Annotated in this window: 43 protein-coding genes (2 of these 43 running past the window's edge); 16 read left to right on the forward strand and 27 right to left on the reverse strand. The window is 34.9% G+C overall.

What is annotated here, in order from left to right; all coding sequences use genetic code 11:
* Together FEZ18_RS00940 and trxB are read right to left on the reverse strand one after the other, a co-directional pair.
* Window positions 1-1209, reverse strand: partial view of a SusC/RagA family TonB-linked outer membrane protein gene (locus FEZ18_RS00940; RefSeq protein WP_153266577.1) — the 5' portion only. It extends 2022 nt beyond the left edge of the window; 1209 of the gene's 3231 nt are visible here — the first part of the coding sequence; its start codon is at window positions 1207-1209; the stop codon falls past the left edge of the window.
* 493 nt (window positions 1210-1702) lie between these two features.
* Window positions 1703-2650, reverse strand: coding sequence for a thioredoxin-disulfide reductase (gene trxB / locus FEZ18_RS00945; protein WP_153266578.1), 948 nt, complete (start codon window positions 2648-2650; stop codon window positions 1703-1705).
* 486 nt (window positions 2651-3136) lie between these two features.
* Between trxB and FEZ18_RS00950 the strand changes: the two genes are divergently transcribed.
* Both FEZ18_RS00950 and FEZ18_RS00955 read left to right on the forward strand, forming a co-directional pair.
* Window positions 3137-3337, forward strand: coding sequence for a CsbD family protein (locus FEZ18_RS00950; RefSeq protein WP_153266579.1), 201 nt, complete (start codon window positions 3137-3139; stop codon window positions 3335-3337).
* A 193-nt stretch (window positions 3338-3530) separates the two neighbouring features.
* Window positions 3531-4454, forward strand: coding sequence for a mechanosensitive ion channel family protein (locus FEZ18_RS00955; RefSeq protein WP_153266580.1), 924 nt, complete (start codon window positions 3531-3533; stop codon window positions 4452-4454).
* A gap of 120 nt (window positions 4455-4574) precedes the next feature.
* On the opposite strand, the gene FEZ18_RS00960 is transcribed toward FEZ18_RS00955, so the two are convergent.
* The 4 genes from FEZ18_RS00960 to FEZ18_RS00975 form a co-directional block, all read right to left on the reverse strand.
* Complete coding sequence (locus FEZ18_RS00960) at window positions 4575-5903, reverse strand: saccharopine dehydrogenase C-terminal domain-containing protein (protein WP_153266581.1); 1329 nt, start codon at window positions 5901-5903, stop codon at window positions 4575-4577.
* 337 nt (window positions 5904-6240) lie between these two features.
* Window positions 6241-7761, reverse strand: coding sequence for a RagB/SusD family nutrient uptake outer membrane protein (locus FEZ18_RS00965; RefSeq protein WP_153266582.1), 1521 nt, complete (start codon window positions 7759-7761; stop codon window positions 6241-6243).
* 16 nt (window positions 7762-7777) lie between these two features.
* Entirely contained in the window at window positions 7778-10792 is a 3015-nt protein-coding gene (locus FEZ18_RS00970; RefSeq protein WP_153266583.1) for a SusC/RagA family TonB-linked outer membrane protein, read from the reverse strand.
* Window positions 10793-11119: 327 nt separating this feature from the next.
* A complete protein-coding gene (locus tag FEZ18_RS00975; RefSeq protein ID WP_153266584.1) occupies window positions 11120-12814 on the reverse strand; it encodes a tetratricopeptide repeat protein in 1695 nt (564 codons plus the stop codon).
* 197 nt (window positions 12815-13011) lie between these two features.
* Here FEZ18_RS00975 and FEZ18_RS00980 point away from each other — a divergent pair, with 197 nt between their 5' ends.
* From FEZ18_RS00980 to FEZ18_RS00990, 3 genes are all read left to right on the forward strand, one after another.
* A complete protein-coding gene (locus tag FEZ18_RS00980; protein WP_153266585.1) occupies window positions 13012-15063 on the forward strand; it encodes an MGH1-like glycoside hydrolase domain-containing protein in 2052 nt (683 codons plus the stop codon).
* Window positions 15064-15150: 87 nt separating this feature from the next.
* Window positions 15151-18189 (forward strand): aminotransferase class III-fold pyridoxal phosphate-dependent enzyme, encoded by a 3039-nt coding sequence (locus FEZ18_RS00985; RefSeq protein WP_153266586.1) that lies wholly within the window; start codon window positions 15151-15153, stop codon window positions 18187-18189.
* An 11-nt stretch (window positions 18190-18200) separates the two neighbouring features.
* Window positions 18201-21338, forward strand: coding sequence for a glycoside hydrolase family 2 TIM barrel-domain containing protein (locus FEZ18_RS00990; RefSeq protein ID WP_228122807.1), 3138 nt, complete (start codon window positions 18201-18203; stop codon window positions 21336-21338).
* 293 nt (window positions 21339-21631) lie between these two features.
* Here FEZ18_RS00990 and FEZ18_RS00995 read toward each other — a convergent pair whose 3' ends face one another.
* Window positions 21632-22789, reverse strand: coding sequence for a class I SAM-dependent RNA methyltransferase (locus tag FEZ18_RS00995; protein WP_153266587.1), 1158 nt, complete (start codon window positions 22787-22789; stop codon window positions 21632-21634).
* Window positions 22790-23116: 327 nt separating this feature from the next.
* Here FEZ18_RS00995 and FEZ18_RS01000 point away from each other — a divergent pair, with 327 nt between their 5' ends.
* Both FEZ18_RS01000 and FEZ18_RS01005 read left to right on the forward strand, forming a co-directional pair.
* Complete coding sequence (locus FEZ18_RS01000) at window positions 23117-23791, forward strand: ZIP family metal transporter (protein WP_153266588.1); 675 nt, start codon at window positions 23117-23119, stop codon at window positions 23789-23791.
* A gap of 93 nt (window positions 23792-23884) precedes the next feature.
* The gene (locus tag FEZ18_RS01005; RefSeq protein ID WP_153266589.1) at window positions 23885-24313 is read left to right on the forward strand and encodes a DUF4268 domain-containing protein; all 429 of its coding nucleotides are present in this window, start codon (window positions 23885-23887) and stop codon (window positions 24311-24313) included.
* A gap of 116 nt (window positions 24314-24429) precedes the next feature.
* On the opposite strand, the gene FEZ18_RS01010 is transcribed toward FEZ18_RS01005, so the two are convergent.
* The 3 genes from FEZ18_RS01010 to FEZ18_RS01020 are packed head-to-tail and all read right to left on the reverse strand — an operon-like array spanning window position 24430 to window position 26256.
* On the reverse strand, window positions 24430-24924 hold the full coding sequence (locus FEZ18_RS01010) for a GNAT family N-acetyltransferase (RefSeq protein WP_153266590.1): 495 nt from the start codon (window positions 24922-24924) through the stop codon (window positions 24430-24432).
* Window positions 24925-24945: 21 nt separating this feature from the next.
* A complete protein-coding gene (gene trhA, locus FEZ18_RS01015) occupies window positions 24946-25572 on the reverse strand; it encodes a PAQR family membrane homeostasis protein TrhA (RefSeq protein ID WP_153266591.1) in 627 nt (208 codons plus the stop codon).
* A 3-nt stretch (window positions 25573-25575) separates the two neighbouring features.
* Entirely contained in the window at window positions 25576-26256 is a 681-nt protein-coding gene (locus FEZ18_RS01020) for a DUF4294 domain-containing protein (protein ID WP_153266592.1), read from the reverse strand.
* A 424-nt stretch (window positions 26257-26680) separates the two neighbouring features.
* On the opposite strand from FEZ18_RS01020, the gene FEZ18_RS01025 reads away from it, so the two are divergent.
* The 7 genes from FEZ18_RS01025 to FEZ18_RS01055 all read left to right on the forward strand — a co-directional run bounded on the left by FEZ18_RS01025 (window position 26681) and on the right by FEZ18_RS01055 (window position 34932).
* The gene (locus tag FEZ18_RS01025) at window positions 26681-27763 is read left to right on the forward strand and encodes a DUF1266 domain-containing protein (RefSeq protein ID WP_153266593.1); all 1083 of its coding nucleotides are present in this window, start codon (window positions 26681-26683) and stop codon (window positions 27761-27763) included.
* 279 nt (window positions 27764-28042) lie between these two features.
* Window positions 28043-29131: a M42 family metallopeptidase gene (locus FEZ18_RS01030; RefSeq protein WP_153266594.1), complete on the forward strand. Its 1089-nt coding sequence runs from the start codon at window positions 28043-28045 to the stop codon at window positions 29129-29131.
* A gap of 243 nt (window positions 29132-29374) precedes the next feature.
* Complete coding sequence (locus FEZ18_RS01035) at window positions 29375-29935, forward strand: NUDIX hydrolase (protein ID WP_153266595.1); 561 nt, start codon at window positions 29375-29377, stop codon at window positions 29933-29935.
* Window positions 29936-30270: 335 nt separating this feature from the next.
* Window positions 30271-30756 carry an acetyl-CoA carboxylase biotin carboxyl carrier protein subunit gene (locus FEZ18_RS01040; protein ID WP_153266596.1) on the forward strand — a complete coding sequence of 162 codons (486 nt, stop codon included), beginning with the start codon at window positions 30271-30273 and terminating at the stop codon, window positions 30754-30756.
* 90 nt (window positions 30757-30846) lie between these two features.
* A complete protein-coding gene (gene accC, locus FEZ18_RS01045; RefSeq protein WP_153266597.1) occupies window positions 30847-32289 on the forward strand; it encodes an acetyl-CoA carboxylase biotin carboxylase subunit in 1443 nt (480 codons plus the stop codon).
* 56 nt (window positions 32290-32345) lie between these two features.
* Window positions 32346-33887, forward strand: coding sequence for an acyl-CoA carboxylase subunit beta (locus FEZ18_RS01050; RefSeq protein ID WP_153266598.1), 1542 nt, complete (start codon window positions 32346-32348; stop codon window positions 33885-33887).
* 112 nt (window positions 33888-33999) lie between these two features.
* The gene (locus FEZ18_RS01055; RefSeq protein ID WP_153269014.1) at window positions 34000-34932 is read left to right on the forward strand and encodes a peptidylprolyl isomerase; all 933 of its coding nucleotides are present in this window, start codon (window positions 34000-34002) and stop codon (window positions 34930-34932) included.
* Window positions 34933-35034: 102 nt separating this feature from the next.
* Here FEZ18_RS01055 and FEZ18_RS01060 read toward each other — a convergent pair whose 3' ends face one another.
* The 6 genes from FEZ18_RS01060 to FEZ18_RS01085 all read right to left on the reverse strand — a co-directional run bounded on the left by FEZ18_RS01060 (window position 35035) and on the right by FEZ18_RS01085 (window position 43019).
* Window positions 35035-35217, reverse strand: a complete 183-nt coding sequence (locus FEZ18_RS01060) for a hypothetical protein (RefSeq protein WP_153269015.1) — start codon at window positions 35215-35217, stop codon at window positions 35035-35037.
* Between the two features lie 72 nt (window positions 35218-35289).
* Complete coding sequence (locus FEZ18_RS01065) at window positions 35290-36111, reverse strand: sulfurtransferase (RefSeq protein WP_153266599.1); 822 nt, start codon at window positions 36109-36111, stop codon at window positions 35290-35292.
* A 129-nt stretch (window positions 36112-36240) separates the two neighbouring features.
* A complete protein-coding gene (locus tag FEZ18_RS01070) occupies window positions 36241-37695 on the reverse strand; it encodes a dicarboxylate/amino acid:cation symporter (RefSeq protein ID WP_153266600.1) in 1455 nt (484 codons plus the stop codon).
* A 189-nt stretch (window positions 37696-37884) separates the two neighbouring features.
* Window positions 37885-38568 carry a phosphatase PAP2 family protein gene (locus FEZ18_RS01075; protein ID WP_228122808.1) on the reverse strand — a complete coding sequence of 228 codons (684 nt, stop codon included), beginning with the start codon at window positions 38566-38568 and terminating at the stop codon, window positions 37885-37887.
* 110 nt (window positions 38569-38678) lie between these two features.
* Window positions 38679-39740 (reverse strand): chorismate synthase, encoded by a 1062-nt coding sequence (gene aroC, locus FEZ18_RS01080; RefSeq protein ID WP_153266602.1) that lies wholly within the window; start codon window positions 39738-39740, stop codon window positions 38679-38681.
* Window positions 39741-40091: 351 nt separating this feature from the next.
* A complete protein-coding gene (locus FEZ18_RS01085; protein ID WP_153266603.1) occupies window positions 40092-43019 on the reverse strand; it encodes an FAD-binding and (Fe-S)-binding domain-containing protein in 2928 nt (975 codons plus the stop codon).
* Window positions 43020-43254: 235 nt separating this feature from the next.
* Here FEZ18_RS01085 and FEZ18_RS01090 point away from each other — a divergent pair, with 235 nt between their 5' ends.
* Window positions 43255-43746, forward strand: coding sequence for a hypothetical protein (locus FEZ18_RS01090; RefSeq protein ID WP_153266604.1), 492 nt, complete (start codon window positions 43255-43257; stop codon window positions 43744-43746).
* Between the two features lie 117 nt (window positions 43747-43863).
* Window positions 43864-44541, forward strand: coding sequence for a YiiX family permuted papain-like enzyme (locus FEZ18_RS01095; RefSeq protein WP_153266605.1), 678 nt, complete (start codon window positions 43864-43866; stop codon window positions 44539-44541).
* Window positions 44542-44634: 93 nt separating this feature from the next.
* Here FEZ18_RS01095 and bshA read toward each other — a convergent pair whose 3' ends face one another.
* The 11 genes from bshA to FEZ18_RS01150 all read right to left on the reverse strand — a co-directional run.
* The gene (gene bshA, locus FEZ18_RS01100) at window positions 44635-45771 is read right to left on the reverse strand and encodes an N-acetyl-alpha-D-glucosaminyl L-malate synthase BshA (RefSeq protein ID WP_153266606.1); all 1137 of its coding nucleotides are present in this window, start codon (window positions 45769-45771) and stop codon (window positions 44635-44637) included.
* Window positions 45772-45790: 19 nt separating this feature from the next.
* Window positions 45791-48748 carry a glycoside hydrolase family 3 N-terminal domain-containing protein gene (locus FEZ18_RS01105; protein WP_153266607.1) on the reverse strand — a complete coding sequence of 986 codons (2958 nt, stop codon included), beginning with the start codon at window positions 48746-48748 and terminating at the stop codon, window positions 45791-45793.
* Window positions 48749-48969: 221 nt separating this feature from the next.
* Entirely contained in the window at window positions 48970-50193 is a 1224-nt protein-coding gene (serB, locus tag FEZ18_RS01110; protein WP_153266608.1) for a phosphoserine phosphatase SerB, read from the reverse strand.
* 42 nt (window positions 50194-50235) lie between these two features.
* Window positions 50236-50721 carry an ABC transporter ATPase gene (locus tag FEZ18_RS01115; RefSeq protein WP_153269016.1) on the reverse strand — a complete coding sequence of 162 codons (486 nt, stop codon included), beginning with the start codon at window positions 50719-50721 and terminating at the stop codon, window positions 50236-50238.
* Window positions 50722-50755: 34 nt separating this feature from the next.
* Complete coding sequence (locus tag FEZ18_RS01120; RefSeq protein WP_153266609.1) at window positions 50756-52249, reverse strand: PH domain-containing protein; 1494 nt, start codon at window positions 52247-52249, stop codon at window positions 50756-50758.
* Window positions 52227-52754 carry a PH domain-containing protein gene (locus FEZ18_RS01125; RefSeq protein ID WP_153266610.1) on the reverse strand — a complete coding sequence of 176 codons (528 nt, stop codon included), beginning with the start codon at window positions 52752-52754 and terminating at the stop codon, window positions 52227-52229. Before FEZ18_RS01125 ends, FEZ18_RS01120 begins: the two co-directional genes overlap by 23 nt.
* A gap of 221 nt (window positions 52755-52975) precedes the next feature.
* Entirely contained in the window at window positions 52976-53767 is a 792-nt protein-coding gene (locus FEZ18_RS01130) for a (Fe-S)-binding protein (protein ID WP_153266611.1), read from the reverse strand.
* Between the two features lie 90 nt (window positions 53768-53857).
* Entirely contained in the window at window positions 53858-54511 is a 654-nt protein-coding gene (locus FEZ18_RS01135; RefSeq protein WP_153266612.1) for a hypothetical protein, read from the reverse strand.
* A gap of 9 nt (window positions 54512-54520) precedes the next feature.
* On the reverse strand, window positions 54521-55831 hold the full coding sequence (locus tag FEZ18_RS01140) for a (Fe-S)-binding protein (RefSeq protein WP_153266613.1): 1311 nt from the start codon (window positions 55829-55831) through the stop codon (window positions 54521-54523).
* Window positions 55832-55843: 12 nt separating this feature from the next.
* The gene (locus FEZ18_RS01145; RefSeq protein WP_153266614.1) at window positions 55844-56806 is read right to left on the reverse strand and encodes an MlaD family protein; all 963 of its coding nucleotides are present in this window, start codon (window positions 56804-56806) and stop codon (window positions 55844-55846) included.
* Between the two features lie 49 nt (window positions 56807-56855).
* Window positions 56856-57671, reverse strand: the 3' portion of a protein-coding gene (locus tag FEZ18_RS01150) for an N-acetylmuramoyl-L-alanine amidase (protein ID WP_153266615.1). It continues 291 nt past the right edge of the window; 816 of the gene's 1107 nt are visible here — the last part of the coding sequence; the start codon falls outside the window, past its right edge; it ends in the stop codon at window positions 56856-56858.

The following is a 57671-nucleotide window of genomic DNA, read 5'->3' on the forward strand; positions in this document are numbered from 1 at the left end:
CTTTTCATTAATATTATAAGATCCAGAAAATTTCCCTGAGTATCTTTTAAATCCAGAACCTAAAATTAAACCATCGTTATCCAAAAAACCTAAACCTAGATAATAAGTGCCTTTTTCATTTCCTCCATCAAAAGATAAATAATGGTCTTTAGAGACACTTTCTTGATAGATATTGTCACTAACATCATTATCTAAATATAATATTTGTCTGCTAGGGTTTAATGGATCTGTAACAGTGTTCCAACCTGGCTGACTTAGCAAATATCGATTATCATCAGTAAGAAACTGTGTTGTAAATGCCGAATCTGTGGTATTGTTTCCTGTTGAAAAGGCTGTACTTCCATTATTTAAAAATCCAGAGTCAAAATTCGTTCTACCTGTCACTTCTGTATAATTAGCAACTGCTTGACGGTTATAGGTGATAAAATCTGCAGCACCTAAGAACTTTTGATCATCTCTGCGCTCGTTCATACTAAACTTGTATTTGTAGCTCATAGAAGACCGTCCTACTTTTCCTGTTTTGGTGGTTACTAAAATAACACCGTTCGCAGATCTTGCACCGTATATTGCTGTTGCAGCTGCATCTTTTAATACTTCAATTGATTCAATATCGTCGGCATTTAAAGCGTAAAAAGAACCTTGAACACCATCGATTAAAACTAAAGGAGACCCGCTTCCATCAAAACCAGTACCACCACGTAAAACGATTGATGGTGTAGACCCAGGTTGACCCGTATTGTTTGTTACTCTTAAACCAGCAATAGTACCTTGTAAAGCCGTTGCCGCGTTCGATCGCGTAGAGGTTTCTAAAATTTGTGTATCTAATTTTGAAATCGATGTGGTTAAGGTGGCTCTGGTTTGTTTACCGTAACCTGTAATAACAACTTCATCTAAAACACTAGCATCTTCAACTAAAGACACATTAATAACACTCTCATTACCAACAGTAATCTCGGTCTCTTTGTAGCCAATATAAGTAAATACAAGAACATCACCTGTACTCGCATTTATAGAGTAAACCCCATCAAAATCTGTTGATGCCCCAGTTGTAGTGCCTTTAATGATAACAGTAGCACCTAATAAAGGCATATTATCTCCAGCTGAAACCACTGTTCCTGTAATTGTTTTTTCCTGACCAAATGTTAAAATTGGCACAGAAAAAAGCAACATAAATATCAAATAATTGATATAAAACTTTCTTTTTTTCATACTAAAATGAATTACGTTAGTTAAAATTAGTTTAGTTATTTGCAATAAGTATTATGTATTACATAATGCAATACTAAAAAAAAAATTAACACAAAATCAAATTTTTAACATCTATTTTTAAAAACTAAAACGTTTTCGTCATTATTTAAAGCATTGAATAATGCCTATTTAAGCACTTTTTTAAAATTTTTAACAAGATTTTTACAAGACTGTTAAGCGCTATAAAAATGTTGGAAAAACTTATTAATCGAAGGTATAATTAGGGAATAAAAACAATAATTAAATTGGATTCGTTTTTGGAGATAAGAAAGATTTGGTGAAATGTATAAAGCATGACAAATTGCAGCAAACTTTTGCATCGTCTCCTTTAGAAAATATAAAAAGACAGGATATATAAGTGTTCATAACAAAATAATAAACCCCTTGAGTTTCGCCCAAGGGGTTTATTTAAATTGCGCTACATGAGTAAAACGCATTTCTAAAAGTATTTTTACTATTCTTTTGCCGCCAAATAACGTTCTGCATCCAATGCAGCCATGCAACCAGTACCAGCAGCTGTTACAGCTTGTCGATAAACATTGTCTGCAGCATCACCAGAAACAAATACCCCATCGACATTCGTTTTTGATGTTCCTGGAACATTTATAATGTATCCGGTCTCATCTAAATCTAAATAATCCTTAAAAATAGCGGTGTTTGGAGTATGCCCGATAGCCACAAAAAAGCCTGTTGCAGGAATTACATGCTTCTCATTCGTTTTATTATTAAATACGCGTACACCAGTAACCACTTGACCATCACCTAAAACCTCATCTGTTTCAGTATTATAGAGTATTTCAATATTTTCTGTATTTTTAACTCTAGCCGCCATAATTTTAGAAGCTCTAAACTCATCGCGTCTAACCAGCATCGTCACTTTCTTACAAAGTTTAGATAAGTAATGTGCTTCTTCACAAGCTGAATCGCCAGCACCAACAATGACTACTTCTTGATTTTTGTAGAAAAATCCATCACAAACCGCACAAGCAGAAACTCCACCTCCCAATTTCAAATACTTTTGCTCAGATTCTAAGCCTAAGTATTTAGCTTCAGCTCCAGTCGAAATAATCACAGTTTCGCAGTGCAACTCTTTGGTATCGTTTACCCACACTTTATGTATATCGCCAGAAAAATCCACTTTAGTCACCCAACCATCACGCACATCTGTACTAAAGCGTTGGGCTTGTTTTTGTAATTCCATCATCATCTCTGGTCCCGTAATTCCATCAGGGTAACCAGGAAAGTTTTCAACTTCATTTGTAGTTGTTAATTGTCCGCCTGGCTGAGTACCTTGATATAAAACGGGTTTCATATTAGCTCTTGCCGCATAAATAGCAGCTGTGTAACCTGCAGGTCCAGACCCTATTATTAGGCATTTTACTTTTTCTATTGTATCAGACATCTTTTCAAAAAATTTATAACTGCAAAAGTAACTTTTTTGAGGCAATCTCCTCCTAGAAGTTATCAACAGTTCTTATTAAAATATAAGATTAGTTTATAAAAAGTCATCAATCATTACATTATATAAATTAAGAGTGTTTAATGAGCTACAGTTTTTAATAAGGTAGAGTAAAGTATCAATTTTTTTTGATTGAATTCTAATATCCTTAAACTAAAATGTAATTAATTGATTAACAAATTTATTTGGTAAGTTTTGTACTACTAAATTAAATAGATGAAAATTTATATATTAAACTTGAAGACTTTAATAATTATTAAATGGAGTTAATAGTTTACCAGATTATTGGTATGTTTCAACATATTGACTATAACATATTGAATGAATCAATTTTAAAACGGATTGCGCTAACTTGTCTAATACATTAATATTAAGTTTGATAATGATTAATCATAGCGGTTAACATTAATAACTTAAAACTAAAAAATTATGTCGAAACCATGGCAAGATAAAGTAAAAGGCAATTGGAACATTGCTAAAGGAAAATTAAAACAAAAGTGGGGAAGCCTTACCGATGATGATTTGGATTACAAAGAAGGTAAAGAAGATGAACTTTTAGGGAAAATCCAAAAACGCACAGGCGAATCTAAAAAACAAGTTAACGAATTTTTAGACAACCTAAAATTTTAATTCCTTAATTTTTATTTAACAAAAATCCCGAAATATGGGATTTTTGTTATTATGACGAGAAAATTGTGAGGCTTACACTTTCCAAATTATTAATCTTAATTTTTTCTCTTATACAAGATAAACAATCAAGTTATATTACAATAAAATTGAAAATAAACGGCTAAGAAACCAAATTTAATTTAGTGCTAATTTTATGATTTCATCAAATCCACAAACTGCAAGAGAAACTATAATAAATTCTATAGAAAATTATTATGACAAGTTTTTAGAATTATTACCAAGAATAGCTTTAGGAATCTTGTTAGTTATAGCTGGAGTTCTTATAGCTCAACTTATAACCAATATTTATAAAAAACGAATTTTAAAAAAAGCCGAAGACCCATTAATGGCGAGCTTTTTAGCTCAAGCCATAAAAATAATTTTTGTACTTATAGCAATACTTTTAGCTCTTCAAGTCGCCGGTCTTAATGGGGTTGCTACAGGAATATTAACCGCTGCTGGTGGTGCAGCTATAATATTAGGTTTTGCTTTTCAAGACATTGGTAAAAATTTTCTTGCTGGCATAATTTTGGCTTTTAACAGACCGTTTAATGTGAATGATACTATTATGGTATCTGGACTTTTTGGAAAGGTAAAAGCATTAAATTTTAGATATACACATATAAAAACGTTTGATGGTCGTGATATTTATATACCTAATAGTGATGTATTAACGAAACCTGTAGAAAATTACACAGGAGATGGCTATTTTAGAAACGATTTTGTGGTTGGCATAGGTTATGAAGATGATATTGAAGCCGCAAAACAGGTGATTTATGATATTTTAAATAGTAACACAAATATTGTGCATAATGATGCTGCTCACGAGAACTTTGTAATCGAAGACGAGCTGGCAGCGAGCACAGTAAATTTAAAGGTGTTTTTCTGGGTAAAAACAATGGACTACAGGAAATCGTCTCGTGTATTACGTGGTGAAATTATTAAAGAAGTGAAAGAGGCTCTTGAAAGTAAAGGGTTCAACATGCCTGCCGATATTAAAGAAATTAAGCTTTATGGTAACGAAGAGGATTTCCCTTTACGAGTGCGTAAAGATCCAAAAGATTTAGAAACAGAATAAAACCTTACACAGATTTTAGGATAGTGTCTGTCTAAACTGTGTAAAGTATTATTTTGTCTATTCTTGAAATCACTAATTTGTTATAAATTGTACTTTCTAGAATTCGTATTTTGAATTAGTTTAGCCAATTTTGAAATATTCTTTATTTCTGGTTTCAACCATAGCAATACCCAAGGTTTTTAATTCTTTAAGGATGGGTTTGTATATTGTTTTCTTAATTGGAATATGCACCCCAGTTTCATTAATTTCTCCATTAAGAATCATTTTAACTCCAATGGCTGCCGGGAGAGCTACCGTACGAGCTATTGAGGTGTGTTCTGAATTGCCATAGTCTAACATGCGAGATATAATGCTCTCTTTATCCCCATTTGCTTTAGTTATGTTGAAAATATGCTGCATAATAACCATATCTCTTTCAGACTCATCCATCATCATTTTTTCAATCATTAAATCTGATGTCAAATCGAATGTAGAGCCTTCCTCTAAATGAACAGATTTTTCATCTAAAACGCCCAACCATTCTATGGCTTGTAATCCGGGATGATTGTCTGCCATTTTAAATTTAGTTTTAATGGTTTCCTTTAAATTGCCCGATTCAAACCCGTTTACTTCTGCAGTGACTTGCGCAAAGGTTTTCCCTTTTAAGTTCAAGGTTTTATGGTCTGTTAAGTTTAGTGATTTTAATAAATCGAAAGCGGTGCACCAATTTTGGTAGCGAAAGGTACCTCTATACATGGTCTTTACTTCGGGAATGCCATAAATATCTATATATGGTAAGGAATCGCGGTTTGGGTACACGTGCATTTTTTCTACTTCAGGAAAATCAATTTCTAAGGGGTTTTTAAATAAATCTGAAGTATCTAAATTAACCACTTCGCCGTTTTTTAGATATTGCGCATCGTTATTACTGGCTAACACAACACCTTTTGGCGACCATGAAAACTTATATCTAAAGGGGTTATTTGAAGCTTCTGGAGCGCAAAGTGCACCACATAAGGAATAAAAATCATCAATTTTTCCACCTTCTTCATGAACCTTATCGATAATTTCCATAGCTGTCATATGATCGTAGCCAGGATCAACCCCTATCTCGTTTAAAATGATTATTCCAGCTTCTTTTGCTTGCTCGTTTAAAGCTTTCATTTCTGCCGAAACATAAGAAGTGGTTAACATGTTTTTTTTATGAGCAATACACTTTTTAGCGACTTGAACATGGTAAGTATAAGGGAGAAGACTCACCACAAGATCGTGCGACTTAATTAGTGAATCTAAAACATCTGTATCGTCGATAGTCCAGGAAATCGCTTCTCCATTTTTACGACCTTCAATAACTTTTTCGGCTTTCTCCTTCGTGCGACTTGCTAGGGTAACTTTAAAATTATTGTCTAATAAATAATGAGCGATGGGCTTTACAACCATTCCAGCTCCTAAGATTAAAATGCTTTTCATTGGTGTTTTATTTGGTTTTTAAAATTGCTAACTCCTTTATGCTTAGTATTGTTTTTTGGTAATCTCTAACCCGACACTCTTTTCGATTTAAATACTTAATAAAATAAAAATTAATCATTAAATCGAAGGAAAGGCAAGATATTCCGAGAATCACAAATATTAAAACTTTATTTAAAATAGATGTTATTTTATCGTCCTAATTTAAGTGAATAAATAAATATTTTTAATTGGCAATCGTTATTTGATTGGACACTGATGTAAAATAAAAAAACACCTAAGAATAGTTACTCTTAGGTGTTTTTCTTTTCAAGTTAAAGTTTACATCACCAAAACATATTTACCAACCAGGGTTAGGTGTTAAATTAGAATTTATATTTATCTCCTGAAGCGGAATAGGAAACACTATGTGTTTATCTTGAAAATTCTCGGCAAATGGTTTATTGTGATTTTCCAGAGTTGTTTTTATCGATTCTGTCGCTGTACTGCCACGTTGCCATCTGTATAAATCGAACCAACGTATACCAAATTCCATAGCAAGTTCAACAGGACGCTCATGATGACGAATTTGAGTGCGCAGTTCTTCCTTAGTCATAACACCTAAAGGTGCAGCTCCGCCACGTGCTCTTACAATATTAACTTGATCTATAGCTAGTGAAGTTTTATTGTTTTCATTTAAGGCTTCAGCATACATGAGGAGAACATCTGCATAACGTATTACAGGAATGTTTGTGCCGTTATAATTATCTAAATCGGCATTAAAAGCATATTTTTTAAAATATCTTGGGTGGTTTAAACTGTCGGCAACAACAGTATAAGACTTCATTTCCTGAGAGCCTCTACTATACATTTCAGAATTAGGATCGTTAAAGAAAATACTCTCATAAACACGATTACTAATTTCTCCAGTACTGGTTAAATCTGTTTTCATTTGTTCTTCTAACCATTGTGAAGGATAGAATAATTCCCAACCCCCAAAAGCATATGGAGAAACCTGATAATTTAACACTTGACGTTCGTCGTTTCCATTAGAGCGGTCGGCTGAAAACTGAATTTCAAAAATGCTTTCACTGCCATTCTCTCCCAATCCGTTAAAATTATCGGCATAGTTTGGTAGTAATGCGTATCCTAAAGTTGTAACTTCTTGAAATTTCGTTTCTGCCTCTCCCCATTTTTCTTGAAATAAATACACTTTACCAAGTAGGGATTTTGCTGCCCCTAAAGTAGCTCTACCTTTCCACTCCGATGGATGGCTTGTTGGCAAGTCTGCTTCGGCTTCGGTAAGATCTGTTTCAATTTGAGCCCATACTGCAGATGGTGTCGCTTGACTTGGAAACAAATCATTTAAATCGCCACTAAAAGAAGTTACTAATGGCACATTTTCAAAACCAGTTACTAACCAGAAATAGTAGTAAGCTCTTAAAAATTTAGCTTCAGCGATAAGTGTTTTTTTCATATTTTCAGAAAGCACTTCCATATTAGGAACTTGTTGTAATATTTGATTTGCTCGTCCAATACCAGCATAACTTGCTTGCCAAACATTGTAAGGGCCACTTTCTTCTGTAGTATTAGAAAAACTTGCTAGCGTTCGTCCATAAGTTTCCGCTGTGTTATTATCCACATCATCTGCTCTATAGGCTAAAGAGGTATAAATTTCTTCAAAAAAGGCCCATTTACTACCACTAGCACTTTGCATTGCAGCATAAGCCGATGTTAAAGCCTGCATAGCATGATCTTCAGTTTGCCAAAAACTTTCTTCAGTTAAAACTTCTTTATTTTCAACATTTATAAAATCGTCACTACAGGAATTTAAAATTCCAATAAAGCCTACCGTTAATATTATATATTTTAGTTTTTTCATTGTTCTTTTTTTAAATTTATAATGAAAGATTTACACCTAGTATAAACGACTTAGTTAAAGGATAAAACCCTCTATCTACACCTCTGGTAAACGTACCTCCATTACCAAGACCTGGATCGAAACCAGAGTAATTAGTAATAGTAAACAAATTGTTTGCCGTAAAATATATTCTCGCGTTAGACAAAGCCACTTTAGAAATCAATGCCTCTGGTAGGGTGTATCCAATTTGTATGTTTTTTAGTCGTAAATATGAACCATCTTCTAAGAAGTAATTCGACGGACGAATGTTGTTATTAGGATCCCCAAACGCATTTCTAGGAATATTGCTCCCTGCATTTGCAGGCGTCCAGGCATTTAGTAAATCTGTAGACATATTATTTCTGTCTGTTCGATACAGCCACATTTTTACACCATTGTAGGTCTTATTACCTTCTGTCCCTTGAAAAAACACACTTAGATCGAAGTTTTTGTATTTGGCATTAAAAGTTAGTCCATATTCAAAATCTGGAAGACCACTACCCATGTAACGTTTGTCTTCATCTCCTAAAACACCATCTCCATTTAAATCGGTAAATCTTATATCACCTGGTGCGGCATCTGGCTGAACACCATGGGCATCAATTTCGGCTTGATTTTGGAAAATACCATCGGCCTCAAATAAATAAAACCTTCCTATTTCTCCGCCTACTTCTGTCCTTGTCGTTGGGAAGTTATTAAACTCTATAAAACCATCGGTGAAAGATTCGTTGGCTACTCCCAATTTAGTTACTTTATTTTTTGAACTACTTATATTAGCCGAAACATCAAAAATGAAATCTTTATCTGAGTTGCTGTTATAGGTTAATGATAATCCCCAGCCTTTATTTTCTAAATTCCCACCATTAGTTAATGGGAATGTAGTTATTCCCGATGTAGAAGGAATAGGCACAGAAACCAACATATCGGTTGTTTTAGAAATGAAATAATCGAATGTTGCCTTAATGCTATTGTTTAAAAGCCCTAAGTCAATTCCCATATTTGTAGTCGCCGTTTCCTCCCATTGAATATCTGGAGTTGGCAAGGCATTGGCAATTGCACCCACAAAAACATTTTGACTAACACCTTCTCCAAAAGGATAATTTAATTGTTGTCCTCCAGAACCAATTCGAGCTAAAAACAAATGCTCTCCAATAAGCTGATTTCCCAATGTCCCATAACTAAACCTAGGCTTAATCTGGCTAAACAAATCCGACTCAAAGAACCCTTCATTATGTAATGCCCAACCTAGAGAAACTGAATAAAAATCACCGTATTTATTGTCGGATGCAAATCTCGAAGATCCATCGCGTCTTACACTAGCTTGTAAATAATATATTTTATTAAAATCGTAGTTAATACGACCAAAATAAGATTGTAAGGTATTTGTTGAATTAAACCCAAATGACGATTCATCGCCAATACCCGCACTTAAAGCCTTTAACTGATCTGAAGCTAAGGTGTTGTTTGAACCACCAACCGATCTAAACTCACTTTTCTCTCTAGAAATTCCTAATAATACATCAAGGTCATGCTTACCAAATTTTTTACGATAGTTAAGCGTGTTGTTTAACGTCCACTCATTAGTTCTTGATCTTGATTCCTCTAAAAATGGATTAACATTTATAGATTGAGCTCCAAAATTATAAGTTGGTAAGAAATATGAGAAATGTGTGTTTTCTACATTAGCCCCATATTGAAACTGATAATTTAAACCTTCTATTATTTCTAAAGTAGCAGAAATATTAAATTGCATATAATCATCCTGATTGGTTCGGTCTGTTAAATTACCTAAACCAATTGGATTACCCGATCCTAATTCAGATGGTGGTGTTGCAAAACCATTTAATGCGTTTGCATCATAAATAGCTTTATGAGGCAATTGAGAATAAATATCTAAAAACGGAGAAAAACTAGCATTTCCGCCTCCAATTGGTTCAAATATACCACGTGTATTTTCTCTGGTATAACTTAAGCCCGGGGATACTTTTAACCTATCGTTAAGCAATTTAAAGTCCATGTTAAGTCGAGCATTCAATCTATCGAACCCTGTATTTATAACGGTTCCTGTATTGTCAAAATACCCTGCAGAGAAGTTGTAGTTCATTTTTTCTGAACCTCCAGAAATACCAATATCATGCTTTTGCTCAAAAGCACTACCCATATATTCTCCAACCCAATCAGAATCAGCGTACTGTGCACCACTAGTTAAATAAGGTGCTGGAGTCACACCAACATTATTATACGCTTCTAATTTAATTTGATTATGTTGATCTCTGTTTGCAACACTTATATTATCACTAACAGTATGTGTACTTATATAAGAATTAATAGATACTTTAGGCTCCCCGGTTTTACCACGTTTTGTGGTAACAATAACCACTCCGTTTGAAGCTCTTGAACCATAAATAGTAGCTGCAGAAGCATCTTTTAAAATACTAATATTCGCAATATCTGCTGGGTTAACATACGACAGGTCTCCCGGAATTCCATCAATAACAAATAAGGGATTATTATTCCCTATGGTACCTAATCCTCTTATTCGTATTACAGGATCACTACCCGGTGCACCAGATGCTGTAGACACGTTAACACCAGCGGCCTGACCTTGTAGCGACGAAGCCACATCGGCGGTTGGGATCTTTTGTAAACCAGCAACATCTACAGATGTAATTGCTGCAGTAACCTCCTCTTTTTTCTGCGTACCATACCCCACAATAACAACTTCGTCTAAACTCTCTGCGCTTTCTTCTAAAGAGACATTTATAGAGGTTTGATTTCCTACCGTTATTTCTTGAGGTAAGAAACCAAGGAAACTATAAACCAATACGGTTTGATTACTTGGTACTTCAATGGAATAATTACCATCAAAATCAGTTTGTGTCCCAACAGTTGGTGTACTTTTTAATGTTACTGTTGCACCTGGAAGTGGCACTCCCGTGTTATCTGTAACCGTTCCACTTACTACAATTCCTTGAGAAAAAGAATGGGTTGTAAAACCAAATGATGCAAACATAAAAAGCAATAAAAACACACCACTGAAAGTATGATTTTTGTTTTTTTAATTGATTTTTTTTCATTGTTAATTTTTTAATAGTTAGTTTTTTGAAGAAATAAAAGGAAGTCTTTTTTTACTTGTTCCAAATATGATGTGTTTTTTAAAAACACAGCTTAAAAACACCTTTACTTTACCTTTACAACATCAACAAATTACTGAATTTAAGCGAATTAATACTCCTAAAATCATCTTTTCAACTTACAAAAGATACTTAAAACCTCTAAAATCTACAACGTTGTAGTTGGATCTAGTATTCATTTAAATTAGTAAAAACGATAAACCAACTTATATGTTTTCGAGAAAATTTACAAGGTTATCTTTTTTTTCTAAGCCTAATTTTTTTCTTAGTCGGTGCCGGCCAATCTCAACAGAATTCAATGAGATATTATTGATGTTTGCAATTTCCTTCGAACTTAGTTTTAGTTTCACTTGAACGGCCAATTGAACATCTTTATTTGTAAGATGAGGATATTTATTTTTTATTTTAAACAAAAAATCACTTTGTAAAGTCTCTATATTAGAATGGAAGTTTTTAACATCGTCGTTTCTAACAAATTTAAAAGAATAGTCTTTTATAAGCTTATTAATCTCTTTTTTAAGTTGGGTTAAATCTTTAAAATTCAAACTTTTTAAGGATTCCGTAAAGTCTTTATATATGGATGTCCTCTGAGAAATAAACAAGGCCAAATTGGTAAGTTCTTTATTTCTAAATTCTAACTTATGTTCTAGATTTTCTTGTAACAAGGCCTGGGTTTTTATTTTCTCTTCAGAAAGCCTCTGGTTTTTTTGATAAATGGCTTTGTTTTTTTTAATGTTATTACGAAGCGACACGATAACCAAAATACCAATAATTATTAATAACACAGAACCTATTAATATGCCTTTTCGCTTTTCGGCCTCCAAGTTTTTTTGTTGCTCTAGCAGTTTAATTTCAGATTCTCGCCGTTCTGCTTCATATAAAACCCGCATTTCGGTTAATTTTTCACTTTTATTACTAGAAAATATTTGAGAACTTCCTTCGGTATAAGCCTTATAATAATCAAGTGCAGCCTTGTAATTACCCACGGCTTGGTAATAATCGGACTTAATGCGATTGTGCTCTAAAATTAATTCTTTATTATCACTTATTGTTTCTAAAATTAATTCTGAATCATTTAGCAATTCATATGTCGTATTAAAATCGCCACTCTCTAAGTTTACAATAGCCAATTCGTTTAAAATATAAACCTTATTGTGATTGTCGTTTATTTGATTGGTAATTTGCAAAGCAGAATCTAAATACACTTTAGCCGAATCAAATTCATTAATTTTCCGGTAACAAACGCCCATGTTTTTTATGGTTTCGGCAATTCTATGTTTATTGTTAAACACCCTTTTTAAGTCTAAAGATTTTTTAAAATACGACAAAGCTAATTTGCAGTCTCCTTTTTGCTCATGAATTAAACCAATACTATTATAACTATAGGCAATACGTTGTTGATCTCCTATTTCCTCATGTAATGCTAGAGCCTCCTCATGGTATTTTAGCGCCTTATCAAAATAACCAATATCGTAATACAACCACCCCAAAGTACGCCAGGTAAAAGCCAAATCGTAAGGGTTTCCAATTGTTTTTCTAATTTCTAGAGACTGCAATCCGTATTGTAAAGCTTTATCGTAATAATCGTTAAATAAATAGCCCTGACACAAATTTATTAAGGCTAAACCTTCTTGGTTTTTATTTTCAAGACTTACCGCTAATTGTAAAGCCTGAGAGGCATATTCAATCGTTTTATTAGGATCTATAGTCCAGTATATTTCTGCAACGCGATTTAATAACAATAATTTTTCTTCAGTTTGTGCTTTTGGGAGCATGACTAATAAACTATCTAATTCTACTTGAGAATCGATCGGATTCTCATCCCAAATATTTGTTTGTGCACAAACCTTAATGCCCATAACAAAAATTAGAGAAAGAGTAAGAATTACAATTTTATTCATATTTTAAAAACTAAAATTATTAATGTAATATAACAATTTGATACTGTTGTTACAACAGCAAAACTAATTATTATAAATAGTAATCAAAGACTTTTTTAAACGAATTTGAAAGGTTTTGTAAAGGTTTTTTTTAGATTGTTTGATAAAAATAATCGAGCTTTGTTTGTTGCATATCTTCTATACAAACAAAAAATAAAATGATTACAAACAAGTTTTTAATTACAGTGCTAAAAGCTGTCACCATTCTAGTAACTTTAGTGAGTTTAAGTTGTCAAGACAACCAAAAATCTAAACAGGAAAATGCAGAACATCTGTTTTTAGACTTTAGTGAAAATATTCTAGACTATCGCCTAACACCAAAAGATTCCGCAGACCGCTCTGGTTTAATGTTTTCAGACCAAGGCGCGTGGTTTGCCTATAGCCTACCAAAAGTAAATAAAAACGCTCTTGGATTTTCTGGACCCTTTTTAATGACCCAGCAAAATGGGGTTTGGAGTAGCAAATCCCTCTCAAGTATACATATTTCTGAAGAAAATGATTCTGAAAATTTAATTGATTTTAAAAATGATTTGGTGCACCAAAAAAGCTATGCCAGTCATTTAGAACAAGCCTTTAAAAACGAAAAGCTAGAAGTTAAACAAGAATTGTTTTTTATTTCTGGTCATACTGCCATTCAAAAAACCAGCATTACGAATACAAGTACAGAAAACATGACCGCAATTGCTCGTATTCAAGGTGCCATGTCAGATATTGGTATTTCAATCTCAAATGAAGCTGATGTTATCAAGTTGGTTTCAGAAAAATCTTCTGCTATTGGTTATATTAAAACTTCAAATAGTATTCAAAATATTGATGTTTCAGATGAAGATAAATCGTATAAAATTCAGCTAAATACATTCGAATTAAAACCCAACGAAACCAAAGACCTTATTATAACACAAACTTTTATTTTTCCAGAATATTCATGGGCGGAAGAAGAGCAACTAATTGATAATATAGATTTTAATTCGGTTTTCGAGGCTCGCAAAACAGAAAAAAACGAGCAACTAAAATCCATTATTGAAAATAGAAAATCACAATTTAAAGCTGATAAATATGCCGAAGTTTTAGCTAAGGCCCATTTAACTTTGCAAAACAATTGGCGTATTCCAGCTGGAGAACTCACAAACGAAGGCTTATTCCCGAGTTATCACTACGAATGGTTTAACGGTTTTTGGTCTTGGGATTCTTGGAAACATGCCGTTGGTTTATCTTACTACAATATAGATTTAGCAAAAAACCAAATGCGCGCCATGTTCGATTTTCAAAGCGAAGACGGCTTTATTGTCGATTGTATTTTTAGAGACACCAGCATCGAACCTCATAATTATCGCGATACCAAACCACCACTTTCTGCTTGGGCCGTTGTTAGTATTTATGAAAAAGACGAGGATATTGAATTTGTTAAAGAACTCTACCCTAAACTGGTAAAATATCACAATTGGTGGTACAATAAACGCGACCATGATCAAGATGGATTGTGCGAATTTGGTTCTACCGATGGCACTTTAATTGCTGCAAAATGGGAAAGCGGTATGGATAATGCCATTCGTTTCGACGATTCTAAAATTTTAAAAAACAGCGAAGGTGCTTATTCTCTAGACCAAGAAAGCGTCGATTTAAATGCTTATTTATATGCTGAAAAACTTTATTTAAGCCAACTAGCTAAGGCTATTGGTTATACAGAAGAAGCTAAAACATACCAAGTTGAAGCTGAAGTCTTAAAGGAGAAAATCCAAGATCAGTTTTACGATAGTGAAGACGGTTGGTTTTACGACACTAACCTTGATGGCAATAGCTTTATTAAAGGCGCAGGTAGCGAAGGCTGGACAGCACTTTGGGCCAATGCCGCAACGCAAGAACAGGCCGAAGCCGTAAAAAACAAATTGATGGATCCTAAAAAGTTCTATACTAAAGTGCCTTTCCAAACCATGAGCGCCGATCATGAAAAATTCGACCCGCTTAAAGGTTATTGGAGAGGTCCAAATTGGTTAGATCAGGCCTATTTTGGAGTAAAAGGCTTGCGTAATTACAATTTTAATACCGAAGCCGACAAAGCCACCGTACAAATTATTGTAGGTGCCGAAGGGATCTTAGGACAAGGACAAGCCATTCGTGAAAATTATCATCCTATAACTGGAGCCGGCTTAAATGCTAAAAATTTTAGTTGGAGTGCCGCCCATCTTATTATGTTATTACAAAACGATTAAACGGCCTCGAGGAAGAACAAAAAAGCTTGAAGTGAAACTCTAGAATGTAAAGAGGCCTCTTGAAAAATTCTATTCGAAATTAAGAAAATGGACTACGACTACGAAAAACTAAAAATATCTAATAAACAAGCCGAAGATATCCTCTTCAAATTATATAACATTAATGGAAAGGCAACGGCCTTACCTGGGGAATTGGATTTTAACTTCAGAATTAAAGTAGAAAATTCTGAAGGTTATATTTTAAAAGTTTCTAGACCTAACGAAAATGAAAACTATCTCGATTTTCAACAAAAACTATTACAGTTTGTTGAAGATAACGGACAAAACCTTTTGGCTCCAAAAGTAATAAAAGACAGTAACGACCATTCAATATCAACAATCACAGACAATTTTGGAAAAGAACGCCATGTGCGGTTATTAAGTTGGATATCGGGCAGAGTTTGGAGTCAAGTGAATCCGCAATTAAACGATTTACGCTATAGCTTAGGTGAGCAATGTGGTTTGTTAACACAAGCTTTACAGGGCTTTGATCACCCTGAAGCACACAGAAACTTTGAGTGGGACGTGGCGCAATCACTATGGACAACAGCCCATCTGAATTTGTTTAAAGACGAAGAGAAACGCATTATTGAATATTTTCAAAACCTATTTAAAAAATCTCAAGACTCCTATTCAAAATTAAGAAAAGCGGTAGTTCATAACGATGCTAACGATAATAATGTGATCGTCTCTTCAGATTTAATCAACCCAAAAGTTCAAGCCGCTATCGATTATGGCGATGCCGTACACACCCAAATTATTAACGATGTTGCCATTGCTTGTGCGTATGCCATAATGCACCATAACGACCCGTTAGAAGCGGCTTTGCCAATTGTTAAAGGCTATCACGCTACATTTGCTTTGCAAGAAAAAGAGTTGGAACATTTATATAACGCCATTGCGATGCGATTGGTAATTTCGGTTACAAAATCGGCTATAAATAAAATTGAAGAACCCGATAATAAATACTTATTAATTAGTGAAAAACCGGCCTGGGAACTCTTAAAAAAGTGGTGGGATATCAGTCCCGATTTTGCCCATTATAGTTTTAGAGCGGCTTGCGGTTTTGAAGCCCACCCGAATAAAGCATTATTCGATGGTTGGGCAGCAGCCAATAACTATGAGTTTTTAGATATTTTCCCAACGGTTGCTCAGAATAAAATAGTCAACTTAGACTTAAGCGTGTCTAGCAAATGGTTGGGACACCAAGAAGATTTTAATAATTTAGATGTATTTGAGTTTAAAATTAATCAGCTTCAAAAGGAACATCCTAATAATATTATTGCTGGTGGCTATTTAGAACCTCGACCGTTATACACGGCTAACGCTTACGATAAAATCGGCAATTATGGTAAAGAAAGTAGAACCATTCATTTAGGTACAGATTTTTGGCTACCAAGCCAAACCCCTGTACATGCTTTGTTTGATGGTGAGGTGATTGTTGCTGTAAACGATGCAGGCCTTAAAAAATATGGCGGACTGGTTATTTTAAAACACCAAACAGATAATTTTGAATTCTTCACACTTTATGGCCACCTATCGGTTGCTAGTGCCACAAAACACAAGGTAGGTGATCGAATTAAAAAAGGTGATAAATTAGCAGAATTAGGACCTTCTAATGAAAACGGAAACTGGGCGCCACATCTTCACTTTCAAGTGATGCTCTCGCTTTTAGATTATAAGAATGATTTCCCTGGTGTGGCGTATCATAATCAAATTGAAGTTTGGGAAAGCATTTGTCCAGACCCTAATGTATTGTTTAAATCGGAAACGCTTCAAAACAATAATAAAATTTCAAATAAAGATTTAATCCGTTATCGCAAACAACATTTAGGTAAAAGTTTAAGCCTTCAGTATAAAGTGCCCATTAAAATGGTGCGTGGTGCTGGCCAATACCTCATGGATCAATACGGCAACAAATATTTAGATACCGTAAATAACGTAGCGCATGTAGGTCATGAAAAATACGAAGTGGTAAAAGCGGGCCAAGAACAAATGGCATTAATTAATACCAATTCACGCTACTTACACGACAACATAATTAACCTAGCTAAAGAACTCATTGAAACCTTACCGCCAGAATTAAACGTGTTACATTTTGTGAATTCAGGTAGCGAAGCTAACGAATTGGCGATTAGAATGGTTAAAGCCAATACTGGTGAACGCGATATTATTGCTAGCGAAATTGGTTACCACGGCAATACCAATATGACTATTGACATAAGCTCGTATAAATTTGACGGCAAAGGTGGCAGTGGCGCACCAGAGCACACTCATATTTTCCCCTTACCAGATGCCTTTAGAGGAAAATATAGAGGCGAAAATACAGGAACATTATACGCTGAGGAGGTTCAAAAACAAATCGATAGTGTACATAAAAAAGGCCGAGGTGTTGGTGGCTTTATCATAGAGCCCATTATAAGTTGTGGCGGTCAAGTAGAATTGCCCGAAGGCTTTTTAGCTAAAGCTTACCAACGTATTAGAGCGGTTGGCGGTCTCTGTATTTCAGACGAAGTACAAACGGGTGTTGGTAGAGTTGGGAAGACTTTTTGGGGGTTTCAACTGCACGATGTCGTACCAGATATTGTTACTATTGGCAAACCCTTAGGTAATGGTCACCCTGTTGCTGCCGTGGCCTGCACACAAGAAGTAGCTCATAAATTTGCCAATGGTATGGAGTATTTTAACACCTTTGGTGGCAACCCAGTTTCTTGCGCTATTGCGACTGAAGTTATACGTACCGTAAAACGCGAAAAGCTTCAAGACAACGCCTTAAAAGTAGGCTCATTTTTAAAAGATGAACTTAAAAAACTGGCTCAAAAACATCCAATTATTGGCGATGTGCGTGGCCAAGGTTTATTTCTTGGTGTTGAGTTGGTAGATACCAATATGGAGCCCTTGGCAGATGAAGCCGATTACGTAGCCCAGAGAATGAAAAATCACGGTATTTTAATGAGTACCGATGGCCCTGATAATAATGTTTTGAAAATTAAACCACCTATTGTTTTCACCAAAGAAAACGCAACAGAACTTATATTTTACCTAAGAAAAATTTTTGCAGAAGATTTTATGCATCAAACCTATTAAATTCTATGATAATGAACATGAAACGATTTGGTATTTTACTTTTTTGCTTGGCACTACTTGGTTGCAAGAGCGATCCGCTTCCAGAAATCCAGGAACAAACCTATCACTTTAACCACGAAATATTCGAGGAAAACAAATTACCACCAAGAGCGACCTATTTCGGGTTTGAATCACCAGACCTAGCCAACAAAGAAGCCTCTAAACGCTTTTTAGATTTAAATGGCGAGTGGAAGTTCCATTGGGTAAAAGACCCTAAAAGTAGACCCACCACATTTCATAATGTTAATTTTGATGACTCCGATTGGACCAAAATCGCTGTACCCGCCAACTGGGAAGTTGTAGGTTTCGGACATCCTATTTATTTAGACGAGCGTTATCCCTTTACCACCACATGGCCAGACGCACCAACCGATTATAACCCCGTTGGTACCTATAGAAAAGAAATACATGTAGATGCAGACTTTCTGTTAGAAGATGTTATTTTTCATGTAGGTGCGGCGAAATCGGCCATGTACGTGTATATAAACGGTGAGTATGTAGGCTTTTCTCAAGGCAGTAAATTACCCGCAGAATTTAACATTACCAAGTACTTAAAAGCGGGGAAAAACCTTTTGGCCTTACAATTATTTCGTTGGAGTGATGCCAGTTATTTAGAGAGCCAGGATATGTTACGAGTAAGTGGTATTGAACGCGATGTATATTTATATACGCAACCCAAAGTGGCTATTTCAGATTATTACGCTTACACCAATTTAGATGATACGTATACTCATGGGGTTTTCAAAAACACGGTATCGTTAGTGAACAATACAGATGAAGCTGTTAAACGAAAAGTTTCTGTTGAAGTTCTTGATGGTGAAACCGTAGCATATACAGATGCTAAAGTTATAGATATTCCGGCTAATGGTAGTATTCCATTTACTTCAGAAACCATAATTAATAATATAAAACATTGGTCGGCAGAGCAACCCAATTTATACACTCTAAAAATTAGTTTAGAAGACGAAACCAATGCCAAAAACAATCAATACATCACCAGAAAAACAGGTTTTAAACGTGTAGAGATTAAAAATTCGCAGGTGCTAATTAATGGCAAAGCGATTTACATTCGCGGTGTAAACAGGCATGAAACCGATCCTTTTACGGGTCACGTGGTGTCGCGAGAGTCCATGGAAAAAGACATCCAATTGATGAAGCAAAACAACATCAATGCGGTGCGTACGGCGCATTATCCAAACGACCCCTATTGGTTAGAATTATGTGACAAATACGGCTTATATGTTGTAAATGAAGCAAATATTGAAAGTCATCCCTTAGCCATAGACGAAAAAACGCAAATAGGTAACGAAATGAGCTGGTTGGCAGCACACGAAATGCGTACACAGCGTATGTATTACCGCGATAGAAATCACGCTTCAATTTATTCATGGTCTTTAGGAAACGAGGCTGGAAAAGGTGAGATTTTTAGAACCACTTATAACTGGTTAAAAGCGCAAGACGATAACCGTATCGTACAATACGAACCAGCTGGAAAAGAAGATTATACCGATTTGTATTGCCCGATGTACCCAAAGCCAGAGTATCTCATTAATCACGGGAAATCAGATTCCGATAAGCCTTCTATCATGATTGAATACGCCCATGCCATGGGGAACTCTGTTGGTAACCTTCAAGATTATTGGGATATTATTGAAACCTATCCAAACCTTCAAGGTGGTTATATTTGGGATTGGGTCGATCAGGCCTTAGAATATAAAGACGAAGATGGTAATCCGTATTTGGCTTACGGTCACGATTATCATCCAGACCTGCCAACCGACGGGAATTTTTTAAACAACGGTTTGGTAGATCCTTACAGAAACCCGCACCCACATTTAACCGAGGTAAAAAAGGTATATGAGCCTGTACAATTTACTTATAAAGGCAATGGTGTTGTAGAACTTGAAAACAAGAATTTCTTTATTGATTTATCTGATAAAACCGTTTCTTGGAAAATTCTAAAAGATGGCAAAGAAATTGTTACCAATGAGGCTATTAAGCTTGATGTTAAACCTCAAGACACTCAAAAGCTTATCTTACAAAATTTTCCAAAATCTTTTTCTTCGGAAAGTGAGTTTATTCTTCAAGTGAGTTTGATTCAAAATGAAGATAAAAACTTGCTTAAAAAAGGCCAAGAAGTGGCTTGGGATGAATTTGTTCTTCAAAAAGGAAAATTCAGCAAAACCAATCCTGCAAGAGGAGAAAATCTCGAAATTATTGAAGATGACGCTACTTTAACGATTAAGAATGATAAAGTTGATTTAAAAATTAACGCTGAAACCGGTGAAATTGAATCGTGGATGCACCAAGGAAAAGTAATAACCAATCAAGCCATTCGTCCTAATTTCTGGAGGCCACCAACCGATAACGATTTAGGTAATAACATGCAAAATTGGGCCAAAATCTGGCAAGATGCCACTTATAATTACACAGCCAAACTATCTGAAAAACCTGTGGCTTCAAATAATGCGGTTAAATTTAAAGTTAATTATGCGCTACCAAACAATGAGGCGATAGTAGAAGTAGCTTACACCTTGCAATCTAACGGAAGTTTAAACCTTAATTACAGTTTTTCTCCCAATAAAAAAGAATTACCAAACGTACCACGTATTGGCATGTACATCACCTTGCCAAAAGACTATACAGATGTATCTTGGTATGGAAAAGGCGAAACAGAAAGTTATTGGGATAGAAAAACTGGTGTGAAAACTGGGATTTACTCAGGAAAAACAACAAATCAGTTTGAGCGTTATCTGCGTCCGCAAGAGACTGGAAACAAAACCGATGTGCGTTGGGTAAACGTCTCATCAAGTGATTTAACTTTAAGAGCATCTGGAAATACGCTGTTAAATACAAGCGTTTGGCCATTCGACATGTCCGAAATTGATTTTAAAAGTGGCGATGCCTCCGAATCGGCCTCTGGTTTAGTGCCTGTAACCACAAAACACGGTGCCGACATTACCATTGGTGAAACCATACAGTGGAATATCGATTATTTGCAAATGGGCGTTGGTGGCGATACCTCTTGGGGACGACTTGTTCACCCACAATACACAATTCCTGCAAATAAAACTTATAGTTATTCTTTTGATATTGTACCGTTTAAGTAATTGATGTTATGATCAGTTTTTACTGCATAGCAAAAAAATGTTGAGGACAAAAAAATAATAGTTGTCTCGATAATAAAGACCTCACAGGTTTCGAAAACCTGTGAGGTTTAACAAACAAATTAAACTTAAATTTATAAAATCATGAGGTTTATGTTTTAAGCATTTGTTATGCTCTAAACCAGTTATAATAAGCATAAGACATGATCATAAACGCTCAATAAATCAAAAATCCCAGCTTACATAATTAAGCTGGGATTTTTTTATCAATTTAACTATGTTTATTGTAATGAATCCTACTTCATATACTTCCCTTTTTTACTACCTTCATACATCACATATTTAACCAAACGCGATTCTAACTTAGCATTAAATAAAGGTATTTTACGCGAAGGCCTTAAACCAACATGTTTAAGCGCATCGAGGTTTGAAGTAATAAACCAAGCATCGGTGCCTGGATAGTTTTGTTTTAGGGTATCTCCAATATTTTTATAAAAGTCTTCCATATCTATATTTAAACGCTCGCCATAAGGCGGATTAAATACCATATGTAATTTTTGGTCGCCCCCTTTTTGGGTTTTAAAGAAGTCTTCGTGCTTCACCTCTATAAAATCTTCCAACTGGGCGTTTTTCACGTTTTCTATGGCTTTGGCCACGGCGCTTGGTGCTTTATCGTAACCTATAATTTTATGATGAAAATCGCGGGTTTTATTAATTAAAGATTCTTCAATTTTTTCAAATAAGTCCACGTCCCAATCTTGCCAACGCTCAAAAGCAAACTCTTTTCGCATTAAGTTTGGCGGAATATTACAAGCGATCATTGCAGCCTCAATAAGCATGGTGCCAGAACCACACATAGGATCCATAAAATCACATTGCCCGTCCCAGCCAGAAAGCATGATTAATCCCGCGGCCAACACCTCGTTTATAGGGGCAATATTGGTAGCGGTTTTATAGCCACGTTTATGCAAAGAATCGCCAGAAGAATCTAAGGAAATGGTACACTGTTTCCTGTCGATATGCACATTTATTTTAAGGTCTGGGAACTTTAAATCTACATTTGGACGTTCGCCAGTAGTATCTCTAAACTTATCGACAATAGCATCTTTTGTTTTTTGTGAGATATAGAGGGAATGCGAAAATAAATCGGAGTGTATCGTAGCATCAACAGCCAAAGTGCCTGTGGGTTTTAAATACTTCTCCCAAGACATTTTATAGATTTTATCGTACAAATCTTGCTCGTTGTTTACGGTAAAGCTATGTATGGGTTTTAAGATTTTAACGGCGGTACGCAGCGCTAAATTTGCCTTATACATAAAGCCTTTATCTCCAGAAAAAGCCACATGGCGCGTACCTATTTTAACATCTTGTGCTCCCAGTTGTGTGAGTTCTTTTGATAGTAATTCCTCAAAGCCAAATAAGGTTTTGGCAACCATTTTGAAATTTTCTTCCATTTTATTCGTCAAATTCTTTGCAAAAATAACGTAATTTTGCCCAAATTAACTAGCAATTGCAGATAATGGGTTAAGGATTGAAATATTATTCATTTTTATAAAAAAAAAGTGTTTTCAGCCTTCAAGTTAAATTCAACCAAAATTTGTATTTACTGATTTTGGTAATATCAAGAACTAAAAATTATAGTTAAATTTTTCCGTAGGTCAATATTTATGAAATAACTACTTTTGCTTTCTTAAAAGTAGTGTAAATGCTCTTAGGTTTAAGAATACGAGTATTACACGCGATAATGCCTCGAAATTAATTTAAAATTAGAAACTTATTGGATGGATAAATTGTTGCTACCCATATTGGCAGTTATTTTAGGTGTTGTAATCGCCATAATAACAAATTACAGAAAAACTTGGAACACCAAACTCCTACTCTCCTTTAGCGGATCGTTTTTACTAGCTTTAACGGTTTTTGAATTACTTCCAGAGGTTTATCATCATTTAGACGGTAAAAAAGCAGGTCTTTTTATTATGTGCGGTATTGTATTACAAATCGTCTTGGAGTTATTCTCCAAAGGTGCCGAACATGGTCACTTGCACATTAGTGAAGATAACCACAATTTTCCTTGGTTGTTATTTATTAGTTTGTGTATTCACAGTTTTTTAGAAGGATTCCCAATACACAAACACAACGATATGATTTATGGTGTTTTAATACATAAAATCCCTATTGCGACTTTGGTAAGTATCTTTTTGTTTCAATCGAATTATAGCAAATTAAAAATTACAGCGTTTTTAGTGGTGTTTGCGCTTATGACGCCTCTGGGGACTTTTATTTCACATACTTGGGAAGCTATTGCCGCTTATGGTGATATCATTAATGCGATAGTTATTGGTATATTTTTACATATTTCGACTACCATTTTATTTGAAAGTAGCGATGGGCATAAATTTAATTTATCGAAATTTATAGCTATTATTTTGGGTATTGCTATTGCCTATGTGATTTAGCTGATGACTGTTAAAAAACGATATAAATCACAATATGTCACTAGGAACACATTGAACCATCTCACGTTTAACTTTTAACTTTTAACTAAAATAGTGTTTAGCAAAGAAGAATCACGATTAATGCGTCAGGAATTTTGGACGAGTTTCGGGAAATCGTTTCCGCGGAAATGGCTTTTGTACCATACCAAATTGAAAGGGCTGTCGTTTAAATTTCATTTTGATACCAAAACCGCTTTTGTCACGCTAGATGTAGAAGACAGTTTAGAATACCGCATTAAATACTGGGAAAAATTATTAGCTTTAAAATCTATTTTATTAGAAGACTTCTTGCCAGACGCCATTTTTGACGAAACGTTTATCTTGGACAATGGTAAAGAAATCTCCAGAATTTACGTGCCTTTAGAGCAAAAAGTATCGATTCATAACAAAAACTCATGGCGTGAGGTCATGGAATTCTTTAACGAAAAAATGAGCCTGTTTGAAGCTTTTTTTGAGGAATATAAGGAAGTGATTGAGGGGTAACTGTTTTTATTTATTTGGTACTAAATCGCAAGGATACCAAACTAAAAAAGTCTAAAACAACGAAAAACTCATCTGTTTTCTGAGAATCTTTAAGGGCTTTAAACTTCCTAATGTGTTTAAAGGGGCTTCTCCATTATAAAATCGTCCATAAAAAAGCCTTTACCGATATTAGTAAGCTGTTTACCAGTAGCTTTAAAGCCCAATTTTTGGTATGCTTTAATCGCATTAATATTATTAACATTTACGCCAAGTTTAATGGCTTGTAAGCTATAGGTTTGGGCTTTTTCCACAACAAAATTCATAGCTGTTTTTCCTATTTTTTGTCCTCTAAAGGCCTCTAAAACATATAATTTACTCAAAAACAAATGTTTATCTTCTTTTTTAAAAGCTATATAGCCTGCAGGAATTTTATTAAAAGTTAAAATAAAATATTCCAGACCTTCGTCATGTATTTGTTTTAAAATGGCTGTTTCCGATTGAAATGTGTCGAGCATATACTCCACTTGTGCTTTACCAATTATAGGGACATAATGTTCATGCCAAATGGTGTGAGCCAAGTGCTCTATAATCTTATAGTCTTTAGTTTTATTGGCAGGAACAATCGCTATCATAATGGTTCAAGGTATTAGTTATTAAATCACGTAAAAAAAAATCATAAGAAAATGAAAAAGCGCACCAGCCAAAACAAACAAATGCCAAATCACATGATTATATGGTATTTTTTGAATGGCATAAAAAATAATGCCTACGGTGTAAGATAAACCACCTGCAAAAAGAAACAGAATACCATCGCTACCCAAACTATTCGAAAGGTTTGAAAAGTCAAAAACAATAAGCCAACCCATAACTAAATACAGTAAGGTTGAAAACAACTCGTAACGTCCCGTAAAAAACAGTTTTAAAACAGCTCCAAAAGCAGCAATACCCCAAACTACCCAAAAAAGCGTCCAACCCAACGTATCGTTTAAAGCAATTAAACACACTGGGGTATAAGTGCCAGCAATTAAAAAATAAATATTTATATGATCTACAATCCTAAAATAATACTTACGCCCCTCCCCTTTTACGGTATGATAAATTGTTGAAGCTGTAAACAATAAAATAATTGAAACGCCATACACAATCACACTAAATAAACTATAAGGTGTTTTTCCGGTATTGTAAACAATAAGTAAAACCAGAGCAGCAATGCCAAATAATGCACCAATAGCGTGCGTAATGGTATTCAATTTTTCTTCAAAAGCACTTTGTGTACGCATATATTAGGGGTTGTTTCGTTTGGGTTTTAACCATTTGTTTGTCAGTTCGAAAAAATCGAATTCGATAGCCGATTTTTGTCGTTCTAATCGTCCGTTTTGAAAACTGCGTTGTAAGATATCTTCAATTAGATAATCTTCTTTTTCAATATTAGGATTGAATTCGCTTTTTAAAGAAATATCGAACATACTCGCCGTGGTATTGTACCAAAAGGCACGCCAACCACTGCGCAATTCTTTAATTAAATCGAAGGTTGTTATTCCTGTTTGCCTATGTATCAGTTTAACTAATATACGCCCCTCAGACCGAGATAACTTTTTTAATTCCTCTGAAAATTCACCTTCAATATATTTTTGAATAAGCCTTGTATAGCGCCTTTTCTCACTATTTTTGGTAAGCTTAGCCAGACGATTTGTTAAAGTATCTAATCGCGTCGCTGCTAGTTTTGCATAAGGGTATACTTTTAGAGTTCTTCGGCGTAAAATTAAATATCTGGCGCGCTCCTCCTTGCTATTAAATTGAAGTTTATGCAAAATTATAACCGTCTCTAAATCTATAGCTTGTTTAGGTACAGAATCCCCCTCAACAATAATATATTTATCGCTTTTGGGGTCTTGTAAAGTATCATTAGTTTGAGCAACTACCGAAAACGAGAAAAGTACGACTATGTATTTTAAAAAATCCATTTACAAAACTTGGGGCCTTTATTATGTCAAAAATACTGAATTTATAAAAACTCTGTAGCTTACTTTGTTTATATTATGATTGTAATTCACTAACCTTCCATTAAAATTATGATGATGCGGTCAATCCTTTTAAAATAAAGAACTTTGCACATTTTTTTAAATGTTACCTTGCTTATTTGAAATAATTATTAAGATTTAAAGGAGATATTTTGTTAATTAAAGCACTTCTGTTTATCAGTTCGTTAGATTCAAGTCTTTGTTCTTGATTCTAAAAAGCAAAACGGTCTTTTGTCTCTTATCGACATTAATGATTGTAATTTTATGTAATAAATAATTATTACATTCGTTAAACGGTAGATAATTAACTTAGCATCAAATCGTTTAGAGTTTAAGACATTAGCAACAAATTAATTCATAGAAAACCATGCTACAAAATCATATTGGTGAACTGGAAAAAAACCCAAAAAAGCGTAAATTTATATTATTAGAAATACCCATACGCCATAGATTATTAATAACTATACCGCAATTATTAATACTACTCTTTATTTTTATATTTTTTTTAGTACATCAGGCACCACGCTTCACGAATAACAGCGCCTTATTTATACAAGTGCCATTAGGGCTTGGCATTATACTTCTGGCTTATTTTGTTTATCGTCGCGTGTCTTTCCACAAAAATGAACACATTCATCAGCAAAAAAAGTATTATACTTTTGGTAAAGTAAAACCGTCGAATACTAAACAATTAGAAGCCCTTCAACTCATTGCCTTTTCACGATATTCAGATGGTTTTTGGACAGACAGCTTAGAACATGCTCCCGTAGAGGTAAGAGTTGACCACGTACCCAATTTCAGAAAAAAACTAGATTACTTTAATATAAAAACAAAAGAGGAGCTCATATCTGAATGGGCCGATGCTTGGGGCATGATATCCAAAACTAAATACGAAAAACTATACAACCAACTTTTAAATGGTCTTCATACCTCGCAATTTCTTTTAGACTACAGAGAGTATCCAGAATGGAAAAACAGATTATTGGAGTTAACCGAAATTTCTGAAGACTATTTCGACTCCTGCTTTAATACCTCGAGTGCACAACCACAAAAACTCATTTGGGCATGGGATTTATGGCGAGCAGTTTTATTGAGTACCGCTGCCTTTGAATGTGGTTTTATTACAGAAGAAAAGGCTTGGCAGAACATATACAAAGCATCAGACCTCTCACACTTTCTATTTGATAGTATTGATGATTTTTACACCAATATGCGCTTGGGTCACGCCTATTGGTGTAATAACGAAAAACAAGTCTTCGAGCGAACCTCTCAGGTAAATGCCTTTTTAAACCCCAAAACAGGAAATGAACGTTTAGTACACACCGTAAATTGGACGTCCATTAAAAACATAGATTTACCGCATCATATGGCAGACAACTTTAAATCGTTCCTTAAAGACATAGACGACAACAATACACCAAGCAAAATAGGATTTAACAAAAACCAATAACAAATGCAGCCAAGGTAAATTTTTGTTTTTCCTGCAACATTTGCCAAAACCCGAAATACAAAGCACTGCAAATCGGTTTTAAATTCGAGCCACTCTAGTTTAGATTATAATACAAGTATTTTCTGGCTACCACAATTATTTTGTTTAGCTTCTTGTAAAAAAATCACTGATGTTATGTTGGTTCGTTTTTTTGCAGTATCAGTAAAATCTAAATTAAAGACTCTATATAAATTATTCGTTTTCGTTTTATATTATTACTTTAGTTCAAAATTTTAAACTATGACAAAAAAGAGCATTCTTAATAAAAAATCTATGGATTTTTTAGAGAAATATTTAAACAACGCCGCACCAACAGGTTACGAATGGACAGGGCAAAAACTTTGGATGGATTACCTAAAACCCTATGTAGACGAATTTATTACAGATACCTATGGCTCCGCAGTTGGGGTAATAAATCCAGAAGCAAAATACAAAGTGGTTATTGAAGGGCATGCCGATGAAATTTCGTGGTATGTAAACTACATTAGCGACAACGGCTTAATTTATGTCATTAGAAATGGCGGAAGCGACCATCAAATTGCACCGAGTAAAGTGGTTAATATCCATACTAAAAGCGGAATTGTAAAAGGCGTTTTTGGCTGGCCAGCGATACACACGCGCGACAAATCTAAAGAGGAAGCGCCAAAACCAGAAAATATTTTTATTGATTGCGGCTGCAAAACTAAAGAAGAAGTCGAGAAATTAGGGGTTCATGTAGGTTGTGTGATTACTTACCCAGATGAATTTCACATTTTAAACAAAGACAATTTTGTGTGTCGTGCTTTAGACAACAGAATGGGTGGTTTTATGATTGCCGAAGTAGCGCGATTACTTAAAGAAAACAAAAAAGAACTGCCTTTTGGATTGTACATCACCAACTCCGTTCAAGAGGAGATTGGCTTACGCGGTGCAGAAATGATTACCCACACCATTAAACCAAACGTGGCTATTGTTACCGATGTAACCCACGATACCACAACCCCAATGATTGAAATGAAAAAAGAAGGGCATTTGGAATTAGGCAAAGGGCCTGTAATCGCTTATGCCCCGGCGGTACAACAAAAATTACGCGATTTAATTACAGATACTGCTGAAGCTAAAAAGATTCCCTTCCAACGTTCGGCCCTATCGAGGGCGACAGGAACAGATACCGATGCCTTTGCTTATAGTAATGGCGGTGTAGCCTCGGCTTTAATCTCATTGCCATTGCGCTACATGCATACCACGGTTGAAATGGTGCATAAAGAAGATGTTGAAAACGTTATTAAACTCATTTACGAAACCTTACTTAATATAAAGAGCGGCGAAACGTTTAGCTATTTTGAATAAAACCAATACAGAAAGCACCATTTAAACGTGGTGCTTTTTTATTATCATTAGGGCGTTACCACAAGGGTCGGGCTTTCCGCTATATCTTTTTTTTACGTCATAGCGAGGAGCAAGCGACGTAGCTATCTTTTAAATTTTAGTTCTAAGCTAGGTATGGTTTTAGCTTTAAAAAAAAGGATGCCGCATCAATCCCTAACGCAACCCAGCATACCCATTAAAACATGCTCAATAAAAACCAACAACATGGACGAAATTATTGATATTGTAACTTCCAACGGTAACCCAACTGGAAAATCTGCACCCAAATCAATTGTCCACCAAAAAGGCTATTACCATAACACGGCACATGTGTGGTTCTACACAACAAATGGCAAAATTTTACTATCGCAACGCTCGTCTAAAAAAATACTTTACCCCTTACTTTGGGATGTTTCTGTAGCCGGCCATATAGATGCTGGCGAAACCATTAAACAAGGCGCTATTAGAGAAATTAAAGAAGAAATAGGTTTAGAGGTTTCTGAAGATGATTTGAATAAAATTGGGGTTTTTAATTGTTTTAAATCCTACGATAATGGTATTTTAGACAACGAATTTCACCATACCTTTATTTCCAATTTAAAAGTCTCACTATCTCAATTAACCATTCAAGCTGAAGAAGTTGAAGCCCTAAAACTAGTCTCAACAAACAACTTCAAACGGCTTTTAAATACTATTGGTAACAACAACAATCATTTTGTAGCTTCAAATAAATCGTATTACGAAACTGTGCTTCACCATATTGAGCAGGCCATGACAAGAAAATAAAAAAAACAATAAGCCAGTCCGTCTCATAGACTTAAACATTCATAAAAAATCACTAGTGTCCGTTTAAAAATATTATAATGCTATCAATTCTTTTAAAATTTAGAACTTTGCACGTTTTTTAAAATGTCACCTTACTTATTTGAAATAATTATTAAGATTTAAAGGAACTATTTTGTTAATTTAAAGTACTTCTGTTTATCAGTTAGTTAGAATCAAGTCTTGGTTCTTATGTCTATTAGCGAAGCGGTCTTATGTCTTTTGTAGAACATTAATGATAGAAAATAATAAAGCGTTTTATAATGCTTATATTTACATGAAAACAATTTCATAAACTTATGAGTCAAACTTTCAAAACCAACGTTAATGCTACTTTCGATTTTGAAATTAATAAAGATGCCGTTTCCAATCTTGACGTCATTCAAATTTCAGACTCCAAACAACATGTTATTCATCAAAATACTTCCTATCATATAGAAATTCTGGAGTCAGATTTCAATAATAAATTCTACCAAATAAAAGTAAATAACACGCTTTATAAGGTTTCTATTTTTAATGATTTGGATATTTTAATAGACGACATGGGGTTTTCTGTAAGCGCCTCTAAACAAGTAAATTTTATAAAAGCTCCAATGCCTGGCTTGATTTTAGACCTACGTGCTCAAGTAAATCAAGAAGTCAAAGAAAATGACACTTTAATCATTCTTGAAGCCATGAAAATGGAGAATATGATCACTTCACCACGAGATGGTATTATCAAATCTATTGCCGTGAAACAAGGTGATGCCGTAGAAAAAAATCAATTATTAATTGAGTTTGAATAGCCAAGAAAATAATTTGAAAATATTCTAAATAAACCTTAAAAATTATGGGGAGATTTCGGCCTTCGAGGAAATGAAAAAAACACATTCTAAATGAAAAAAATACTAGTAGCAAACCGTGGCGAAATTGCCATGAGGGTAATGAAAACAGCTCAAAAAATGGGTATAAGAACTGTTGGGGTTTATTCTTCGGCCGACAGAAATGCCCCTCATGTTAAGTTTGCCGATCAAGCGGTTTGCATTGGCGAATCGCCCTCCAATCAATCGTATCTAAGAGCTGATAAAATTATAGCAGTCGCCAAACAATTCGGCGTAGATGCCATACACCCAGGCTATGGTTTTTTAAGTGAAAATGCCGATTTTGCTGAATTATGTGAAAAAAACAACATTATTTTCATTGGGCCCAAATCAAAAGCCATAAAAATCATGGGCAGTAAATTAGCGGCCAAAGAAACCGTAAAACATTACAATATCCCCATGGTTCCTGGTATTGACGAAGCCATTACCGATGTTAAAAAGGCCAAAAGCATTGCCAAAGAAATAGGCTATCCCATTCTAATAAAGGCCTCTGCTGGTGGCGGCGGAAAAGGCATGCGTGTGGTAGAAAAAGAAAGCGATATAGAATCGCAAATGCGTCGCGCTATAAGCGAGGCGACATCGGCCTTTGGCGATGGCGCTGTTTTTATAGAAAAGTACATTGCTTCTCCGAGACACATAGAAATTCAGGTCGTGGCCGATAGCCATGGTAAGGTTTTACATTTTTTCGAGCGGGAATGCAGCATCCAAAGACGGCACCAAAAAGTGGTGGAAGAAGCACCTTCGTCAATTTTAACCCCGCAATTGAGAGCAGAAATGGGCGAAGCAGCCGTTAAAGTAGCGCAATCTTGTAACTATCTAAACGCTGGAACAGTCGAGTTTTTATTAGATGAACATGGTAATTTCTATTTCCTTGAAATGAATACTAGACTGCAAGTAGAACATCCTATAACCGAATTAATTTGTGGTGTAGATTTGGTCGAACTTCAAATTAAAGTTGCTCGTGGCGAAGCGCTTAAACTAAATCAAGAAGATTTAAAAATTAACGGTCACGCGATAGAATTACGTGTTTATGCCGAAGATCCTTTAAACGATTTTTTACCAAGTGTAGGCACTCTAGAAACATATCAGTTACCTTTCGGGCAACATATTCGTGTGGATAACGGTTTTGAAGAAGGTATGGAAGTCCCAATATATTACGATCCCATGCTTGCCAAACTAATTACGTATGGAAAAACCCGGGAAGAAGCGATTCAACTCATGATACATGCCATTGAAAATTTCCATGTTGAAGGCGTAAAAACAACCCTTCCATTTGGTAAATATGTTTGTGAACACGAGGCCTTTCGTTCGGGGAATTTCGACACGCATTTTGTTAAAAATTATTATGCTCCTGAAACTTTACGAAATAAAACCAAAAATGAAGCTAAAATTGCTGCTACCTTAGCACTCAAACAATATTTAAAAGATCAAAAACAACTTCGTTTACCACATAATTAGAAAGTAAGCGACGTTGGTGTAAAAACAAAATTAGACCATAACAATCTTCCAAGCACATGAAATCCAAAATAGACATCTTAAACGAAAAACTAAATTTAGCACATTTAGGAGGTGGCCAAAAACGTATTGACAAACAGCACGCCAAAAAAAAATTAACCGCTAGAGAACGGGTAAACTATTTAATGGATGAAGGCTCTTTTGAAGAAATTGGAGCCTTAGTAACCCATAGAACTACCGATTTTGGAATGGAAAACGAGGTCTATTATGGCGATGGCGTAGTAACAGGTTACGGCACTGTAAATGGCAGACTAATATATATTTATGCCCAAGACTTTACCGTGTTTGGTGGCGCTTTATCTGAAACACACGCCGAAAAAATTTGTAAAATCATGGATTTAGCCGTTAAAGTTGGTGCGCCTATTATTGGTCTTAACGATTCTGGTGGCGCTCGTATTCAAGAAGGTGTACGTTCTTTAGGGGGTTATGCCGATATTTTTTTTAGAAATGTACAAACCTCTGGAGTGGTTCCGCAAATTTCTGCCATTATGGGCCCCTGTGCAGGCGGTGCTGTGTATTCTCCAGCCATGACAGATTTTACACTTATGGTAGAAGACACTAGTTACATGTTTGTAACTGGCCCAAATGTTGTAAAAACAGTAACTAATGAAACCGTAACGAGCGAAGAGTTAGGTGGCGCAAATACCCACGCTTCTAAATCTGGCGTGGCTCATAAAACCTCGGCCAATGATATTGAATGTTTAGAAGACATTAAAAAACTACTAAGCTATTTACCACAAAACAATACCGCTAAACCAAATGCATTAGAGTTTAAATTGGGTGAAGAAACACGAGAAGTCTTATCGAATATCGTACCAAACAACTCCAACAAACCATACGACATGCAGGCTGTGATTTCAGGTATTATTGATGACCATTCCTTTTACGAGATTCATAAAGATTATGCCGAAAATATTATTGTTGGTTTTGCTCGTTTAGCCGGAAGAAGTATTGGTATCGTAGCCAACCAACCTCAATTTTTAGCAGGCGTTTTAGATGTAAATAGCTCTAAAAAAGCAGCCCGTTTTACTCGTTTTTGCGATTGTTTTAATATTCCGTTACTAGTTTTAGTTGATGTTCCTGGGTTTTTACCGGGTACAGACCAAGAATGGAATGGTATTATTGTACACGGCGCAAAATTACTATATGCATTAAGTGAAGCTACCGTACCAAGAGTAACGGTTATTACGAGAAAAGCTTACGGTGGTGCTTATGATGTTATGAACTCCAAACACATTGGCGCCGATTTTAATTTCGCATGGCCAGGTGCAGAAATTGCAGTTATGGGAGCGAAAGGCGCAAGTGAAATTATTTTTAAAAAGGAAATCGCTAATGCCGATAATCCCATTAAAAAGCTTGCTGAAAAAGAAGCCGAATATGCCGAGAAATTTGCAAACCCCTACCGCGCTGCACAACGTGGTTTTATTGATGAAGTTATTTTGCCCAAAAACACCAGACGTAAATTAATAAAAGCCTTCGCGATGTTAGAAAACAAAAAAGTGGAAACGCCTAAAAGAAAACATGGCAACATTCCCCTATAAATTTCTAGTCGATATAGGCATTGAAACCCTTTGTTTTAAAGAAAAAAAACAAAATGGCAAATCAAAATTCCCAAATCATCCTTATATTTGCACTTTCTTAAAAATAACAACAATGCAAGACGGATTATACGCAAAATTTAACACAACAAAAGGAGAAATTCTAGTAAGCTTAGAGTACCAAAAAACACCTGGAACCGTAGGTCATTTTGTAGCCTTAGCCGAAGGAAATTTAGAGAATTCAGCCAAACCTCAAGGCACGCCATATTACAATGGACTAAAATTTCACAGGGTGATACCTGATTTCATGATACAAGGTGGATGCCCACAAGGTACAGGCACGGGTAATCCAGGATACCAGTTTGACGATGAGTTTCACCCCGATTTAAAGCATGATGGCCCTGGTATATTATCGATGGCCAACGCAGGACCAGGAACCAACGGAAGTCAATTTTTTATTACGCACGTAGAAACCTCTTGGCTAGACGGTAAGCATACGGTTTTTGGAAAAGTTCAAAACGGTCAAGACGTTGTTGATGCCATTGCTCAAGGCGATACCATTGATAGTATAGAAATTGTAAGAGTTGGTGCAGATGCAGAAGCTTTTAATGCTGTTGAAGCTTTTAGAACATTTGAAGGTTCAAGAGAAAAAAGAATACAAGAAGCCAAAGCTTTAGCTGAGGCCGAATTAGATAAATTCGCGGCTGGCTTTAATAAAACAGAGAGCGGTTTACGTTATAAAATACTTCAAGAAGGCACAGGTACCAAAGCAGAAAAAGGTAAAACCGTATCGGTGCACTATAAAGGGCAGTTAACCGATGGCACTGTTTTCGATTCGTCTTACAAACGCAAACAACCTTTAGAGTTTCCGGTTGGCGTTGGTCAAGTAATTCCTGGTTGGGATGAAGGTATCTGTTTGCTAAATGTTGGTGATAAAGCTCGTTTAGTAATACCAAGTAATTTAGCCTACGGTAGCGCTGGTGCAGGTGGTGTAATCCCACCAGATGCGACTTTAATATTTGATGTGGAATTAATGGATGTGAAATAAATTTAAAACCATTATTACGGTATTATTCAACACAAACATATGGAAATTAAAAAAGAGTGCCTCAAACGCACTCTTTTTTTTATCTAACGCAAAATATATTTATTAGTCGGTTAAAGCCTCACGCTTCGCCTTTTTTTCTGCTCTCATTTCTTTAAATTTCTCTAATAACGCACCACCAATCCAGTAAGGTACTACAAAAGCAAATAAAAATATCATCAACCAAAAACCAATTGTGAAAATTGCTAAAAACGCTAAAAAACCTAAGTACTGGTCAAATTCGAACATCATTATATGTATTTTAAAGTGGTTATACACAAAGATATAATAAAGTGTGCTGTTTTACAATATAAAAAAATACTATTTAATTAAGGTGCCCCACTCGGTCCACGATCCATCGTAAACCGCAATATTTTTATAGCCACAAATGTCTGCTCCTAAAGCTAAAATACATGCTGTTATGCCCGATCCGCATGAAAAAATAAGCGAATCATCACGACTGATAACTTCTGAAAAAATAGTTTGTAATTCTCTTTTGGATTTCAGCAACCCCGCATTCGTTATCAAGCATGAATACGGAATGTTTTTTGAATTGGGGATGTTTCCCCGTCTTAAACCCTCACGAGGTTCTGCTTCTAGGCAATTAAATCGAGCGGCAGATCGCGCATCAATTATTTTATGTGTTTTATTATCTGAAGCTTTTTTTACGTCATTAAAAAAACACATGACATTTGATTGCGGTTTGGCTATAAAATCACCTTCTTTATAATTGTAGTGCTTTTGGGGCTCGACTGTAAATCCAGCATCTATCCAACAAGCTAAACCACCATTTAGAACGGCAACATTGTTAAAGCCAAAAGCTTTAAATAACCACCAAACTCGCGCACTAGAGTATATCCCTTTGTCATCGTAAACTACAATAGCACTGGTGTTATTAATACCTAAATTTCTAGCTTCTTTTTGGAATTGTTCTGCTGATGGAAAAGTATTTGGAAATGGTTGCGACTGGTCGCTAAATTTATTTTTTATGTCGAAAAATCGGGCTTTCGGAATTTGTTTCTGTAAGGCATCGTTAGTTTTTTTAATCGTGCCATCTAAAATCACCAAATTATCAGCATTACAATTTTGATGAAGCCACTCTACCGAAACAACGGGTGATTCTATGTTTATATAGGTATTCATAACACATTTAAATAGTATATCTAAAACACTATTAATTAAAGATTGTGTTTTTGCAACATCTAAAGGATTTTAATCGACAAGCACGATCCCCACCATAGATGAAGATTTAATTGATTATAAGCAAAGCCTTTATTTAATTTTTTCAAAATAATGATCGTCCCATTCCTTTGGCTGTGGTTCATCTTGCAGTTTTCCTAAAGATTTAGCCACTAGCATAGACACGGTGGCATCGCCAGTTACATTTACTACCGTTCTACACATATCCAAGGGTCTATCTACTGCAAAGATAAGCGCCAATCCTATAGGCAATAATTCTTCTGGAAAACCTACAGACTCTAATACTATAACCAACATAACCATACCTGCACTCGGCACTGCTGCACTACCAATAGAGGCTAACAAGGCGGTACCCACAATAATTAACTGGTTAGTAAAGGTTAAGCCTTCTGGCCAAATTACTTGCATAATAAAAACCGCGGCAATACCTTGGTATAAACTGGTACCATCCATATTAACCGTAGCTCCAACGGGTAGTACAAAACCAGCGACCTCTTTATCTACACCCAGATGTTCCTCTACACGCTCCATAGTTACCGGTAATGTGGCCGCACTACTACTGGTTGAAAACGCCAAAAGTTGTGCTGGACTTATTTTTTTCAAAAACCAAAAAGGAGACTTTTTTGCATATACCCCTACCAATACTAGATAAAAAACAATCATTAAAATTAACCCACCAATAACACAGAATGCGTAGTAAAGCAGTTTGATTAAAATCTCGGTGTCATCAAAAGCAATAATTACATTCGCAAGTAGAGCAAAAACCGCATACGGAGCAAAAAACATAATTAAATCGACCATTTTCATCACTACCTCATTAAGCGAGTCGAAAAAATTAATTAACGGTTTGGCTTTCTTTTCGTCTACTAACAATAAACAAATACCAACAAAAAAAGCAAAGAAAATAACCTGTAGCATAGAGACTTCAACAAAAGACTCGAAAATATTATTTGGAAAAATATCAACTAATGGCTGTAAAGGTCCAGCTTCTTTTTGGGCTACAGCTTTCTCTAGCTTATCGGTAACCCCATCATCATCTTCATATTTTAATTTAATCTTCTCTATAGTTTCTTCCGGCATGCCTACTCCAGGCTCTACAACATTAACAATGCTTAAACCAATAATAATAGCAACTACGGTTGTACCAACATAAATGGAAATGGTACGCAATCCCATAGATTTTATTTTAGAAATGTCTTTTAAATCGGAAATTCCCTTTATTAACGATGCTAAAATTAAGGGGATGGCAATTAGTTTTAAAAGGTTTATAAAAATAGTGCCAAAAGGTGCTACCCATCTGCTTATAAAATGTTTGGCTTTTAGTTCCTTAACCTCCTCAGCTTCCACAAACTCAACACTATGCACAACCTTACCATTATCGATACTTTCAACAACTTTTTCGTAAGCAGGTATTATTCCAGTTACCACCTCTTCTCTTCCCCAGCTGGTGGATAATAAAACGAAGCCAAATACCACTCCTAAAACCATTCCAATAATAATCTTCCAATGTAATGCTAGTTTTTTCATAAGCAACTGCTGGTCTCTTCGTAATTGAAGAGCGTTTATTTTTTTAAAAATTTAAATGCCTAACAATATAGTTATTTTTTTTTCTGTGTTATAAAGCTTAACACCTTATTTCTGTTCAAGAGTCTGTAAAATTAAAAAATCCTTTAAATTTTCAGAAATATTTTAGAACACATCTTAAACCTTTACTTATTATAATTTTAGTTCGCCTTTATAAATCTCTATCAAATTAAACACAGAAATACAAAGCACAAGCCAGGTAGCTCCTATAATAAAACCACCTAAAATATCTGAAGGAAAATGAACACCCAAATAAATTCGGCTTAAGCCAATACTTAAAATAAGACATGCTAAAACCAATATTACTCCTATTTTTACAAACCTATTGATTTTTAGTTTACTCACTAAATACATTATAAAACCATAAAACACCAGAGCATTCATGGCATGTCCACTGGGGTAACTCAAGGTTTGTACCGAAACTAAATGATCGGCAGCGGGTCTTGCCCTGTTTATAATATGTTTTAGCAGTACATTTAAAAGCGCAGATAAAGCCAAAGTTAAGATAATTTGTAACAAACGTTTCTTTTGTTTTAGCACAATTATTGAAAATAAGCCGCCAGCAAGTATAAGGGTTAGATAACCATAAACATCTCCCACATGTGTTATAAAAACAAAATAGTTGGTTAAGCCAGAAGACCGTATAGACACAAAGTAATTTGAGATATAAGCATCGTAAGCCACAACAGTACTTGAAGTTAACATGGTGGTTAGTGCAATAAACACACCTAAGCCAACAAGAACTAAGACTGCTACAAAACCTTTATAAGTATTAAGCGCAGATATTTGTTTTGTCGATTTATTTTTTAAAATCACATTAATAATTTTGTTAAGTAATTTGCATTGAAACCGGCATGGTTATCTTCTTTATGTACACTCAATAAATAATCAAGGATTAAAAAAAATTTTAGATCTAAATAAAATATTTAGCGGTAAAGTTTATTCATTAAATAAAAATCGGCCAGAACCAACGCCGCCATAGCTTCTACAATTGGTACAGCTCTAGGAACCACACAAGGATCGTGACGACCTTTACCCTGGGCTTGCACAACTTCACCCTTACTGTTAATGGTTTCGTACTTTTGAATAAGGGTTGCTACCGGTTTAAAGGCCACATTAAAGTAAATATCCATACCGTTGCTAATACCACCTTGAATGCCACCAGAGAAATTAGTTTTGGTCGTACCATCGGTATTAAAAGCATCGTTGTGCTCACTGCCGTACATGGTACTGCCATGAAAGCCACTGCCGTATTCAAAACCTTTTACAGCATTTATGGAAAGCATCGCTTTTCCCAATTCGGCATGTAATTTATCAAATACTGGTTCACCTAAACCAGCGGGAACATTTTTTAAAACACAACTTACCACACCACCAACGGTGTCTCCTTTACTTCGCACGTCTTTGATATACGATTCCATTTTTGAAGCCATGGCTTGGTCTGGGCATCGCACAATATTCGACTCCACTTTAGTTAAATCTAAATCTGTATACGGTTTGTCGAGTGCCATGCTTCCTACAGCAGAAACATAGGCCGTAATTTCTATATGTTGTAACATTTGTTTTGCAATGGCACCAGCAACTACGCGACATGCTGTTTCTCGTGCAGAGCTTCGACCGCCACCTCTGTAATCTCTAAAACCATATTTTTGGTCGTAAGTATAATCGGCATGACTAGGACGATAACTATCTTTAATATGGGTATAATCTTGAGATTTTTGATTGGTGTTTTCTATAACAAAACCTATGGATGTTCCTGTAGTTTTACCTTCAAAAATTCCGGAATGAAACTTGACAGTATCGGGTTCTTTACGTTGTGTTACAATAGCAGATTGTCCAGGCTTCCGTCTATTTAACTCAGCTTGAATGAATTGTAAATCTAACACAATTCCAGACGGACAACCGTCTATTACGCCACCTAAAGCGGGGCCATGAGATTCACCGTAAGTTGTAAGCCTGAATAGTTTTCCAAAAGAATTACCTGCCATATTTTTATTTTAAGGCTAAAATAAATCTAATATTAGACATACGAAAATTGAAGTTGTATTTTCTTAAAAGGACTGATGATTTAATAATTGCTGACTAATGACTAAAACTACAGGTAAGTATTTAATAACACTAATGTCCGATAAAACTATTATGCTGCTGTCAATCCTTCTAAATAAAGAACTTTGCACATTCTTTTAAATGTTACCTTGCTTATTTGAAACAATTATTAAGATTTAAAGGAGATATGTTGTTAATTAAAGCACTTCTGTTTATAAGTTAGTTAGAATCAAGTCTTTGTTCATGATTCTAAAAGCGAAGCGGTCTTATGTCTTTTATCGGACATTGATGATTTAAAAATTTAAAAGTGCTTCCTTCAAAATAGTAACTGGATGTTTGGCCTCCCGTTTTGTACCATCTTCAATTTGATGCCTACAACTGGTACCATTTGCAGAAATAACCGTATTTTCTGGGGTTTTTCTAATGGCTGGAAATAAGGTCTGCTCGCCTACTTGCATACTCACTTCGTAATGTTCTTTTTCGTAACCAAAACTTCCGGCCATACCACAACAACCACTAGGAATAATAGTAACTTTATAGTTTTTAGGCAAATTTAAAACTGTAAAACTAGACATTTGGTTGCTCATTGATTTTTGATGACAATGCCCGTGAAATTTTATGGTTTTCTCTTCCCATGTGAACTGATTGGCGTTTATATTTCCTAGATCAATTTCTTTTTGAAGAAACTCTTCAATTAAAAACGTGTATTTTGCTATCGCTTTCGCGGAAATTTTATCGTCTGCTAATTTTAAATATTCGTCTTTAAACGTTAAAATTGCCGAAGGTTCTAAACCAATTAATGGCGTGTCTTCTGAAATTTTATCTTTAAAAATTTTAATATTAGTGTTTGCAAAATTTTTAGCTTGCTCTAATAGGCCTTTTGATAAAAAGGAACGCCCAGATTCGGCATGATTAATTATTTTCACCTCATAATTTAAGGCTGTTAAAAGCTCTATGGCATCTAAGCCAATGGCAGCGTCTAAATGATTGGTAAATTCATCGTTAAAAAAATAAACCGTTTTTATTTTATTTTCTTTTGTTGTTAAATTTTTAACCTGCTTAAATTGTTTGGCTAAACTTTTGTTTGAAATTAAAGGCAGACGTCTTTCTTTAGCAATTCCAAAAATGTTTTTTAATATGGCACTTGTAAAACGGTTTGAAAACACAAAATTTGTGAGCTGAGGCATTTGGCTTCCAAAGCGATTTAAAGCATTGTTGTATGCAAATAACTTGCTGCGTAATGAGATGCCATTTTCCTTTTGATATTGATATAAAAACTCAGCTTTTAAGCTTGCAACATCAACACTGCTGGGGCATTCACTTGCACAGGCTTTACAGCTTAAACAGAGATCGAAAACCGCTTTAAGCTCTTTATGATTAAATTTATTTTCTTTTTCAGGATGTGTTAAAAACTCACGTAAGGCATTAGCGCGTGCCCGCGTGGTATCTTTTTCGTTTCTGGTGGCTCTGTAACTTGGACACATGGTACCACCAAATTCTGGAAGTTTTCTGCAATCGCCAGAACCGTTACATTTTTCGGCTTCACGAAGAATACCTTGAGTTTTTGAGAAATCTAAAAAGGTTTTAATCTCTGGTTCCTTTCTATCTGGAGCATAACGCAGCGACTCATCCATAGGATAAGCATCCACAATTTTACCTGGATTAAAAATACTATCCCCATCGAAAGCGGTTTTTATGCGTTTTAAAATTTCATAATTTTCAACCCCAATCATTAACGGAATAAATTCTGAGCGCACAATACCGTCGCCATGTTCGCCGCTCATAGAGCCCTTATATTTCTTAACTAAATGTGCCACATCGGTAGTTATTTTTCTAAACAACAGCACATCTTTCTGTTTTTTTAAATTTAAAATGGGGCGTAAATGCAATTCACCTGCTCCTGCATGAGCGTAGTAAATGGCCTCTTGTTTATAATGCGCCATGAGTTGTGTAAACTCAGAAATGTAATTGGCTAAATCTGGCAACGCCACAGCGGTATCCTCAATACATGCCGCCGATTTTTTATCGCCAATAATGTTTCCCAACAAGCCTAAACCAGCACTTCGCAATTGGTTGGCTTTGTCTATAGCAGTGCCATAAAGTTTGGGGTAGGCATAGCTTAAACCCGATGCCATAATGTCTTTTTCTAGGGCTTCAGCTAATTTTTCGACTGCATTTATACTATTAGCTTTTACCTCACACATTAAAATAGCCTTTGGGTCACCCTGTATAAATTGCCTATTTTCTTGTTGTGTTTTATTGTGTTTGGTGCAATCTAAAATGGTTTTATCCATCATTTCACAGGTGTACAAATTGTGTTTCATGACCAATTCAACCGCATTTAAACAGTTTTCTATACTATCAAAATGTGCCGCAATCATAATACTTTCTTGTGGCGGTAACTTATCGAGCTGTAAAGTAATTTGCGTTGTAAACGCTAAAGTACCCTCGCTACCAGTAAGTAATTTACACATGTTAAAGTTTTCGGGCAGGTTTGAGAATACCTTGGTATTCAACAACTCGTCTATGGCATAACCTGTACATCTTCTGTGAATTTCGGGCTTTGGAAACTGTGTTTTTATACTATTTTGAACAGTCTCAGATCTAAGTTCATTATAAATAGTTTTATAAATGTGCCCCTCTAAGGTATTTTGGCGCGTTTTTCTTTGAAATTCTTCTGTGGTTAAACCTCTAAAAATAGCTTCACTCCCATCGCTTAAAATGGTGTGCATTTCTAAAACCTTATCGCGTGTCACACCGTATTGTATGGAGGTTGTACCCGAAGAGTTATTACCTACCATACCACCTATCATACATCTATTAGAGGTCGAGGTATTCGGCCCAAAAAACAAACCAAAGGGTTTTAAGTAATTATTGAGTTGGTCGCGCACGACACCTGGCTGAACGGTAACAGTTTGCGCTTTCTCATTAATATCTAAAATTTTTGTGAAATATTTTGAGACATCGACCACGATGCCTTTACCAACAACTTGACCCGCTAAAGAGGTGCCAGCAGTTCTTGGTATTAAAGAGGTATTATAAGTTTTTGCGAACTTAATGAGCGTTTTAATATCTTGATTATTTTTAGGATATGCTACCGCTAAAGGCAACATTCTATATACAGAGGCATCGGTGGCATAAATAGATTTCACTAAATCGTCATGAAACAACTCCCCAGAAAGATTTGTACGTAGAGTCTCAAGATGTGGCTTTAAGCTCATATTATTATAAATGGTATTTTAAATTTTAATTAAAACTAAATAGACATGCAAATTCAGAACACGGTACTGCACAAAATAGCTTTTTAAATGATCTATTTTGCAAGATAACTCGTATATTTGATTTTAGTAGTCATTAGTTTATTTCTATTTTACTTTGGTGCATTAAACCTTCATATGACTATTGTATTTGCCCTATATTTGAAACTTTAAAAATAAATAAACAAAATTTAAACTCATGAAAAAATTAATTTTACTTGTAATTGCTGTAATAGGTTTTGCGTTTGCTGGAAATGCACAACGAATATCTGAAAATGCCTTAGGATTACGTTTAGGTGACAGCGATGGTTTTGGTGCCGAAATATCGTACCAACGTGCTTTAGGTGATAATAACCGTTTAGAGGTAGATTTAGGCTGGCGCGATGGAAGTAATTATGATGGTTTTAAACTTGCTGGACTCTACCAATGGGTCATGCCTTTAGATGGCAGTTTTTATTGGTACGCTGGTGTTGGTGGTGGTTTAGGCTCTTACAGTATTTACAATCCTAGAGGGAAAGATTTTACAGATACCTTTGTTTTTATTGCTGGTGATATTGGTATTGAATATAATTTCGACATCCCACTATTGTTATCTCTGGATTTTAGACCAGAAATTGGTTTTGGTAATGAATTGTATGACAATAACGATTTAGATTTCGATATTGCTTTAGGAATTCGCTATCAATTCTAAACGCTTTAAAATATATTTTAAAAGCGCCCGATTGGGCGCTTTTTTTTTGAATCTGATCTTAAAAAAGTCTTTCCTAACTTTACAAACGTATATAAATTTAAGACCAGTATAAATAAGATGAAAAAAATAATTCTAAGCCTTTTTGCCATATCAATACTAGGTTTTTCAGGTTATTACGTTAAAAATAACCTTGCGTCAAAAAATAAAATTGATAACGGTACTCAAGACGCCAAAACTCTTGAGGCGATACAAGATTTAAGAGAGGGCGATATCATTTTTCAAACTTCAAAATCGAACCAAAGCAAGACCATACAATTGGCTACAAAATCTAAATACAGTCACATGGGTATTATCTACAAGAATAACGGGACTTATTTCGTTTTCGAAGCCATTCAGCCTGTAAAATTAACCCCGCTTTTAGAGTGGATAGATCGTGGTGAGAACGGTCGTTTTGTTGTCAAGCGACTTAAAAACGCTAATGATATTTTAACACCTGAGGTTTTAAATAAGATGAAATCGTACGGCGAAACCTTTAAAGGGAAAGACTATGATTTATATTTTAAATGGAGCGATGATAAGATATACTGCTCTGAATTGGTTTGGAAAATATACAAAGAAATTACAGGTATTGAAATCGGGAAACTAGAAAAACTATCGGACTTTGATCTGTCAAGCCAAATAGTAAAACAGAAAATGGTAGAGCGCTACGGTAAAAAGATTCCTATGGATGAGAACGTAATTTCTCCAGCGGCCATGTTTAATTCTAGTGTACTTGAAACTGTGATAAATCACTAATTAAAACACCTCTAAGAACACAGCTTTTACACACTTTACGATACCATTTTAACCGTAAAAACTTAAGCAATATGGATTACAACACTAATAAGCTTAAAGCAACATACATTTAGCCAAAGTCTCTTGATAAATGGCTTCGTATTGCGGTACGATATTATGCAAATCAAATTTTACGGATTCTTTTCTAGCATTATTTTTAAACGTACGTAGTCTACTATCGTCACTTAAAATATACAGTGCATTTTTAGTCATATCTTCAACATCACCTACTTCGCTTAAAAAGCCAGAGACACCATGTACATTTACTTCTGGAATTCCGCCAGTGTTACTCGAAATAACCGGTACTCCAGATGCCATAGCTTCTAGCGCTGCCAAACCAAAACTTTCGGTTTGAGAAGGAAGTAAAAACAAGTCACTAAAGCATAAAATTTTATTAATTTCATTACTTTTTCCGAAGAAAATAACCTTGTCTGAAATTCCCAATTCTTGGCACAAACAATCCATTTTTTCTCGTTCTGGGCCTTCACCCACCAGCATTAATTTTGCAGGCATTGCTTTTTGAATATTATAAAAAACTTTAATAACATCCTGTATACGTTTTACAGCGCGTAAATTACTAATATGGGTTATAATTTTCTCATCGTCATTTGCCATCATTGCACGCTGGCAATCTGAATAATCGTTTTTAAACTTTGTTAAGTCAATAAAATTAGAAACCACATGTATGTCTTTTTTAATATCGAATAGACGTAAGGTATCGTCTTTTAAACTTTTTGAAACCGCCGTTACCGCATCAGATTTATTAATACTAAACGTCACTGCAGGTTTGTAAAAGGGATGACTTCCAACAAGGGTGATATCGGTACCGTGCAGTGTGGTAACAATAGGTACATAAATACCTTCTTCAATCAACATTTTTTTCGCCATATATGCCGCATAGGCATGAGGAATTGCATAATGCACATGCAGAATTTCAATTTTATGAAGCTTCACCATATCTACCAATTTACTGGATAAGGCCAACTCATATGGTTGATAATGAAACAATGGATATTCAGGAACATTGACTTCGTGGTAATGTACATTTTTATTTAACAACTCCAATCTAACTGGTTGTTTATAAGTGATAAAATGAATTTCATGTCCGCGTTTAGATAGTTCTAAACCAAGTTCTGTAGCCACTACACCACTACCTCCAAATGTTGGATAACACACAATTCCTATTTTCATTCTTTTAGCTTTAAGTCCTTTAATCTTCAATCGCTTCGTAAATTAACCGTTGAATATCAGTTCTTATATTTTTTCGTAATAATAAATTTAGACCTGCTTTAGGATAGGTTCTATTCGCCAGAAATACATAAATAATTTCTTCGTCGGGGTCTGCCCAAGCATAGGTACCCGTAAATCCTGAATGCCCAAAACTGGTCATAGATATGCACCCACAAGTAGGGCCTTTATCACCCAATTGCGGTTTATCGAATCCCACACCACGCCTATTGTCTTCTTCACAAAAATAACAGGTATTAAACATATCTACAGTTTCTGGTTTTAAGTAGCGCTTACCGCCATAATATCCCAATTGTAAATACATTTGCATTATTTTAGCGACGTCGTTGGCATTACTAAAAACACCGGCATGACCTCCTACTCCATTCTGCATAGCAGCTCCCATATCGTGCACAAAACCATGTACTTTCTGATAACGGAAATAGTTGTCAACCTCAGTTGGTACAATTTTTTTATTACTTAATTTGTGGTAAGGATTATACAAGGTGTTGTTGGCTCCTATGGATTGATACAAATGATCTTGAGTGATCTCATCGAGTCCCTTGTTATAATGTTTTTCAATAAATTCTTTTAGAATATAATACGGGAAATCGCTGTAGCGATATCGCAGTTCGCTTAACAATTCAGAATCTCTAATGGTTTTAGAAATTGAGTCCATATAATCGCTACGCAAGAATAAATTTTTAGCCACCTCAATATTAAATTTATCACTTTTTGTGGTTCTGTAATATTTTGGACTTGGTCGCTTGGTTTCCGGATCTAGTGTTTTGTAATAAAAAGGTTCCCAAGGTCGTAATCTTGCATAATGAGAAAGCATTTTTTTTATGGAGATATTCTTTTTGTTTGAGTTTTTGTATTCTGGTAAAATATCGGCAAGCTTACTGTCTAAAGATACAATACCTTGCTCGACCAACTGCATTATTAAAGGCAATGTGGCTATAATTTTTGTAAGAGAAGCGACATCGTACACATCGTCTGAGGCCACCATCTGCTTACCTTCGTAGGTATGTTTACCAAAATTTTTATTGTAGACAACCTTACCGCGTCTTGCCACTAAAAGTTGAATTCCTGGGGTCATCTTAGAATCGACAGCCAGTTGCGCCACAGAATCTATTTTTTTTAATTTTATCGAGTTCATTCCCACCCGTTCTGGGCTAGAATACCCTAATCGATTTAACAAAAAACTTTCAATACCATCGCCCACCTTAAAAAACTGACCTACCGATACTGGCAATGTCCCTTTTGCAGCCAAAGCTCCAAATATTATTTGCGCAGATTTTTGTTGTGCAATCTCGCTATTTTGATAACTAACTACAATACTTTCAATGTTTTCGATAGTTTTTAAATCTGAAAGCGCATAGGGTTTTACAAAAACATCTAGTATAACGGTATGGTTTTTTGCAATCTCGGTTAACCAAATTAACTCTTCATCTGAAAATGTATAGGGTTTCCACGGATTATCGTTAGAACGATGTAAACCAATTATTACGGTATTATAGGGCTTTAATCTGTTTTTTAAATCTCTTAAAGTTTCCGCTTGAATGGCGTGTACTTTAGTGTACTTTTTTAATTCTTTAAAAAAAGTTACACCGCTGGCATCCCCCATTTCTACATAAGCTATGGTTTTGGTTTCTAAATTTCGAATAGGTAAGACATCTTTGTCGTTTTTTACAATTGTAATGGCATTTTCCATTAGTTCTTCGTACAAAACATCATCTTTTATTCTATTTAAATCTTTTTGTAAATTATACAAGCCTACAGGTTTGTAATTATTTAAGCCCACTTTGTATTTAGCTTGCAGGATTTTTTTAACCGAATGAGCTAAACGCGCTTCTGTAATTTCACCATTGTTATACGCCTCGGTAATTTTTGCAATGCCAGCAGGAACATCTTCAGAGATTAGTAAAACATCGTTACCAGCTTTAAAGGCTGCTAGATCTATTTCTCCAGCAGTAGAGAATTTTCTAGTCGAGCTACCATCAATGACAGGTTCGGTATAATCTGCCACACCTTTCATATTTAAAGCATCTGTAAAGATAAGTCCTTTAAAACCTAGGCGTTCTTTTAAAATACCAGTTACAATGTGTTTTGATAGCGACGAAGGAAAACCAGGACGAGGCTCTAAACTGGGTACATTTAAATGCGCCACCATAACACTAGAGAGCCCTTCATTTATTAATTTTTTATACGGGTATAACTCAATGGAATTAATTCTTTTCTCACTGAAAGTAATGGTTGGTAGTGTTTTATGAGAATCTTGACTAGTATCACCATGTCCAGGAAAATGCTTTGCATTTGCCAAAACACCAGCACTTTGCATACCTTCCATTAAGGCTAAAGACTTTGCAGTTACATTATCGCGATCCTCACCAAAAGAGCGATTTCCAATAATGGGATTTTTGGGGTTGGTGTTAATATCTGTCACTGGAGCAAAATTAAAATGAACCCCAATACGCTTGCAATGCTCACCTATATATTTACCAGTTTGTCTTATTAAATTATTATCTTTTATGGCGCCCAGTGTCATGTTCCAAGGGAATGAGTAGGTCGAATCTAATCGCATTCCTAAACCCCATTCGGCATCCATACCAATTAATAGCGGAATTTTAGAATTTGCTTGAAGCTCATTATTTAATTTTGCTTGCTTAACAGGGCCACCAAGAGAATAAATTACACCACCTAATTTATGATCTTGTATAAGTCTAATATTTGAGATTTTAGTTTTTTCGTCTTGATTAGAAAAAATCATAATCATGTATAACTGACCAATTTTTTCTTTTAAGCTTAAAGAATTATAAGTACTATCCACCCATTTTTGTTGCGCCTCGACATCCTCGGCTAACAAAGGGTTTGGTGAATTTTGTCCAAATGAAAAAAGAATGCTAAAAAAACAAAGTATTGAGGGCACGAAATAACGCATGTAACGAAAATATTTTAATAATTATCGGATTATTATTTTATTCAAAAATAAGTATGCCAAATTAATACTTTAAAAAGAAGAAAAAAAGACTTTAAGTTAGAATTATAATAAACAAGCTCGATATCATTTAAACGTCTATTAAATTCACAACAATATCAGCCATTTAAAACCTAACAACGAACCTTATGTTTTGGTTAAAATCGTATAGACATGCACACAAGCTAATCGATTAAATCGATATGACGATCGTGATAACCTAATAAATACAAAACGCCATCTAAGCCCATACTCGATATCGAACTTTCTGCATTGTTTCTCACTTTAGGTTTAGCATGAAAAGCGATACCTAAACCCGCTAGATTAATCATTTGTAAATCGTTAGCGCCATCTCCAACTGCAATCGTTTGATTAATATGTATGCCTTCTCGTTGTGCAATTATTTTTAGATAATGTGCTTTTTTATCACCATCTACAATTTCACCAAGATAACCACCTGTTAAAACACCGTCTTTAATTTCTAATTGGTTGGCATAGACATAATCGATACCCAATTCTTTTTGTAAATAGTGACCAAAATATGTAAATCCGCCAGATAAAATAGCGGTTTTAAATCCGTAGCCCTTTAGAGTATCAATAAGTCGTCTTGCCCCTTTAGTTATTGGTAAGTTAATGGCTACCTCACGCAACACTTCTTCTTTTAAACCCTTTAAAAGTTTCATGCGTTTTTTAAAACTTTCGTTAAAATCGATTTCGCCCTGCATGGCAGATTCTGTAATCGCCTTAACTTGCTCTCCTACACCTGCTAATTCCGCCAGCTCGTCAATAACTTCTGTTTGAATTAATGTAGAGTCCATATCAAAACACACTAAACGACGATTACGACGGTAAATATTATCTTCTTGAAATGCTACATCTACGTTTAATTCGCTAGAAACTTGCATGAATTTTTCTGTAAATGCCACTTTATCGTCAATTTCCCCTCTTATGGACAATTGTATAGAGGCTCTCGGATAATTATTCTCTTTAACAAGAGAAACCCGTCCTGTAAGCCTTTTTATAGAATCGATATTTAAGTTTTTTTCTGTAATTAATTTGGTGATTTCAGAGATTTGTTTCGCTTCTAATTTTTTTCCTAAAATGGTAACAATGTATCTATTCTTACCTTGCAAATTCACCCATTTCTCATAATCTTCAAGAGCGATTGGTGTAAATTTGGCGGTAACACCCAATTCGTAAGTTTTAAAGAGTAAATCTTTTAAAACAGGTGCAGAGGCATTTCCTGCTTTAACTTCAAATAATATCCCTAAAGATAAGGTGTCGTGAATATTTGCTTGGCCAATGTCCAGAATATTAGCGTCATATTTTGCTAAAACGGCAGTTAAACTTGTTGTTAATCCAGGTTTATCTTGACCTGATATATTTAATAATATAATCTCATCGACCATAATGTTCTTTTCACTTTAATTGATACAAAAATTCAAACAAATTTATTTTAAAAATCGACTGTGCCAACTTTCGCTTGCAGGAACCTCCCAGTTCTCGTTAAACTCTGCAATGGTATTTACCAAGTTATTAAACACAATCGTATTTTTAGAAACCGCTTTATCTTTTGCCATTTTTCTAAAATCTACAAGTGTTTTATAGGCCACGTAATCACCTTGTTTGTATGAGACATTCATTTTGTCCATTAAATCGACTTGGTATGCCTTTTCTAATTGTTGAATAAAATGAACCGACTCGTCTATAGAGCACCCAGAAGCTTTGGCTATATTTTGATTTAAGGCCAATATAATAAATCGTTTGTATTTAATGGTATAGCCTGCCTGTAAATCGCTGCCATGCGCAGTCCAGTTTTCTACAAAAACATCAAGTTTTTTTTTTATTTCTTCTAATTCCTGCTCTGTGAAGGAGCGATTGGCTTGATATATCCAAACCCGAGACGTTTCTGGTAATGTATTAAAATCGACTAACATAAATTTCTTTAATTTTAATTGCAAAAATACTGTTTTACATCCAATCTTTAGCCTGAGACTCCACCTTAAACAATAGGAAATCATGAATGGCTTTGGCTTCTTTTTCTAAAATGTATGGAATTTTTAAAGTCTTAGAGGCCGTAAAAATATAAACCGATGTAATGTGATGACGTTTCTGGAAAATGGTTTGCTTCAATTCTACCGCTTGTATTTTATGAATTTCTAAAATACTAGTTACCGTGTCAATTACACCACCTCCAATAGTTACAAAGTTATCATCAATACTATAATAAGCTTTCTTGTAAGCAAAATAAACGTATAACATAGCAGTTACAACCAAGATGATATTAAACCACAAAAAAGCACTTCCAAACATTAGATATCCTAACATATTAATAATTGGAATAGGTATAAAAATACGAAAAGCCAATATGCGTTTATAGTAAGCATGAGGTTTAAAAGTTGCCGAAGGCGTAGAATAGTTAAGCAACAATTTATCTAATAATTGATTAACCTGATTTTTTTCTAAAGCTATAATTACAAAGTTATCGCGTTGTTTTTTATGAACCATAGCTTGTTTTACCGATACGGTATGTAAATTGAGATACTGCTTAAACCTATTGGTTTTAATAACGATGTTCTGTATACGGTTAGGTACTAAACTAAGGGAAACCTTATTGAATAATCCTTTATTAATCTCAATTGTTTTTTGGTGTTCTACAACTTCTAAATTAAAGTGAATTACAAATGTTTTTATCACTGAAAAAACCAGAGTTACTAAAATACCGAAAACTATAAAAACAAAATATTGTATTACAAAATTACTAGCTATATCGTCTTTAAAATTGATTAATTCTTCTAGTCGAGATTCAAATTCCAAATTTGAAATATAGCTTGTAAACTCGTAGTACAAGCCATAAACGAAAGACACAATAATAAGGAAATTTCTTAAATGATTTTGCGAAATACCTTCTAAGAGTAAACGTTTTGGAGCCACTCGACAAAACACTTTTTTATTTTCTAAGGTTTCATTTTGGAGTGGTGTGTTGCTCGATTTAGTAAATAATTCTGCCTTAAGTTGTAGCGCAACAGATTTACCTAAGGCACGAATTTCGATCTCAGAATCCGTATCGCCAGCGGTTTCAATATTTAAAGATACCACGTCTATAAGTTGCTGTAAAAAATTCTGTTTAATATAAACATTCTGAATTTTTGACTTGGAAATAACCGTGCTTTCTTTATTTAATATGCCTGTTGTTAAATAAAAGTCGTCGTCTTTTAGATAAAATTTAAAATTCCAGTAGTTCAAAAAAGCGACAACAAGAAGATAAACTAAAATTCCAAAACCTATCAAAACCACAAGAGATAGACTTAAGTTTTCGAAATATTTACTTCTGGAAAAGGAAACACCAAAAGCCAAAAACAGCAAAAAGAAACTTTTAAAGAACTTAAAGGTTTTTAACGCAAAAATAATGAGAATACCTTTTGAAGATTGCCGTGTAGGCTCAGAAAATTGATTTGTCTCCATTTATTCTACCGCTAATAAAATCGTTAATACGCCTTGCTTCTTGATGTTCCAAACCTTTAATAATTAAATCGCTACCAGAGGCGCCTGCCGTGTAAATATTAAGCGTGGCTAAATCGAACTGTCGCGACAACCAGCTTCGGGATTCCTCAATATGCTGGATTCTAACTATGGGCACGGTAGTAATAGAACGAAAAATTAAGCCTTGGGCGTAGATAATATCGTGTTCTCGAATGGCGTATTTATAGGTTCGAAACGCAAGTAAAGCAACCGTTAAATTAGCTGCACAAAACAAACAGATTATTAGCAGTAGCACCCAAAAATAATCCTGAAATACTTGATTCTGAGCAAAAAACTTACCAAATATTAGCATGGCGAAAAACATGGCATACATTAAAAACTTATGTATTAATATAATTTTAATGTACTGCTTAGAAATAGGTTTTAATACAACATCTTCTATACTCGGTAAGGTATCGCTATAAATTTGTGAGTTGGTGAAGTTCATTACAAAGCGCTTGTAGGAATTAACTATTTTTTATTATGCTTTTTAAATTTTCTATAAGTTAAAAAACCAAACCATAACATGGCAATGGGAAAATAGAACGTTAATCTTTTCCACGAGAAGCCTCTACCAAGTATATAATCGAGAACAATAACAACAAGACAAAAAATTATAGCTCCAACAAAGGCTGTAATTACAAGACGTTTTTTATTTAATTTTTCCATTTACAAATCCTCTGCATTAGCAATAAGCTCTGCAATATCCATAACTTCAATATCCTTTTCTTTTTCTTTGGCCTTGACGCCATCAGTCATCATGGTGTTACAAAACGGACAACCTGCAGCTATAATTTCAGGTTTAACATCTAGCGCTTGTTCGGTACGCTCTACATTAACTTCCTTATCGCCTTTTTCAGCATCTTTAAACATTTGCGCCCCTCCTGCACCACAGCACAAGCCTTTACTGCGGCAGCTTTTCATTTCAACTAATTCGGCTTCTAGCTTTTGGATTAACTCCCGTGGAGCTTCATAAACATTATTTGCGCGCCCTAAATAACAAGGATCGTGAAATGTAATACGCTTGCCTTTATATTGTCCTCCCTCGATAGTTAATCGTCCTTCTTCCAATAAGCCTTTTAAAAACTGAGTGTGGTGTAGCACCTCGTATTGGCCACCCAAGTTTGGGTATTCATTTTTTATAGTGTTAAAGCAATGCGGACAAGCGGTTACTATTTTTTTTATGTCGTAAGCATTTAAAACCTCTATATTGGTTACAGCTTGCATTTGAAATAAAAACTCATTTCCGGCGCGCTTTGCAGGATCACCAGTACAACTTTCTTCAGTACCTAAAACCGCAAATTCTACGTTAGCCTTATTTAATAGCTTTACAAAGGCTTTTGTTATTTTTTTTGCTCTATCATCAAAACTACCTGCACAACCTACCCAAAATAAGACTTCTGGTTGTTTCCCTTGGGCCATAAATTCTGCCATGGTTGGTACTTTAAGTAATTCGCTCATTGTTATATAAGTTTTATGGTCTACTCGATTTTTAAACCTCGCAGCACGATTATTTGGAGCTAGCTATTCCGCTAGGCGTAACGTCCTTTATTAATTATTTGTATGACTTCTTTTTTCCATTAAATTTTGTCTGTACACCCTGGCGGTTTCTGAGATCCCTTCTGGTACAATTTGATAAAATAATGGAGAATCTGGATCGTAATTTAGCATTACCCATTTATCTTCTGTAAAGTCATCGCGAAGAATAATGGTTAACCTATTCTTCATGACAATGCTAAGCGTATTATTGGTTAAAAAACTAACATCCATACCTTTAGCTTTCATTACTGTCGTCATCATTTGTTTTGCTTCTTCATCGAATTCCTGTTTATGAAAAGTCATTTTCATACTCATATCATACGACACAAAAGCATACTCTAAATTATCTTCACTTTCAAAAACTTCCGATAGTTTGTAATCTGGAATCGTTTTAGGGATATCAACAGAAAACTCATCGTTACCTTCGAAAGTAGATTTAAAAATATTTTTTAAGACGTCTTTCGGTGCCATTTCAAAAGCCTTGGGGTGCATCATATCCAATATCGCATCGTAATCTCTATTATTCATGTCTACAAACATCTTATTTGCCAAACTATCAATCTGAGTTAATGTTTTAGCATTTGTTTGAGCAAAGCTATTAAGGCTTATCGCTATTACAAGTATCGATAAAACAAGATTACTGTAGTGTTTTATATTATAATTCATAAGTTTTTTTTATTCGTTTTTCCAGTTTAATCGATCCATTTGATTGTATGGCCATGGTGCCCCATTGTTTTCTATATTGGTCATCATATTATTGAGCTCGACAGGTGCTGCCGATTGCTCCATAACCAAATAGCGACGCATATCCATAATAATAGACAGCGGATCTATACTTATTGGGCAAGCTTCTACACAGGCATTACAGGTGGTACAAGCCCAAAGCTCTTCTTTGGTAATATAATCACCCAATAATTGTTTACCGTCGTCTTTAAATTCGCCATTATTCGCATCTATATTTTTACCAACTTCTTCTAAACGGTCACGGGTGTCCATCATTATCTTTCTTGGTGAGAGTTTCTTACCGGTTATATTGGCTGGACATTCACTGGTGCATCGACCACATTCTGTACAAGTATAGGCGTTTAAAAGTTGAACCCAACTTAAATCTTGCACATCGCTGGCACCAAATTTAGCCGGGGGTTCATTCTCGTTTTCTGGAACTGCCGCATAAGGATCGACGTCGGGATCCATCATCAGTTTTACTTCGTTGGTAACCGCTTCAAGATTATCTAATTGGCCTTGTGGCTTCACCTTACCATAATAGGTATTTGGAAACGCCAATAGAATATGCAAGTGCTTAGAATAATATAAATAATTTAAGAAAATTAAAATCCCGACAATGTGCAACCACCATGCTCCGCGCTCAATAAGGTGCAAAGTAGTTTCAGAAAAACCAGAAAACCAAGGCGCCATAAACTGACTAATAATATTTCCAGAGTTTAAATTTTGAAAAGAAACATCTGTGGCATTCATGATAAGAAAAAGAGCCATTAATACCATTTCGAAATACAGGATGATATCGGCATCTTTTTTAGGCCAGCCTTTCATTTCTGGTTTAAAAAAACGGGCAATTTTTATGGTGTTTCTGCGTAACCAAAAAACTACCACAGCAATAAATACCAGAGCCGCCAAAACCTCGAAAGTCCCTATTAAAAACCCATAAACTGGTACCGGAAGCACCGATAAACCAATTCTATGTGTGCCAAATAAACCATCGATTATTATTTCTAAAACTTCAATATTTATAATTACAAAACCAATATAAACGACCACGTGTAAAAATCCAGAAATGGGACGTTTAACCATTTTACTTTGTCCTAACGCGATTCTGGTTAAGTTTTTCCAACGCTGAGATTTGTTGTCGCTAACATCTACATCTTGACCAAGTTTAATATTACGAACTAATTTTTTTACGTTTTTAGCAAAAAAACCAATACTCAGAATAAGTATTGCTGCGAAAAGTAGGTTTGGTAAATACGTCATATTTATATAGCGTTAGTCTGGTTGTTTAATTTCATTTCCTTCGGCGTCATACTGCTGAGCTTTTTTTCCAAATAAGGAAAAATGCACATAACGTTTTGGGTTTAGTTTAAGATCTTCTAACAACTGTTCTAATTGCAGCGATGCTCCCTCTAAATTATTGTACAAATTATCGTCTTTTAATAGCTTGCCAATACTCCCCTCACCACTTTCAACTTTAGCCAATATGGTGTTGAAATTTTTTATAGTAGCCTCTAAATTAGAAACGGTTTGGTCGATATCTGTTTTTGCAATAGCATTGGTTGCTTTGGTAAGATTTGTCGATATTTTTTCAAAATTATCAACAGTTGTATTTAGTTTTTGTTTGTTGTTAGCGAGTAAATCTTCTATTGATTTAGACGTTTGAGCAAAACTTTCTAAAGTCACACTTAAACTACTCACGCTGGCTTTTAGGTTATCTTGAGTATCTTCGTTTAACACATTATTAATACCTATTAATACCGAATCTGCACTTACCATCATTTTCTCAATTTTCTCCTGCAATGGCGTAAGTCTTTGATTAACTAATTCGGTTAAACCAGCTTTCACCGTACCTTTTAGATACGTGTCATTTTTCGCCTTTTCATCGCCATCAAAAGCAGGAATAATGGCAATAGCTTTACCACCAATAAGACCAGTTTCATAAAGTTCTGCTCTACTGTTTTTCGAAAACTCAAAATCGTTGTTAACCAAAAGCTTTATTAGTATTTGCCCAGAATTGTCGTCTGTAAAACCAATATTGGCCACTTTCCCCACAGGGAAACCATTGATGGTAACTGGTGTAGATGCCGATATCCCTTCAACATTATCGTAAACCACAAAAAACGATCGCGACGCGTCTAATAAATTCTGTCCTTTTAAATAATTGTAGCCAAAAATAACAAGTATAATTCCTGAGACAACTAAGATGGCGGTTTTAATTTCTTTTGATAATTTCAAAATATGGGTGTTTAGTTAAACAAATTTAAGGTAATTTTAATGAATCTCTCTAATTAGCTGCCAATTTTAATGCTTCAGATAAAGATATTTTCTTACCATTTTTAAACGCCACAATAAAACCCGTTTTAAAACCTGCTTGTTTTACTTCAGCTTCCAAATTTTTAGCGGTACTGTAGGTTGAAGTTTCCCCATAAAAATACCGGTAAAGCTTGTTTTCTTTTACTTTAGAAATATTATTTAAGCCTTTAAAGTTATACGGTTTTGTCTCTATTGATTTTGAGCTTGCAGCGATTTGAATTTTAAAAGTCACATCGCTTAAAACCGCTTCAACAGCCTGAGAATTTGGAGTGTCCTGAACATAAAATTGATTATCTACATTAAGGTACAAGTTATTCTTATATTTCAAAATAGCATCTTTTATGGCCAAAGCCATTTCTTGTTGTCCTTTTTTAGAGTTTAAATAAGCGCCTTCTTTTTTATGACTTAAAAAACCAAGTTCAATTAACACACTTGGCATAACCGTTTGATGCAATACAATAAACCCCGCTTGTTTAACTTTGCGGTCATTTCGCTTTAATTCTCTCGTAAACTTGTTTTGAATTAATCCAGCAAGCTCAATACTTTGGTCCAAATACTCCTCTTGCCCTAACATTAAACTTAAAACGGATTCTGGTGAATTGGGATCAAAGCCGCCATAATTTTTCTCGTAGTCCTGTTCGTATAAAATTACCGAGTTCTCTTTCTTAGCAATTTCTAAATTGGTTTGACTTCTATGGGTACCCAAAACAAACGTTTCTGCACCATGCGCTTGCGAATTATGCGAATTACAATGTACCGAAATAAACAAATCGGCATTCGCCTTATT

Source organism: Oceanihabitans sp. IOP_32 (assembly GCF_009498295.1).
Taxonomy (GTDB): Bacteria; Bacteroidota; Bacteroidia; order Flavobacteriales; family Flavobacteriaceae; genus Wocania; species Wocania indica.

What these genes read in the sequence shown, in the direction of transcription:
- trxB (WP_153266578.1), bottom strand. Translation starts at nt 2,650, where the DNA reads ATGTCTGATACAATAGAAAAAGTAAAATGCCTAATAATAGGGTCTGGA.
- FEZ18_RS00950 (WP_153266579.1), top strand. Translation starts at nt 3,137, where the DNA reads ATGTCGAAACCATGGCAAGATAAAGTAAAAGGCAATTGGAACATTGCT.
- FEZ18_RS00955 (WP_153266580.1), top strand. Translation starts at nt 3,531, where the DNA reads ATGATTTCATCAAATCCACAAACTGCAAGAGAAACTATAATAAATTCT.
- FEZ18_RS00960 (WP_153266581.1), bottom strand. Translation starts at nt 5,903, where the DNA reads ATGAAAAGCATTTTAATCTTAGGAGCTGGAATGGTTGTAAAGCCCATC.
- FEZ18_RS00965 (WP_153266582.1), bottom strand. Translation starts at nt 7,761, where the DNA reads ATGAAAAAACTAAAATATATAATATTAACGGTAGGCTTTATTGGAATT.
- FEZ18_RS00970 (WP_153266583.1), bottom strand. Translation starts at nt 10,792, where the DNA reads ATGTTTGCATCATTTGGTTTTACAACCCATTCTTTTTCTCAAGGAATT.
- FEZ18_RS00975 (WP_153266584.1), bottom strand. Translation starts at nt 12,814, where the DNA reads ATGAATAAAATTGTAATTCTTACTCTTTCTCTAATTTTTGTTATGGGC.
- FEZ18_RS00980 (WP_153266585.1), top strand. Translation starts at nt 13,012, where the DNA reads ATGATTACAAACAAGTTTTTAATTACAGTGCTAAAAGCTGTCACCATT.
- FEZ18_RS00985 (WP_153266586.1), top strand. Translation starts at nt 15,151, where the DNA reads ATGGACTACGACTACGAAAAACTAAAAATATCTAATAAACAAGCCGAA.
- FEZ18_RS00990 (WP_228122807.1), top strand. Translation starts at nt 18,201, where the DNA reads ATGAACATGAAACGATTTGGTATTTTACTTTTTTGCTTGGCACTACTT.
- FEZ18_RS00995 (WP_153266587.1), bottom strand. Translation starts at nt 22,789, where the DNA reads ATGGAAGAAAATTTCAAAATGGTTGCCAAAACCTTATTTGGCTTTGAG.
- FEZ18_RS01000 (WP_153266588.1), top strand. Translation starts at nt 23,117, where the DNA reads ATGGATAAATTGTTGCTACCCATATTGGCAGTTATTTTAGGTGTTGTA.
- FEZ18_RS01010 (WP_153266590.1), bottom strand. Translation starts at nt 24,924, where the DNA reads ATGATAGCGATTGTTCCTGCCAATAAAACTAAAGACTATAAGATTATA.
- trhA (WP_153266591.1), bottom strand. Translation starts at nt 25,572, where the DNA reads ATGCGTACACAAAGTGCTTTTGAAGAAAAATTGAATACCATTACGCAC.
- FEZ18_RS01020 (WP_153266592.1), bottom strand. Translation starts at nt 26,256, where the DNA reads ATGGATTTTTTAAAATACATAGTCGTACTTTTCTCGTTTTCGGTAGTT.
- FEZ18_RS01025 (WP_153266593.1), top strand. Translation starts at nt 26,681, where the DNA reads ATGCTACAAAATCATATTGGTGAACTGGAAAAAAACCCAAAAAAGCGT.
- FEZ18_RS01030 (WP_153266594.1), top strand. Translation starts at nt 28,043, where the DNA reads ATGACAAAAAAGAGCATTCTTAATAAAAAATCTATGGATTTTTTAGAG.
- FEZ18_RS01035 (WP_153266595.1), top strand. Translation starts at nt 29,375, where the DNA reads ATGGACGAAATTATTGATATTGTAACTTCCAACGGTAACCCAACTGGA.
- FEZ18_RS01040 (WP_153266596.1), top strand. Translation starts at nt 30,271, where the DNA reads ATGAGTCAAACTTTCAAAACCAACGTTAATGCTACTTTCGATTTTGAA.
- accC (WP_153266597.1), top strand. Translation starts at nt 30,847, where the DNA reads ATGAAAAAAATACTAGTAGCAAACCGTGGCGAAATTGCCATGAGGGTA.
- FEZ18_RS01050 (WP_153266598.1), top strand. Translation starts at nt 32,346, where the DNA reads ATGAAATCCAAAATAGACATCTTAAACGAAAAACTAAATTTAGCACAT.
- FEZ18_RS01055 (WP_153269014.1), top strand. Translation starts at nt 34,000, where the DNA reads ATGCAAGACGGATTATACGCAAAATTTAACACAACAAAAGGAGAAATT.
- FEZ18_RS01060 (WP_153269015.1), bottom strand. Translation starts at nt 35,217, where the DNA reads ATGTTCGAATTTGACCAGTACTTAGGTTTTTTAGCGTTTTTAGCAATT.
- FEZ18_RS01065 (WP_153266599.1), bottom strand. Translation starts at nt 36,111, where the DNA reads ATGAATACCTATATAAACATAGAATCACCCGTTGTTTCGGTAGAGTGG.
- FEZ18_RS01070 (WP_153266600.1), bottom strand. Translation starts at nt 37,695, where the DNA reads ATGAAAAAACTAGCATTACATTGGAAGATTATTATTGGAATGGTTTTA.
- aroC (WP_153266602.1), bottom strand. Translation starts at nt 39,740, where the DNA reads ATGGCAGGTAATTCTTTTGGAAAACTATTCAGGCTTACAACTTACGGT.
- FEZ18_RS01085 (WP_153266603.1), bottom strand. Translation starts at nt 43,019, where the DNA reads ATGAGCTTAAAGCCACATCTTGAGACTCTACGTACAAATCTTTCTGGG.
- FEZ18_RS01090 (WP_153266604.1), top strand. Translation starts at nt 43,255, where the DNA reads ATGAAAAAATTAATTTTACTTGTAATTGCTGTAATAGGTTTTGCGTTT.
- FEZ18_RS01095 (WP_153266605.1), top strand. Translation starts at nt 43,864, where the DNA reads ATGAAAAAAATAATTCTAAGCCTTTTTGCCATATCAATACTAGGTTTT.
- bshA (WP_153266606.1), bottom strand. Translation starts at nt 45,771, where the DNA reads ATGAAAATAGGAATTGTGTGTTATCCAACATTTGGAGGTAGTGGTGTA.
- FEZ18_RS01105 (WP_153266607.1), bottom strand. Translation starts at nt 48,748, where the DNA reads ATGCGTTATTTCGTGCCCTCAATACTTTGTTTTTTTAGCATTCTTTTT.
- serB (WP_153266608.1), bottom strand. Translation starts at nt 50,193, where the DNA reads ATGGTCGATGAGATTATATTATTAAATATATCAGGTCAAGATAAACCT.
- FEZ18_RS01115 (WP_153269016.1), bottom strand. Translation starts at nt 50,721, where the DNA reads ATGTTAGTCGATTTTAATACATTACCAGAAACGTCTCGGGTTTGGATA.
- FEZ18_RS01120 (WP_153266609.1), bottom strand. Translation starts at nt 52,249, where the DNA reads ATGGAGACAAATCAATTTTCTGAGCCTACACGGCAATCTTCAAAAGGT.
- FEZ18_RS01125 (WP_153266610.1), bottom strand. Translation starts at nt 52,754, where the DNA reads ATGAACTTCACCAACTCACAAATTTATAGCGATACCTTACCGAGTATA.
- FEZ18_RS01130 (WP_153266611.1), bottom strand. Translation starts at nt 53,767, where the DNA reads ATGAGCGAATTACTTAAAGTACCAACCATGGCAGAATTTATGGCCCAA.
- FEZ18_RS01135 (WP_153266612.1), bottom strand. Translation starts at nt 54,511, where the DNA reads ATGAATTATAATATAAAACACTACAGTAATCTTGTTTTATCGATACTT.
- FEZ18_RS01140 (WP_153266613.1), bottom strand. Translation starts at nt 55,831, where the DNA reads ATGACGTATTTACCAAACCTACTTTTCGCAGCAATACTTATTCTGAGT.